Here is a 57671-nt window from a genome sequence, read left to right as displayed (position 1 = left end):
CAGAGGTTATCGACAAGGCACAAGGCATCTTGCAGATTAATTTCGCTGTGCAGGATTCGGGTGTTGGTATTCCAGACCAATTCAAAGAAAAGGTCTTCGACAGCTTCTTTCAACTAAAGGCGGAAGAGCACATCCTCAATCAAGGATCTGGTATTGGACTTTCGATCGTCAAATCTTTCGTCGAACTTTATGGTGGTACGATCGCGGTGTCAAGCCAAGTTGGAAAAGGCAGCGTGTTTCAGTTTGATCTCAAACTCAAAAGATCAGCCGCAGTGCAGTCTCAAGATCAGGATGATACACCTACTGTGCTAGCGGCTAAAGATGAAGCGCCGACGGATCTGTCAGGATTCCCGAAAGTCTTAATCGTAGAAGATGACGCTGATTTTCGTCTTTATTTGAAAGGACATTTGCAGGAGCAGTATCAAATCGTCGAAGCGGAAAACGGAATGGATGGATGGCAAAAGGCACTTTTTCACCATCCAGATATTATCATTAGCGATGTCCAAATGCCTATTATGAATGGAGTGGAGCTAGTGCACAAGCTTCATCTAGACAAAAGAACGAAACAAATCCCTGTCATCTTACTAACAGCAGCTAACTTACCTAATGGTGCAGTATATGGTCTGGAATCGGGCGCAGTAGATTACCTCAATAAGCCCTTTGATATGAATCATTTTAAAGCAAAAGTGCATCGACTGTTGTCACTTAGCCAAGCATTTAAAGACAAATACTCGAAGCATATCGATATCGTATCACCCGAAGTGGAAATAGTATCCGAAAATGAAAAATTTTTAAAGAAAGCACACGCTTATGTCGAAGACAATATCGCAAATCCTCAGTTATCAGTCGAATCGTTAAGCGCTCATCTATCGATCAGCAGAGCGTCGTTATATAACAAATTGTTGGATTATACCGGAATGACTCCTGTAGAATATATTCGATCTATAAAGTTAGAAAAAGCAACACACCTGTTGTGTAAGAGTGATAAATCCATCGCCGAAGTGGCCTACGAATTAGGCTTTTCTGATCCGAATTATTTTACAAAAGTCTTTAAGGTCAAATTTAAACATACACCATCGGCTTATATACAAGCACGTCAGTCGGCCAAGTTAGCTGGACGAAAACAGGATTAACTGCTGGATGGTCGGAAATGTAAATCTTGGATGATCTACTTCTTTTATTAAATCTTTTTCTTTGACACTAAAAGAAAGAAGATCGCCATTTAAGTAGCGTATTTTCTTTATTGGATTCATGTAAAAATTAGTTAATTATGAAGATTTTGGTATTAGGAGGAACTGGTCTGTTAGGGAGCAGAGTGTGTGAAAAGTTGAAACAAGCGGGTAGCGGAGTCATTATTGGTGCACCCTCGCGCGGTATAGATATTTTAACGGGTGAAGGATTAGACGTTGTAAACATAGTGGAATATACTATCTATTGGCATCGTGTTGTGCAACAGTAATCACAGTAGATAGCAATCAACAGGTATTTCATTAATGGTAAACAGAAAGTGATCAGTAAAGGGATCTACTGTGGTAGCACAAAGCCTAGCTACGCCCAATAGCAGGTGGTCTTCATAATCAGTTCAGAGTGCAGAAAAAGCTAGAATGACTAATCTTTTTGTAACGTATTTTTGTAAATTTTACCGTCTTTGATGATCAGTAGAAAGTTCTTTTTCGGATTTGAAAGTAGCTCCAGGTTTTTCAGCGGGTCGCCATCCACCAGCAACAAATCTGCTAATGCCTGCTCTTCAATAACTCCTAATTTGCCCGGATACGGACTGCGTAATCCTGATAATTGCAATAATTCGGCGTTATCTTGCGTGATCATTTTTAAGATTTCAGCATTTGTAAACCATTTTTGAAGCCTTAATATATAGCTGTTTTGATCGTCGTTCAATTCAGGTTCGAAAAGAAAATCTGTACCCCAAGCTAGTTTAACGCCTAATTTTTTGGCCATAGGCCATACTCTTTCTTGCCCTTCCAATACGGGCTTACGTTTCGCTTTGCGCTGTGCGTCCATATTATCGTTATTGTCCATTAGGTTTTGAAGGCTCAGCCACACGTTGTTATCAGCTAGCATCTTTAAGGTTTCTTCGTCCAACATTTGTCCATGTTCAATCGATTTAACACCTGCTTCTATCGCGCGTTGTACTGCTCTCGGGGTATAGGCATGTACCATTACGTAAGTTCCCCAATCTTCTGCTGCTTCCACCGCGGCCTTCATCTCATCAAATGTGTACTGTGTCACATCAATTGGATCGTAGGCCGAAGATGTGCCACCGCCTGCCATTAATTTGATTTGGCTAGCACCAAAACGTAGGTTTTCTCTAACCGCAGTTAGTACTTCTGCGCGGCCATCAGCAATAAAGGTGGCTCCATAACGTTCGGCTCTGGAAACGACACCGAAAAACCGACGGGATCGCTCATCTGGGGTTCTAAAATCACCATGTCCTGCAGTTTGACTAATCGTAGCACCAGATGGCCAAACACGCGGACCTACCAATTGTCCTTTATCAATGGCAGCCTTCAAAGGGAAAATAGGGCCGCCAGCATCCCGCACACTCGTAAAGCCACGTAACAACATATCTTCGGCAGATTTGCCGACTTTTTCTAGTAAAAACTCCTCCGACAGATCGCTGGTTACCATTTGCGGAAGCGTGAGCGCTCCAAAAACCAAATGCACATGCACATCGATAAGTCCAGGCATCAAGGTTTTCCCCTTACCATCGATCTTCAACACGTCGCTGTGCTGTACCGAAATAGGAGAGGAGCTAATCTTGACGATGGTATTGTCCGATATCAATACATGCATCGGCGAGGTAAGATTTGCTGCCTGATGATCAATTAATCGGACATTCTGCAATAGCACCTGTTTGGTTTGTGCTGTAGCTACATATAGATTGGCCAAAAGTAATGCCGACGCAATAAGATATTTCATAAAAAGGTGGTTAAGCTTACATGCATAATGGGAGTAATTAGATATTCCACTCACTCCCTTAGTTTTGAACTACAAGTTATATCTTTTTAGTCAAAAACGCTATTAAATAATTACCCGATGATTCTTGCGTAGTGCATCGTATTTCTTTTTGAACTCAGAGGGTTTCATCCCAAATACTTTGGAAAACTGGGTGCGGAAATATTTTATGTCGTTAAAACCTGCGGCAAAGGCTGCTTCGCTCACATTAGAATCGGTTTCGATGAGTATCTGAGCAACCTTGCGAAGTCGTACAAAGCGTATAAATTCGTTGGCTGATTTGCCTGAAATGGCTTTTATTCGTTTATAAAAATTAGAATGGCTCATGCCAATCTGGTCGGCAAGCTCTTTTACACTAAACGATTCTTGATCGAGATTTTGTTCTACAATAGCGATTGATTTCTCTAAGAATAGGCGATGTTCTTTGGAGATCTTATGATTATTTGGTTGTAGGGTGATCTCATCGTAGAAATGGCGCTGCATATGGCTGCGACTCTGAATTAAGTTGTTGACACGTGCAATCAGCAGTTCTCGGTCAAATGGTTTGGTGACATAATCGTCTGCCTTGCCTTCCAAGCCTTTCAGTTTAATATCTTGTGAGTTACTCGCCGTGAGCAGGATGATCGGAATATGGCTCAGCGCCGGAATATTTTTGATGTGCTGGCAGAGGTCAATACCCGATAACTCGCCCATCACCACATCACTAATAATGATATCTGGCGGAGTTTGCTCAATCATGGTGATTCCGGTTTCCGCGCAATCTGCTTCTTGAATCTCGAAGTCATGCTGAAAGATTTTGCGGAGGTATTTTCTGATTTCTATATTGTCGTCTACTACCACCATCGTCTTTTTATCGCTTACCAGGTTTTGGTAATCGGGTGTTTCTTTTGTAGCTAAGACGGGATCTGTAGTGGGCGTTGCGACTTCTAGTTGAGCGGCCGGCGCATCGACAGATTGTGAGATGGATGGTGCTTCCATAAATTCGTCTATACTGGCACTGTGCTCTACCACATCTTCGAAAATGGTGAATTCAGCAAGATGTGTCTTGCCGTTTTGTAATAAAATTTCAAATTCTGTTCCTGCCGGAACATGTGGCCGATGGACAATACTTCCTTTGTGTGCAGATATAAAACTTTTTACTAAATATAGGCCAATCCCAAATCCACCCTTATTGGTATTATTTCCAATATAGTCTCGTTCAAAAACGTTGAATACTTGATCTTTATTTTGTGCTGCAATACCACAGCCTGTATCGATAATCTGAATTGAAAAATCGGCAGACCGCCATTGCAGTACCACACGAATACTACCACCATTTGGCGTGTATTTGAAGGCATTACTGATAAGGTTGAACAGACTGATTTCTATCTTTTCGCGGTCTAGCAGCAGCAGATGATGCTCAATATTACTCTCAAATTCATACTGGATGTGTTGTAAAGTTGCTTGTTGCTGAAAACAGGTAAACACTTCCTGCGTAAGGCTCACAATATCAGCTTTTACTAGGCGTAGCTGATCCATTCCGCTCTCCGTTTTGCGAAACAAAAGTAGCTTATCTACCAAGTTCAGCAAACGTTTGGAATTGCGGTACACGCGGTGTATATCCTCGCGATCAATCTGATGCGCCAGCTCCGTACTCATTTCTTTGAGTGGATTTACGATGAGTGTTAGTGGATTTCTAAATTCATGGGCAATGTGCGTAAAAAATGCAATTTGCTTTTCGTGAAGCTCCTTTTTCTTCTCTGCATTCACTTTCGCAAGATCAATTTCATATTTTAATCGTGTTTGCTTTCGGTCATATCTGATGTAAGCAAATATTGCTGTCATGATCAGCGCGATGTAAGCAAAGTAAGCCCAAAAGCTACGCCACCAAGGTGGCAATATCTCGATTTCAACTACTTTTTCGACGCCTGCCCAAACACCATCTGCATTCGTGGATTTAATCCTTAGCGTATATTTTCCTTCTTTCAGATTAGTGTAGTTGGCGGTTCTTACATTATCGACGTAGTTCCAGTCCTTATCCCATCCATCCAAAAAATAAGCATACTTTATTTTAGTCGGGAAAGAGAATTCGAGCGCCGAGAAATGTACATTGAGCACGGCATCGTGAAATGGAATTATGAGCTTGTCAATGTGATTTGTAGAACTATAAAATTTACTCTCGCTAAATAAATCGGTCGGTTTATTGTTTATGCTCAGTGCAGTGAGCACCATCTTCGAATCTCGTTGCAAAGATTTGAGTTGACCTGGGTGAAACAAGTTAAAACCGTGTATGCCACCAAAAGCTACGCTTCCGTCTGTCAGTTTGATAGCAGCATTGTAATTAAATTGATTGCTTTGCAATCCATCCGAATCATAGTAATTGGTAAATGCTTCTTTAGTCGAGTCGAAGTTCGCCAATCCATTGTAGGTAGACAACCAGAATGTGCCTGCATGATCTTGCAAGATATTGAGAACCGTGTTGCTCGGTAGGCCATCTTTTTCTGAATAGCGTTTAATCTTACATGTAGCTTTTTCATAGCGGAGCAAACCACCACCTTCTGTTGCCAGCCAGATATATCCGTCATTGTTTGTGTAAATATCCCGTACCGGAAATTCCGTGTTGATTATTTTATGTTCGCCCGTTACGAAGTTGCGCATCGTTAAGGTAGACCAGCTACCAAACCACATCACATCTGGCGATTCCTCATACATGCTCAACACATCAATAATGTCTTTTGCTTTTTCGTCAAATTGATCCGTACTCCGATTATAACAAAATAGGCCGCCACCATTTAATGTACTCACCCAAATGCGCTTTTTACTATCTGCATATATTTTCCACGTGGAAGTAAATAAGCGATTATTATCTTTAGCACGACAGCTGTACTGTTTGAAAAGACCCGTTTTGGGATCTAAACGGTTGATGCCACCACCATAAGTTGTAGCCCATACAAATCCATCCTCATCCTGCAAAACTCCTGTAATAAAGTTGTTATTTAGCTTTCCAGCGCTCCTTTTATCATCAGCAGCATAATGTGTAAAGTCGTTGGAATTGCGATTCCAATGCATCATGCCGCCACCATCGGTGCCAATCCACAAGTCATTCTTTTGGCCATTGGCAAAAGAAAGGATGAAATTTTTTGGATTTTGCCGATCATTTGCAGATCCAGGTTGTATTAAGTGGAATCGCGCTAAGCGATTGTCTACTACATTGATACCGCTTCGCAGCGTACCAATCCAATTACGTTGCATGTGATCGATATACATACTGTATACCGTCATACTTTTCATCCAGCCCGTACTTGCTTGATATTGTTCGAATCGGTTGGTTCTCTTGTCGAAGGTTAGGATACCATTTCCTTCAGATCCAATATATACTTTTTCGTATTTGGCGTAGAGCGAGGTGATTTCAAACGGTGCAAGGGCAGGATTAATAGGGTAGGTGGTGTAGGAATTTTGATACAAATCAAATTCGTACAAGTTATGCAGGTTATCATTAGAAGCTACCCAAATAGATTGCCCGTTTTCATCAACTTTTAGGGCAATGCTGCTTTTGATATGGTCGTCGATTACTTCTAACACATTGCTTTGCAAATTAAGGCGACAAAGTCCGTAATTATGAATAAATACCCATATTTCATTTTTTGCCGTTGCTACTACGCCTTGCGCATTGTAATCTAAGATTCTACTTCCGTCACGATATTGTAGCGGTACTTTAGTAGCGACAGGCTGCTCACCATTGGAGTCAACTTGTAATAAACCGTAGAGCGATGTCGCTGCAAATATTCCCTGTGTGGTGGAGTACGCTAGTTGGTTAACACTGGCAGATATGTTGGCTTGATCTTGCCGGAAAGGCGCATAATCTTTCCATTGAACGCGTTGAAAATCTTCATAATTTGATCCCAACCTAGCAAACCCCGATTTGCTGGCTACCCAAATCCGACCTTTATCATCTTGAGAAATATCAGTAATGCGGTTATCGGGCAATGATCGACGCTCGCCTGGCTGATTTTTAAACACCATAAACTGATAGCCGTCAAATCGGTTCAAGCCATCGAATGTGCCAAACCACATAAAGCCATCTCGATCTTCGAATATCGAGGTGACATTATTGTTCGAAAGTCCTTTTTCTATGCCGATATAGCGAATGGGGGGATTGTTCTCAGATTTTGCGGTTGATATACCTGCCGCGAACAAAAGCAGTATTAGTAAGATCTTCATTAGGTGGCTAGTCTTTCGCATCAGTCATTTCACAACAATGCCGTTGAATAAATATAACTTTAATAAAAGCTTAAAGCAAATTTAACACAAATAAAACACTTTCGCACATAATACAGAATTACGATTATCGCGCACAATTAGTTATAAATGGTATTATACACCCGTGTTTTGGTGAATATGACCCACCTCCGAAGTTTGTGAGCGCATAAATTTGCTTCTTACAAAACCATAATATAAAATCTATGAAAAGAAGCTTCCTACTAACCTGCTTTATTTTCCATTGTGTGTCCATCAGTTTTGCTCAAGATCAAAATTACCAATTGGTCTGGTCGGACGAATTTGACGGATCAGGTTCGGTCAATTCGCAGCATTGGAATTTTGAAAAAGGATTTCAACGCAATAACGAAGATCAATGGTATCAAGAAGAAAACGCCAGTATAAAAGATGGTGTATTGGTGATAGAAGCTAGGAAGGAGGTCAAACCTAACCCTACGTACGAAGCGAATAGCGAGCACTGGGCAAAATCACGTCAAAATATTCAGTATACGTCTTCTTCGATCAATACATCAGGCAAACACGCATGGAAATATGGCCGTTTTGAAATGCGTGCTAAAATCCCTGTTGGGCAGGGCATCTGGCCGGCATTTTGGACTTTAGGAGTCGATCGAGAATGGCCTTCTAATGGCGAGATCGATATCATGGAATATTACCAAGGCAACTTGTTAGCGAACATCGCTGTCGGCACGAATCGCCGTTGGCAAGCAGAATGGCACAATGGTAAAAAATCTGTAGCTGAGTTAGGAGGCGAGCAATGGGCGCAGGAGTTTCATGTGTGGCGGATGGATTGGGATGAGCAGGAGATCGCACTATATGTCGATGATATACTGCTAAACAAAGTGCCGCAAAGCAAATTGGCCAACAAAGATGGTTCGGGATTTTATCCTTTCAAACAACCGCATTATATGCTGTTGAATCTCGCGTTGGGCGGTGATAATGGCGGTGAAATCGACGAATCGCTCTTGCCTGCACGATATGAAATTGATTATGTGCGTGTATATCAGAAGGCTAGTCAGCGGCCTAAGCAAGTCGATACGCGCACAGCGTTCCATCCTGGCGAATTGTGGTTAGATCAAAACGGTGAACACATCAATGCGCATGGCGGTGGAGTACTGTACCACGATGGAATCTATTATTGGTACGGTGAGAAGCGAGGAGGAAAGGAATCACAAGGAGTTACGGTTTATTCTTCGCAGGATTTATATAGTTGGAAAGCAGAAGGTTTAGCATTAAAGACCTCAACAGATACGAGTAGCCCGATCACACAAGGAAGTATTATAGAGCGGCCAAAAGTGATTTATAACCAAAAAACGAAGAAATTTGTAATGTACTTTCATTTAGAACTCAAAGGAAAAGGTTATGAGGCGGCCTACGTTGGCCTAGCAACCAGCGATCATGCTGTAGGACCGTTTGTATTCCATAAAGCAGGGCGCGTTAATCCAAAGAAATGGCCACTAAATATGACTAAAGAGCAGCGTCAATCGCGTGTCACGGTTGACGATCATCCCGAGTGGTGGACCCCAAGCTGGATGACAGCGATCCGTGATGGGCTTTTTGTACGTCGCGATTTTGCAGGTGGACAGATGGCTCGGGATATGACATTATTTGTTGATGACGATCAGACTGCATATCATGTTTATTCTTCTGAAGATAATTTGACTATCCATATTGCCGAACTGACCAAAGATTATCTAGGCTATACCGGCAAGTACGTACGTGTAGATCCTGGTGGCCACAATGAAGCACCTGCCTTATTAAAAAAGGATGGAAAATACTACATGGTTACCTCAGGTTGTACCGGTTGGGCGCCTAACGCCGCTCGATTACTAACCGCAGATAAAATGCTGGGAGATTGGACGCGCCACGGTAATCCCGCTATCGGCTCAGGTGCAGATCGCACCTTCGAGTCTCAAAGTACACATATCCTTGCAGTACCTGGGAAAAAAGATAAATTTATCTTTATGGCAGATCGCTGGAATCCCAATAACCTGAAAGATAGTCGATACATTTGGTTGCCAATTGAGTTCGATGATGCCGGCTCACTGTTCTTCAAATGGCAAGATCGGTGGCAGTATTAAAAAATATTTTTTGTCATAAAATATCGATTTAAATCATTTAAAAAGGCTTTTAAAACGAATTCACCCCTTCTCAAAGATGAAAATGCCCACGTTGTGGGCATTTTTTTTATGGAAATTTGTCCCTTAACTAATCGATCCAAGCCAGTATACACAGACCGTGTATACCACATGAACCTAACACCATCGGCAACTAATCGGTAGGGAAAATATGAATCTTAATTACCAGAAAAAATGAGAAAAAATCGTTACCTCATTAAAAGCATCTTATTGATGTTTTATGTGATCGCAGTGGCACTCAACACCGCTTACGCGCAAAGTCGGCAAGTGAAAGGAACAGTTACTGCAGAAGGCCAACCTTTAGCAGGTGCGTCTGTGCAAGTGCAGGGTACGCAACAGGGAACTGCTACCAACGAACAGGGTGCATTTAGCATCGCCGTAAAAGCGACAGATGCATTAATCATTACTGCTATGGGCTACCAGCGGCAGAACATCAATTTAACCGATCAAAATGTTGGAGCCAATGGAGAATATACCCTCAATGTCGAGATGTTGACCTCCGGTGGCGATGCTTTAGAAGAAGTCGTCGTGGTCGGATTCGGAACGCAGAAGAAAACGAACTTAACAGGTTCGGTCGCTATTGTGGATGCTAAGCAATTGGAGAACAGACCCGTTCAAAGCGCCGTGCAAGCATTACAAGGCTTGGCGCCAGGACTTAATATCTCTCAAAACAGTGGTTCATTGGAAGCAGGTGCTTCGATCAACGTGCGAGGTTTGGGTACAATAGGTAGTTCGTCGTCCGCGCCACTGGTATTGATTGATGGTTCCGAAGGGTCGCTCACCGCACTAAATCCGCAGGATATCGAAAGCATTTCCGTGTTAAAAGATGCTGGGGCATCGTCCATTTACGGATCGAGAGCAGCTTTTGGGGTAATATTGGTTACTACAAAATCTGGAAAAGCGGGTAAAACTGTCGTCAATTACAACAATAATTTTCGTACGAACCGGCCAACTACTATGCCTTCCATGATGGACTCATACACATTTGCACAATACTTCAACCGCGCGGCAGTTAATGGCAATAGCGGATTGGTTTTTAGTGAATCACATCTACAACGAATATTAGATTATCAAAACGGTACGATCACCGGTTCTACTATTGTTGATCCTAATAATTCATCTCGGTGGGGTGAAGGATATGCCTATGGCAATGACAACGTAGATTGGTTCGACGTGATGTACAAAGATCAGGCATTTGCTCAGGAACACAACCTTAGCTTGAATGGAGGTTCGGAAAAAACGACATTTTATCTTTCTGGAAATGCCATGAAGCAAGGTGGTATGATGGCTTTCAATACCGATCACTACGATCGCTATGCCGTATCAGCCAAGATCAATTCGCAGGTTTCTGATTATTTTACAGTGGGTTACAATGCGAGATTAGTGCGTGAGGATTATCAACGTCCTGCCAACTTAACGAATGCGTTTTATGATGATTTGGGTCGTCAAGGTTGGCCAACGTTGCCACTTTACGATCCCAATGGCTACTTATTTAGTTCACCTTCTCCCGCTTTAGGTATGCGCGATGGTGGGCATGATAAATCAACTAAAGATTTCGTCTTTCAACAATTGCAATTGACCTTGGAGCCTATTGCTGGTTGGAAAACTGTAGGACAGATCAACTATCGCACTTCTACACAATTTAGACACTGGAATTCCCAGCAATTGTATAATTACGATGTAAATGGTGAACCGTACTTATTCAAACAATCATCTAACGTACACGAGTACGGATGGAAAGAAAACTACTATAATGCCAATGCCTACTCGGAATACGATAAATATCTAGGCAATCACCATATCAAAGGAATGGTTGGTTTTCAGGCAGAGTGGACCGGATACCGTAGTTTGAGTGCTCAACGCAATGGTATCATAGCACCTAACCAACCGGTGTTGGATTTGACAACCGGTACTGATCCTAACGGAGAATTAATCGTGCCGGCTGTTTCTGGACAATATCAAAATTGGGCTACAGCAGGTTTTTTTGGTCGTTTGAATTACGATTACCAAGAAAAGTACCTTTTTGAAGGTAACTTGCGCTACGATGCATCTTCTCGCTTCCGTCAGGGAACGCGTTGGGGTTGGTTCCCATCAGTGTCTGCTGGTTGGAATATTTCCAAAGAATCTTTCTTCGATAATTGGTCATCTACAGTAAATATGCTGAAGTTACGTGCTTCGTACGGAGAGCTAGGCAACCAAAGCACCAATGATTGGTACCCAACCTACGTGGTAATGCCAATTGGAGTAACTAATGGCGGATGGCTTTTGAATGGTACAGCACCAAATACAGCTAGCGCACCAGGTTTGGTAAGTTCGTTCCTAACTTGGGAATCAATCAATACAGCCAATATCGGCGTCGACTTTGCTTTAATGAGTAACCGATTAACAGGATCATTCGAGGTGTTTTCACGTAAAACATTGAACATGGTGGCTGATGCACCTACGCTTCCTGCTACATTGGGTACTGGCGTGCCACAAAGCAATAACACGGATCTAAAAACAACCGGATTTGAAGCGACCATTGGGTACAATGACCGTACCGCTGGTGGTTTTGGCTATGGTGCTAAATTCCTGCTTTCTGATTATCAAACTACCGTTACTCGTTTCAATAATGAAGCCGGTCAATTAGACAGATATCGTGTTGGGCAAAAGCTAGGCGAAATCTGGGGTTATGAAACCATTGGTATTGCCAAAACACAAGAAGAAATGGATGCTCACTTGGCAACTCTTCCAAATGGAGGTCAAAGCCGCTTAGGTCAGCAATGGGGTGCTGGTGATATTATGTACAAAGATCTCAATGGTGATGGCGTGATTGATTGGGGTGATGATACCGAAGGTAATCCTGGTGATAAACGCGTGATTGGTAACAATACACCACGTTATAGTTTTGGTTTGAACTTGAATGCAGATTACAAAAACTTTGACTTGAGTTTATTCTTTCAAGGTGTTGGAAAAAGAGACATTTGGCAGGGCGGATATTATTTCTGGGGAGCAACGTCAAACCAGTGGTTTTCCACTGGTTTGACGGCACACGAAGATTTCTTCCGTCCGGAAGGCGATCCATTAGGATCTAATCTCGACGCTTATTATGCTAGACCAGCATTTAACACGAGTAGAAATCAGCAAGTTCAAACCCGTTACTTGCAAGATGCCTCATACATCCGCTTGAAAAATATCATGTTAGGTTATACATTACCAGCGGGTACGATGGATCGTCTGGGAATTTCCAGAATGCGCGTATACATATCAGGTGAAAATGTATGGACTTCATCTAAAGTATCATCCGTATTCGATCCAGAAACAATCGATGGAGGTTCAAGCGGAACGGTGTATCCATTGAACAAAGTATGGTCAGCTGGTCTTAGTCTTACTTTTTAATTAGGGATATCATGAAATTGAATAATAAGTTTTTTACAAAATATATGCTCCTAATCGGAGCGGTGGCAGGTCTGAGTTCCTGCGAAAAGTTTTTAGACATAGAACCACCTTCCCAGATTATTCCCGAGAATTATCTGGAGGATGAAAGTCAATTAGCCGCATATACCATTGCGCGATACACCGAACTATTACCTTCACATGGCAACTGGTCTTACGGTACTTTCGGTATTGATGGTGGTACGGATAATATGGTAACTCCATCGGTCAACAATCGTTATGTACCAGGCCAACAACGTGTGGCTGCAAATGGAGGAGATTGGAGTTTTGGCGCTATATTTCAAGCAAATTATTACCTCAATACGGTAGTGCCTAAATGGCAAGCAGGTTCTATCTTTGGTACCTCTGCTAATATTGAGCACTATGTTGGCGAAGGATATTTTCTGCGTGCGATGGCCTACTTTCAAAAGCTGCAGGCCTTAGGTGACTTTCCAATTTTGAAAACCACCATGAACGATAGCGATCCGAATCTTTTGGTAGAGGCAAGCCGTCGTTCCCCGCGCAACGAGGTGGCACGTTTTATCTTGTCTGATCTGGATTCCGCTATTATGCTACTTAAAGTACAAGCACCAGGCGGGCGCAAACAGCGTATTGCGAAGCACGCGGCTTTACTTTTAAAGTCAAGAGTAGCTTTATATGAAGGCACTTGGTTGAAGTATTTTAAAGGTACAGCCTTTGTACCGAATGGTCCAGAGTGGCCAGGTGCAACCAAAGACTTTACTAGCAACTATCAATATCCATCTGGAGGTATTGATCAAGAAATCGATTTCTTTCTGACCGAGGCGATGTCAAGTGCGCAAGTAGTGGCAGATGAAGTAGCTTTAGTAGAAAATACCGGTATTATTGAATCTCCGGCAAATGAAAACCCGTATTATAATATGTTCTCTGCTGTAAATATGTCAACGTATAGCGAGGTATTGCTTTGGAGAGAGTATAGTCAAAGCGTGGTGACGCACAATGTGCCAGTCAATTCGCTTACAGGAAATTATGCTGTAGGTACGACACGTAGTATGGTTGAAAGTTTTCTAATGGCCAACGGTTTGCCAATTTACGCTACAGGGAGTGGATATCAAGGAGATGATTATATCGCCGATGTACGTGCTAATCGCGACGGACGATTGAATCTTTTCTTGAAAGAGCCTAACCAGCGCAATGTATTACTGAATAGAGGTGCTGGTAACACGGAAGTAGCTGTGGAGCCGACACCACAAATTCTGGCGACCAACTGGGAGCAAAAATATACGACTGGATATGCACTGCGAAAAGGTCTTTCTTACGACGCTATGCAGATGAATAATGGTCAAGGATATACGGGTAGTATTACATTCCGTGCTTCAGAAGCATACCTTAACTATATTGAGGCGTGTTACGAAAAGAATGGAAGTATAGATGGCAAAGCACAAGGTTATTGGAGAGCTTTGCGTACCCGTGCCAAAGTGGATCCGGATTATACCAAGACAATTGCTGCGACCGAGATGAGTAAAGAAACCTTGGATTGGGGGGCCTACTCGGCAGGAAATCTGATTAACCCAACCTTGTACAATATTCGTCGTGAGCGTCGCAATGAATTAATGGCTGAAGGTTTGCGTTGGATGGATTTGAAGCGGTGGCGTGCCATGGATCAGATGATACAAACGCCGTATCACTTCGAAGGTTTTAAACTTTGGGGCCCTATGGAAAACTGGTACGAGACAAGCGCTCTAGTATTTGGCGCATCCAATAGCAATGCTATAGTTTCCGATCCAGCTCGTAGTTCGTATTTACGTCCGTTAGAAATACAAGGCAGTTCGTTGGGTTACAATGGTGCACGCTTTACTATGGCTCACTATCTCGAACCAATTGCGGCGCTACATTTCATCCTCACTTCGGCGGACAATTCGGCGGCAACTTCCGTAATTTACCAAAATCCAGGATGGACCACAGCTGGTGGTTCAGCGCCAAACGGATTTTAAAAGATCGTTTTTATAGTTGTTTATTAGTAGCAGGCCATCGTAGTATGGTCTGCTTTTTTGTTTCGGCGCATTTTGTTTATTCTTTTCTTAGAAATCCTGCTCGTGTCATACATTCGTTACCAGTACTACGATCACCAATCCCATTCGGTCAATATACACCCTGTTTTGGGTAAAAATGTCCCCCTCCACAGCATGCATTTGCTTTTATCTTAGTGGTATAAACACATACTAGCCGATTTTCAATATTCGACCGCGTAGCGATATGCAGTCATTTTCAATCGATATGAAGAATAAATTGTATAAGATATTCGTTTTTTTTGCCGTATCTACGTTCGCTAGCGCAACCGCACTGGCGCAATCCAGTGTTACTTTAGTGGGATCTGGTGAGTCAAAAGCTACCCTTACCGATGCACAACGCAAAGGTATTCCATGGCTGGATGAGACGATCGTCGAAGTTAATCGGTTGCCGATGCGCAGTGATTATTTCGTGTACGAAAATCAGTCTGCCGCTAATAATGGAGATTGGAAACAATCCACAAATTATAAAAGTCTCAACGGTTCGTGGAAATTCAAATGGGTAGAAGCACCTGCAGATTTACCCAAAGGTTTTGAAAAGATCGATCACGACGATAGCCAATGGCCCAACTTTACTGTTCCGGGCAATTGGGAAATGAATGGCTATGGCTTCCCGATGTACACGACCTCCGGTTTTGAATTTACTTATTTGATCGGTCGTCCGAATCCACCGCACGTTCCGATGGATTTTAATCCTACCGCCGTGTATCGTCGGGAAGTAGAAATCGCTGATGATTGGGCAGACAAACATATAACGTTGCACATTGGCGCTGCCAAATCCAACTTGTCGGTATGGGTCAATGGCGAATACGTCGGTTACGGCGAAGATAGCAAACTACCTTCCGAATTTGACCTAAGTCCTTTTCTGAAAAAAGGTAAAAACCTCATCGCGCTAAAAGTCATGCGTTGGGGCGTGGCCAATTATCTCGAAGATCAGGATATGTGGCGATTGAGTGGTATTACGCGCGACTGCTATTTGCTGGCACGTAATTCAGAATATATGTATGATGTCGATATGGTGCCATCGCTGAACGACAACTACGAAAACGGAGTGCTGCATGCACAAGTAAAGCTCAATAAAGCTACAGATAAAGGGCATCAGGTATCATTCGTGCTAACGCGAGGCAAAGAAATTATCGGCCAGCAAACCGTTCCGGCAGCAAACTCTACGACCGTGAAAGTAGAAATTCCAGTCGCTAATCCCGCATTGTGGACGGCTGAAACACCAAACCTATATACTATCACCTCTACCTTGCTCGATGCGCAGGGCAATGTCTTGGAAGTTATTCCGACTAGGATTGGTTTTAGAAAGATTGAAATAAAAAACGGTCAATTCTTGGTGAATGGCCAACCCATTTTGATAAAAGGGGTAAACCGCCACGAAACCGATCCGAAGACAGGACAGGTGATCTCTCGCGAATCCATGATCAAGGATATTGAGTTGATGAAACAGTTTAATATCAACTCGGTCAGAAATAGTCATTACCCGAATGCAGAACTCTGGTTAGATTTATGTGACGAGTACGGTTTGTACGTCATCGATGAGGCCAATATCGAGTCGCATGGCATGGGCTACGATTTATCATACACGATGGCCAACCGACCGACATGGGAAAATGCACATGTTTCTCGTGTGACACGCCTGCAAGAACGCGATAAAAACCACGCTAGTGTGGTGATCTGGAGTATGGGTAACGAAGCGGGCAATGGCTATAATTTTTACAGAAGTTATGTCGCGATGAAAGAGCGCGATACCACCCGTCCGGTACAATATGAACGGGCTGTTGTCAACTATGGCGAATTACGATTTGATTGGAATACCGATCTGAATGTGCCGATGTACGCCAGTCCAGATGCGATGAAAAACTATGTAAAGCGCTACCCGAATCCGACCAAACCATTTATCCAATGTGAATATGCGCACGCCATGGGCAATTCACTCGGCAATTTCAAAGATTATTGGGATATCATACGTGAGCATAAAGGACATTTTCAAGGCGGTTATATTTGGGATTTCGTCGATCAGACCTTTCAGAAGATCAACGAGAAAGGCGATACCGTGTATACTTATGGCGGCGATTATGAACCCAAAGAAGCGATTACCGATTGGAATTTTGCTTCCAAAGGAATTTTTTATGCTAATCGTACGCCGTATCCGCATGCTTGGGAAATGAAAAAAGTCTATCAAGATATTCACACGAGCTTGTCGGGCGATGCAGCCGTGAATATTTATAATGAGAAGTTCTTTACCGATTTGAGCAATGTGAAAGCCGAGTTCGAAATCATCCGCAACGGCAAAAAAGTAGCCTCTTGGACCGTCGAACATTTATCCGTCGATCCGCAAGATACGATCACTTTGCCTTTCCAATGGGATAAGAAATTGGATGGAGAAACCTTCTTAAACGTTACCTACCGCCTTAAAACAGCAGAACCGCTGATTCCAGCGAATCATATTGTTGCGACGGAGCAATTGGCCTTAGGCGGGACATTCCCGACAACATCATCGGTAGTGGCAAATGGCAAATTATCCGCTCATCAAGATCCTTCTGGCATCGTCATAAAATCCAAAGATGTAGACATGCTCTTTGATGCGACGACGGGTGCGCTCAGTAAATTCGTGTACAAAGGCACTTCCTTGCTAGAGTCATCGTACTCGTTCAAAGCAAACTTTTGGCGCGCGCCAAATGACAATGATATTGGTGCCAAAATCCCGACCAAATTAGCCGCGTGGAAAGCAGCAACGCAGAAAACGGAAATAAAAGATATGCGCTTCGAGCTGAAGGACGATCTGGCGCACGTGACCGTGCAACAAGCACTTCCGAGTGTGTTCGCAACGTTAGAAATGAATTACGTGATTAATGCGGCAGGTGTCGTTTCCGTTTCGCAAAAGTTGGCCGTAGATACAGCACAGGAAATGGGAGTGCTGCCACGGTTCGGGATGCAATGGATCTTGCCGGCCGGTTTTGAGAACGTCGAATTTTACGGTCGTGGCCCACACGAGAATTACCTCGATCGCAATTTCAGTGCGCATGTTGGTCATTATCAGCAGACTGTCGATGCACAATATTTCCCTTACGTAATGCCCAACGAGACGGGCAACAAAACTGATCTACGTTGGTACAAAGTAACCAACAAGAAAGGTCGAGGCGTATTGATCGCAGCAGATAGTACCTTTAGCGCTAGTGCGTTGCATTATTTTGACGCAGATCTGGACGACGGCGAGAAACGTATACAGCGCCACGCGGCCGATCTAGTAAAACGACCACAAACACAACTAAACATCGATTTAAAACAAATGGGAGTAGGTGGTATCAACAGCTGGGGAGCATGGCCGTTGAAGCAATACCTCATTCCATATCAAAATTATACCTTTAACTTTCTAATTAAACCACTATAAACCTGTTATGGCAATTACCGGAAAACATATTTTCTCTCGAAAAAATCTCTTAAAAATAGCGCTGCTAGCTACTGCATTGCAGGTGCAATCCAATGATGTGTTAGCACAGAATCAAAAGACCTTTGTGGTAGATGTGAATCAGCCGAAAGGCGAGATCAATCCCAATATGTGGGGCATCTTCTTCGAAGATATTAACATGGGAGCAGATGGCGGCATTTATGCCGAGCTGATCAAAAATCGTTCTTTTGAATTTTTTAGACCAATGATGGGCTGGGAAAAGCTGGGTAAAAATACCGAAGCGAGCATGACCATCTTAAATCGGCAGGAAGAAGAACATCAAGCTAACCCACGCTATCTGCGCGTAGATACGCGAAAAGCAGATACCACGCTTGGGTTAAAAAACGAAGGTTTCCGCGGTATGGGAATCAAAGAAGGATTGGCTTATGATTTTTCCGTACTGTACCGTCAAGCCAATGCCGGCATTCGCGTCAAGTTAGAGTTATTGGATTCTACGGGTCAAGTAATTGGCGAAACAGCTTTTCAACCAACCGCAGATGTGCAAAACTGGCAAAGTGCTGAGGCACGTTTAGTGGCTACTAAGACAGATCCGAAAGGTTCTTTCCGCATGTGGTTTGAAGGTAACGGCGTGATCGACTTAGATATGATTTCGCTATTTCCAGAAGATACTTGGAAAGGACGCAAAAAAGGTTTGCGTGCCGATATGGTGCAAGCTTTGGCCGATCTCAAACCAGGATTTATACGTTTTCCAGGCGGCTGTATTGTTGAAGGATTTGACCTTTCGCAACGTTTCCAATGGAAGAAAACGGTGGGACCAATTGAAGATCGTCAGTTGATCATCAACCGTTGGAACACGGAGTTTGCGCATCGCTTAACGCCAGATTATTTCCAAACATTCGGCCTGGGATTTTATGAGTATTTCTTGATGGCAGAAGATATCGGTGCTGAGCCGTTACCAATTCTCAACTGTGGTATGGCTTGCCAATTCAATACGGGCGAATTAGTACCATTGGATGAGTTGGATCCTTATATTCAAGATGCCATCGATTTGATAGAATTTGCCAACGGTTCGGTGAACACCACATGGGGGAAAGTGCGTGCAGATATGGGACATCCAGAACCTTTTAACTTAAAGCTGTTAGGCGTAGGAAATGAAAACTGGGGACCTCAATATGTCGAACGCTTAGCCATTTTTCAAAAAATACTAAAGGAAAAACATCCAGAAGTCGAAATCATAGCGAGTGCAGGACCGTATTCTAGCGGAGAATATTTTGAATACTTGGACAAAGAGCTACGTACGATGAATGTAGATATTATCGACGAGCACTTCTACCAAGAACCAAAATGGTTCTTGAATAATGCCAAACGGTACGATAACTATGATCGTAAAGGACCAAAGATTTTTGCAGGTGAATACGCAGCACATAGCCGTGCCGCGACGCACGCAGAGCAGCGGAATAACTGGGAAGCTGCTTTGTCTGAAGCAGCATTCCTAACGGGATTGGAGCGCAATGCAGATGTCGTACAATTGGCTTCTTATGCGCCATTATTTGCGCATGCCGAAGGCTGGCAATGGAATCCAAACCTCATTTGGGTGGACAATATGAAAGTGTATCCTACACCGAGTTATTACGTACAAAAAGCATATTCGACTAATAGAGGAACACATATTTTGTCTTTGTTGGATCAAGGAGTTGCCGTTGCTGGTCAAGATAGCATCTACGCATCGGCAGTGCTCGATGAAGAACATCGTAACATTACCTTGAAGCTTGTAAATGTAAGTGGAGAAGCGAAACAAATCACGGTAAATCTGAATGGTTCACAAAAGTTAGATAAAAATGCACAAGTAGAATTTATCACAGCCAATGATCTAGGCGCATTCAATGCGGTAGGTAAAGAACTGCGCGTTGTTCCGCAGCAAACTACCTTACCAGTGAATAAGAAAAAAGTGGATTTGCCGATGCAGCCACATGCTTTTTATACCATTAAGATCAAGTATTAGATCTGAGCAATCGACGAGCTATGTTTAGAAAACGGAATGTATATTGGATACTTGCTTTTGCTGCTTTGACGGTTTCGACCGTTGAGGCACAAGACGGAGCGGTAAAGTTGCTTCCCATCAAGCAGGTGCGGTTGTTAGAGAGTCCATTTCTAAAAGCGCAATCGCTTAATCGTGATTACTTACTGGCCTTAGATGCCAATCGCTTACTCGCTCCGTTTCTTCGAGAAGCAGGTTTGCCTGCAAAAGCAGCGAGTTATACCAATTGGGAAAACTCTGGCTTAGATGGCCATACTGCCGGACATTATTTATCAGGTTTAGCGTTGTTGTACGCATCCACTGCTGATAAAACAATACAGGAACGATTAGAATATGTACTTACCGAATTGCAGCGCTGTCAAGACGCGCTCGGCACCGGATATATTGGAGGCGTGCCGGGTAGTACTGCGCTCTGGCAGGAGATTAGCAATGGTGATATTCGTGCAGGTAATTTTGATTTGAATGGCAAATGGGTACCGTTGTACAATATTCATAAAACCTTCGCTGGTCTGCGCGATGCCTATCAGGTAGCCGGTTATTCGGCGGCCAAAGACATGTTGATCAAGATGACCGACTGGGCGGTGAATGTGACCGACGGATTGAGCGATGCGCAAATGCAAGATATGCTACGAAGTGAGCATGGCGGGCTCAATGAGATTTTTGCCGATGTCGCTTTGTGGACAAAAAATCCAGCGCACGCTCGATTAGCAAAACGCTTTACACAAGAATCATTTCTCCAACCATTATTAAGTCAGGAAGATCACTTGACAGGAATGCATGCCAATACGCAGATTCCAAAAGTAATCGGCATAGAGCGCGTTGCCGACTTGGAAGATCAAGATGCTTGGCACGATGCCGCACAGTTCTTTTGGGAAACGGTGGTGCAGCATCGCAGTGTGGCGATCGGAGGGAATAGTACGTACGAGCATTTTCACCCTTCGGATGATTTCTCGAGCATGATTAGTAGTGTAGAAGGGCCAGAAACCTGCAATACTTACAATATGCTTAAGTTGAGTGCGCAACTCTTTCAGCGCACCGGTGATGTGCGCTACGCGGATTACTACGAGCGCGCGCTGTACAACCATATATTATCTTCACAACATCCACAGCACGGCGGATTGGTTTATTTCACGCCGATGCGGCCAGCACATTATCGCGTATATTCGCAACCTCAAACAAGTTTTTGGTGCTGTGTAGGCTCTGGATTAGAAAGCCATTCGAAATACGGCGAATTTATCTACGCGGAGCAGGATCAAGCGCTGTGGGTCAATCTATTTATACCTTCTGTATTGACTTGGGAGAGCAAAGGTGTGCGCCTAGTACAGCAACACCAATTCCCGAATACAGATACCGTTAATTTTAAAATACACGCTGATAAAGCGCAAAAGTTTACCCTACATCTACGAAAGCCAAAATGGACAAAAGGGGAGCACATCTCCCTTTTTGTCAACGGCAAAAAACAAATCATTCAGGATACTACGAATGGTTACTTAGCCGTGGAGCGCAAGTGGAAAGATGGCGACGAGGTCAAATTAGTGTTGCCGATGCATGTAGAACTGGAAACATTGCCAGACAATTCACCGTATCTCGCATTTAATTATGGCCCAGTGGTATTGGCGGGTACGAGTGCTGCACAAGAAGATATTGTCGGATTGCGTGCAGACGATAGTCGTGGTGGTCATATCGCCAAAGGCAAGCAAGTATCTGCTACGGAGATTCCCTTATTGGTTGGCGATACAGAAAGCTTAGCGCATTCGGTCGATGTCATTTCGGCAAAGGAACTTCGTTTTGCACTGCAAGCGCAAAATGCAAATGGAGAGATGCAGACGCAAGTATTGCAGCCATTTGCCCAAATTCATGATGCACGCTATCAGATTTATTGGCCCTATGCCGAATCGCAGCAAGAAGCCACACGTTATTTTGCAAGCGTGAGCGATGCATATCAGGAACGATTAGAAAAACTGACCATTGACCAAGTGCGTGTAGGACAACAACAACCTGAGTCCGATCACGGTATTCGTTCTGAAGCTTCGTCTACAGGGGCAGACAACGGTACGCAATGGAGAATGGCAACAGGTTGGTTTGGTTATCAATTAAGTAATCCATCTGCTGATGCAAAGTACCTGTATGTACATTATTTCACCGAAGGAGTTTATGATTTTACCATCACGGCCAATGATCTTCCGATCGCTACGATTCGATCTAAAGCGGGAGAAACAGCGCAGCAACAAATAATTGCTTTACCAGCTACGCTGAAATCCGAGCAAGAAATCACACTCCGTATCACAGCTAATGATGCAGCAAGCACTGCCAAATTAACAGATGTACGCCTGCTGAAAGACAATCCATCAGGTGGCCGCGTAAGTAATTTTTAATACTATGAAAAACACGTTAAAACGAATGAGAAAATCATACATTGGTTTGATAACTGCTCTGGTATTTGGGTCGTTTTCGCCCATTTTCGCACAGGAAGCCGTCAAAACATTTACCGCTCAAGGCAATCCATTGATTACGGACAAATATACGGCAGATCCTGCTGCGCTGGTGCAAGGCGATACGTTGTGGCTTTATGTTGGCCACGATTTGGCTGGCGGACAAACCAAGTACGTGATGAAAGATTGGTTGGTGTATTCTACAACCGATATGAAAAACTGGACCGAGTATCAAGTGCCTTTAAAAATAACGGACTTTGCTTGGGCCACGAGTGGCGATGCTTTTGCTGGGCACGTGACCGAGAAAGACGGTAAATATTATTGGTACATCAGTACCAATTGGACCGGAATCGGCGTAGCGGTATCCGACTCACCGACAGGTCCTTTCAAAGATGCTTTGGGCAAACCGCTGTTGACCAATGACGATTGTTTCGCATCGAGCCATGCATGGGCATGTATCGATCCAGCAGTCCATATCGATGATGACGGCCAAGCATGGATCTTTTGGGGAAATCGCGAATGCTATTATGCCAAGCTAAAAGACAATATGATCGAAATCGATGGAGAAATCAAGCAGATTAAATTTGATCAGCTTGACTTTACCGAAGCACCGTGGGTGCACCAGTATAAAGGAAAATACTACTTGACATACGCTTCGGGTTTTCCAGAAAAAATCGCTTATGCGATGGGCGATCGCATGGATGGTCCATACGAATACAAAGGTATTCTGAATGAAATTGCGGGTAATAGCAATACCAACCACCAGTCCATTGTAGCGTTCAAAGGCGAGTGGTATTTTATTTACCACAACGGAGGGATCCAGACAGATGGTGGCAGTTATAGCCGCTCGGTTTGTATCGATCGCCTGTTTTACAACGAAGATGGAACTATCAAACGAATACAGATGACCACCGAAGGTATTCGATAGAGCCACCATTTTAACCATCACTAAATTATTGACATGAGAATAGTATTGATTTTGACGACCTACTTTTTGAGTACAGCAATGGTGCTGGCACAAGCGTATAAGTCAGGCCCCGAGGCCAAAGATTACATTGGTTATTTATTCGCCTATTTTAAAGGCAACGCCGTAGAAGATGAAGCTGTTTGCTTTGCGGTGAGTACTGATGGCTATAACTATAAGGCGCTGAATGGAAATGCGCCTGTGCTGAACTCGGCAGAGATCAGTGCTACGGGCGGCGTGCGCGATCCACATATTCTGCGTGGCGAAGATGGCAAATCTTTCTACATGGTACTCACGGATATGACATCGAGCAAAGGTTGGGATTCTAACCGCGGAATGATTTTATTGAAATCCAATAATTTGGTAGACTGGACACACAGTAAAATCCATATCCCCACACGCTTTGCAGGGCACGAAGATTTGAAACGCGTATGGGCACCTCAAACCATCTTTGACCCATCGGTAAATAAGTATATGGTGTATTGGTCTATGCAACATGGCGATGGGCCAGACATTATCTATTACGCTTACGCGAATACAGATTTTACCGATTTGGAAGCCGAACCAAAGGAACTGTTTATTCCAAAAAATCAAAAATCCTGTATCGATGGCGACATCATTCTGAAGAATGGCCTGTACTACCTTTTTTATAAAACCGAAGGACACGGCAATGGCATTCGCCTTGCGATCACCGATTCATTGACTGCTGGAAAATGGATCGAGCAACCTGGGTACAAGCAGCAGACCAGAGATGCGGTTGAAGGGTCCAGTGTATTTAAATTGAACCAATCAGACAAGTATATTTTGATGTACGATGTATATGGTAAAGGCAAATACCAATTCTGCGAAAGCGTAGATCTGGATAGATTTAATGTGATAGATGAAGATATAAGTATGGATTTTCACCCAAGACATGGTTCGATTATTCCACTATCGCGTGCAGAATTAAAAGCGCTTACCGATCGCTGGGGAACGCCAGCAGGTATCGAAGTACCTACGGCAAAAAACCCGGTTTTGGATGGCTATTACGCCGATCCAGACATTATCTACTCGCACAAAGACAAAAAATATTATCTATATCCAACCAGTGATGGATTCGACGGTTGGGGTGGCTATTATTTCAAAACATTCTCCTCTACCGATCTCAAAAACTGGAAAGATGAAGGTGTGATTTTAGATCTGAAAAAAGATGTATCGTGGGCTGATCGGAATGCCTGGGCACCGACGATTATCGAGAAAAATAACAAAGGGAAATATCAGTATTACTACTACTTCTCGGCAGCGCAAAAAATCGGTGTGGCCGTTGCCGACAATCCGCAAGGACCTTTCCGCGATTCGGGAAAACCATTAGTAAATAGTAAGCCAGAAGGTATTCAAAATGGACAGGAAATCGATCCAGCGGTGTTTTGCGATCCCAAATCCAAGAAAAATTACTTGTACTGGGGCAATGGCTATTTGGCTGTGGCAGAGCTGAATAAAGATATGATCTCGCTCAAGCCAAATACAACTAAAGTGCTAACGCCAACAGATGGTACGTTTCGCGAAGGCGTTTATGTTATTTACCGTGAAGGCAAATATTACTTTCTATGGTCGGAGGATGATACTCGGAGTCCCAATTATCGCGTGCGTTATGGCATAGCAGATTCCCCTACGTCACCAATTCAAATTCCCGAAAACAACCTCATCTTGAAAAAGGATGAACAGCAAGGCATCTACGGAACTGGCCACAATTCGGTGATACAAGTTCCGGGCAAGGACGAGTGGTATATCGTGTATCATCGTTTTTCGTATCCTGATGGAATCAACATGGGAGACGCCGCCGGTTTTCACCGAGAAGTCGCTATTGACGCCTTACGGTTTGATGAACAGGGTTTTATCTTGCCGGTAGTTCCGACTCATTAATATTTTACTGACAAATACCACTTTTAACAAACAACATGTACTCAAAATTCACCAGATTTCTTGTCGCCAATATCAGCGTTTGCGTATTATTATTATCTAGTAGTAATGAATTAATGGCACAAGCCGACTTTGGTAAAGCGACCAAAATCAATAAGGATTGGCATTTTAAACTTGGCGATCAGGCGGAAGCCGCAACAACAGAAAAATTAGACCGCTCTTGGCAAGCAGTGCAATTACCACACGATTGGAGCGTTAGGCAACCGCTCAGTCCAAGTCTAGCCAGTGCTACAGGCTATTTGCCGGGCGGCATTGGCTGGTACCACAAACAAATTTTTGTCGATGCCAACCAGCAAGGAAAGCAGTTGTATATCTATTTTGAAGGCGTTTATAATCGCAGCGAAGTCTTTGTGAACGGACGTTCGCTAGGTAAAAGACCGAATGGATATGTTTCTTTTATGTACGACCTCACGCCTCATCTCAAATATGGTGCGGAGAATACCATAGCTGTGCGTGTAGATCATACTCAAGATGCCGATTCGCGTTGGTACACTGGATCGGGAATCTATCGGGATGTCTGGTTAGTACAAGCGAATAAGGTGCATTTGGAACCATGGGGCTTGTATGTATATCCTGAAGTAAATAAAAACAAAGGGACATTGAAGATTGAAACACCGGTACAAAATCATTCGAACCATGTTGCTAACGTTCAAGTAACACATACTTTGGTGGATGCTGCTGGTAAAACGGTGACTAAGAAGACGACTAAGCTAAACGTTCCGAGTAATGGCAAGCAAGCGATAAATAGTACGCTAGAAGTACGTGATCCTGAATTGTGGGATCTTGATAATCCTACTTTGTATACTTTGCAGACCACCATTACGCAAGATGGTCAGATCGTAGATCAATCAAGCGTGCGTACTGGTTTTCGAACGTATACATTCGACCCGAACACGGGCTTCGCGCTGAATGGAGTTGGAATGAAAGTGAAAGGCGTATGTCTGCATCACGATGCGGGCGTATTAGGCGCGGCAGTATATCCTGAAGTATGGCGCAGAAGATTGCTCCAGCTAAAATCCATCGGCGTGAATGCTATTCGTACCAGTCACAATCCGCAAGCAAGCAGCTTGTATGCTTTATGTGATGAACTGGGCATGTTGGTAATGAATGAAGCATTTGATGAATGGGAATTCCCAAAACGCAAATGGTTATCAGGCTGGAATGTTGGCACACCAGGTTTTCAAGGAGCTTTTGATTATTTCGAAGAGTGGGGCGAGCGCGACCTAGCCGATATGGTACGTCGCGATCGCAATCATTTATCTATTTTTGCTTGGAGTATCGGAAATGAAGTAGATTATCCCAATGATCCTTACTCGCATCCCGTACTAGACGGTGGGCAGGGTAGCGGATTTACACAACCTATATTTGGCGGATACCGTAAAGATGCACCAGATGCTATGAGATTGGGAGATATTGCTAAGCGATTGGCTGCCGTTGTACGCCAACACGACCAATCGCGACCAATCACAGCAGGTTTAGCAGGCGTGGCGATGTCCAACGAAACGGCGTACCCTGGTGTATTGGACATCGCAGGATACAATTATACCGAATCGCGTTATGTTGAGGATCATGCCAAATATCCAGAACGCGTAATTTACGGTAGTGAAAATCGCCACGATTACGGTGCATGGAAAGCCGTTACAGAAAACGAGCATATATTTGGACAATTCCTATGGACCGGTATTGATTATTTAGGAGAATCTGGCCGTTGGCCTTCCCGAGGATTTTATTCAGGACTATTGGATTTTGCCGGATTTATGAAACCACGTGGATACTACCGTGCATCCCTATGGTCAGACGAACCGATGGCTTATCTAGGTACATATCCAGTACAAGGCGGCGGTGCCGCTACAGATACGTGGTCTTTGTTAGAAGCGGAGCAAGGTGGCAAAAAAGATCAGGCACCATCGATGGATGCTTGGCCTGTGTGGAATTATCAGGAAGGACAGCAAATACGCGTCGTATCCTACAGCAATGCGCCAAAGGTATATCTTGAACTCAACGGTCGTAAGATCGGAGAAGAAAAATCAGCGGATGATCGCCATGGCATCGTGTATTGGGATATTCCATACGCTGCGGGAAATCTAACGGTGATTGGTTTGGACGAATCCGGTCGCGAAATTGTGAGACACAGCTTGCAAACGAGCAAAAGATCGTACGCACTGAAAGTAATCGAAGACGCTAAGCAAACGGTAGCAGCAGACGGCGGACTAGCACAGATCAGTGTGCAAATTGTCGATGAAGATGGCGTAATCGTGCCCATGGCGGATGATGAGATTACGTGTCAAATTGTTGGACCAGGTACTTTGCTCGGTATGGAAGCAGGGAATAATAGCGATATGTCCGATTATACGGACAATCAACAGCGTGCCTTTAAAGGCAAAATGATGGTTTATGTACGTGCTAACGGCAAACCTTCGGAAAAAATCCAAGTACGACTATCAGCACCATGGTTGCAAAGTGCAGAAGTTGCTATAGCGCTTCAATAAAATAGATGAAATGAATATGAAAGGTGAACCTGCAAGTTCACCTTTCGTTGTGAAATAGATGTAATATGAATTGGAAAATAATTACAGGTTGGATGACTGTCTTCATGTTTTTTATGGCCTGTACCAGCAAAAAATATGCAATTGATCAGATTGATAAGCAAGATGTAATCGCATCGATCCGTCTGGTCAACACTTATTGGCAGCAGAACAATAAACCGCAGAATTGGGCATTTTGGGACGAAGCTGCCTATCATACTGGCAATATGGCCGCTTACGAAGTCACCAAAGATGCTACTTTTTTAGATTATAGCCTGCTCTGGGCAAAATCCAATGATTGGAAAGGTGCCAAATCCGATGATAGAGCCGATTGGAAGTATAGTTATGGAGAAAGCGATGACTACGTACTATTTGGCGACTGGCAAATCTGCTTTCAGACCTACATAGATCTTTATCAATTGCAACCAGATGAAAATCGTATCCGTCGGGCGCAAGAAGTGATGGAGTATCAAATGTCTACCCCAGAAAATGATTACTGGTGGTGGGCCGATGGCTTGTACATGGTGATGCCCGTAATGACAAAATTGTACCAAGTCACAAATAATCCTTTGTACTTGGAAAAACTGAATACGTATTTTCGGTATGCGGATAGTCTGATGTTTGATGAGGAAGCACATCTCTATTATCGGGATGGCAAATACCTTTACCCAAAGCACAAAAGTGCGAATGGAAAACGAGATTTCTGGGCAAGAGGCGATGGCTGGGTTTTGGCCGGATTAGCCAAAGTACTACACGATCTGCCAAAAGATTACCAGCACCGTCCGTTTTTTGAGCAACGCTTTCAGCAGTTGGCTGCCGCAGTCGCGGCAGCGCAGCAGCCTGAAGGTTATTGGACACGAAGTTTGCTTGATCCTGCGCATGCGCCAGGTCCTGAGACCAGTGGTACAGCCTTCTTTACTTACGGTCTGCTTTGGGGAATGAATAATGGTTATTTAAACGAATCAGAGTATCTTCCCGTAATTGATCGCTCATGGCGTTATTTGCAAGAAGTAGCGGTGCAAGCCGATGGTTCAGTCGGTTATGTACAGCCAATCGGAGAAAAAGCTATTCCGGGACAGGTAGTGGATCAGAATTCTACGACCAATTTTGGTGTTGGAGCATATTTGCTTGCCGCGTCAGAGCTTTACAAGTACTTAGATCGGTAAATTATTGAATTATGACGTATAGATTTCTGCTCCTGATAACATCTTTCTGGATTACCTCTTGCTCTTGTTTTGCTCAAAGCAAAAGTTTAAGCACGCGGGAGCACTTGCTACAATCTGATCGGCTATTCTGGTTAGCAGAAATGGATAAAATGGTGCGTCCTATAATTCGCAGTTTGGCACAAGACAGCCTACGAATTACGATGCCGCAGGTCACTTCTAACAACGTGGACAATCGCGAACACCGCATTCAGGTGCAATACTTAGAAGTGTGGGGTAGAGTTATCTCTGGAATAGCACCGTGGTTGCAATTGGAAGGAGGGAGTGTGGAGGAGCAAGCGCTACGAGCGCAGTATCGAACTTGGGTAATCCAAGGATTTGAAAATGCATTGGATTCTACTGCACATGATTTTATGCGTTTCGATATCGGTGGGCAACAATTAGTCGATGCATCTTTCTTGGCGCTAGGACTTATTCGTGCACCTTGGATTTGGGAAAACCTGTCCGAAGAAGCCAAAGTAAAATTACTAACCTCCATTCGTTCGACGCGCCGATTCCTGCCGGTCTATTCTAATTGGTTATTATTCTCGGCAATGAATGAAGCTTTTTTAGCAAAATATAGCGATTCTTGGGACAATATGCGTGTGGATTATGCACTACGCCAATTTGAGCAATGGTATGTAGGTGATGGCATATACAAAGATGGAGAACATTTCGCATTCGATTATTACAATAGTTACGTGATTCATCCGTACTTAAGCAACTTGGTAGATGTGATCGGTAAGAAAACCAACGGCTACCATAACATGTTTGCAGAAATCAAAAAACGAAACCAACGCTACGCCGAGATCTTGGAGCGTTTAATTCATGTCGATGGCTCGTATCCAGCTTCTGGTCGGTCGGTGATTTATCGTGGAGCAGCATTTCACCATTTAGCAGATATGGCTTTTAACGATCGACTGCCCAGCAGTTTACCCGCAGCTCAAGTACGTAGCGCCTTAACTGCCGTATTGCGCAAAACGACCGAAAGCCCATCAACATATAAGAACGGCTGGCTAACCATTGGCTTGTATGGCGCGCAAGAAAGTTTGGGTGACTTCTATAACAATCAAGGCAGTCCTTATTTGGCTGCTGTGCTCTTTCTTCCGTTAGGACTTGCCGAAAACCATCCGTTTTGGTCCGATCCTGCGCTGCCGTGGACATCACAACAAATTTGGTCTGGCCAGCAGGCAGGTAAAGATCATAGTATCCGCTAAGTTCTTTTCAATGCGAAAGTACGTAGAAATGTAGGTGCAAAAAAAATCGCCATCTTCTAATCGAATCGATACAAGGACGCTAGTTTATACGGATTGGCATCATTACCATCAGAAGGTTTTGTTCAGTGAAATGTAGCACAATGTTCAGAATAGATTTACTGCCCTACGAATTTCGAAATTTTATGATACTTGATCAGATGATATGATGTACCTAAAAAATGTTAAAACAGCATCTGAATTTTACTTGAAGGCAACAATTTGTGGTTCATTGCGTTATTAGGGATAACATACAACTTGAGCAAGACTCTCTACCGTGCTGCTACCAAACGTGAATAACATTGTACCTATACCATTATCTATTGGCAATACGCCCATAAGAAAATGCGATTTCTTGTCCGAATATTTCAAAACGAATATCTTTGTTAAAGATGAATTCCATAATCCTGGCATGTCATCCAAGGATCGTCCAGCATATTTCATGATTCAGGATGCTATACAGCGGAACCGAATACAGGCAGGCGGCACCTTTGTCGAAGCTAGCAGTGGAAATACTGGATTAGGCATTGCACTGATTGCAAGGCAACTCGGATACAAGGTCAAAATATTTGTATCAAAAAGCTGTTCGCAAGAGAAAATAGATAAGCTCGAAGAAGCTGGTGCATCCATCGAATTGTGCGACAATTCAAATGGTTTACAAGATTTTCAGTCGACGCAGTTTCGCGCACAATCTTTTGCCGCAAAGGAGCAGAACGCCTATTTCACAAATCAATACTATAATACACAAAATATTCGTGCGCATTATAGGACGACAGGTCCTGAAATATGGGAACAGACCGACGGGCAGATCACGCATTTTTTATGTGGTATTGGCACAGGAGGTACGATCTCTGGTGTTGGTCGATTCTTAAAAGAGCAAGCAAAGGCGATCCGTATTTGGGGAGTCGAGCCGCGAGGTTCTATCTTGCAACACTACTTAAAGCATCGCACCGCTCCCAATGCTGTTAGGCCATTCGATGCCATCGAAGGGATAGGAAGAAATTTTGTTCCGGGATCATTTGATCCGCAGCCGATTGATCAGATATTTCAGGTAGAAAAAGACGTGTCCATCGATATGGCACAGTGGTATTATCAACATACCGATATCCGATGTGGTTTTTCTAGTGCAGCTGTATTAGCAAGCTTGAAGTGCTATAGTGCGGCAATGCGGTTTCATTCGGATGACAACGTTTTGTTGTTTTTCCCTGATCATGGGAGCCGCTATCTCAGCAAGTTGTATGCTGAAAATAGTAAAGTATCAACTTCAAATGCACACAGCCTAAATGGATAAAGCCGGATTCAACGACGTACTTATTCCTCTTTCATGGCCGGATCAAACGGCTCGTGGCGACGAAAAATGGATGGCCTTTTTTGCGCGTATCGGCATCGTTAAAAATTTAAATTTCAGAGTCGGGCATGCTGCAATCTTGCTTGTAGAGCGAGCGAGCGGGCAGATTAAATATTTTGATTTTGGTCGTTATCTAGTACCGCGAGGTTATGGTCGTGCTCGCTCGGCGCGCTTCGATCCACGCCTGATTATACAGGTTAGCGCATCGTTCGATCAACATGGTGAGATTAGTAATCTACAAGAAATTTTTGACGAACTCTACGTCAAACAAGAAGCTACTCACGGCGGAGGAAGAACGCTGTTCTCTATCTGCAAAGGAATATCCTATCGAAGAGCGGAAGCTTATGCTGATCAAATCGTCGCTACAGGTCCTATTCTTTATGGTGCATTGGCCAAGAACCACAATAGTTGCTCGCGATTCGTGGCGCAGGTATTGACCGAAGCGATGCCGGCAAATGATCCACGTCGCCGAAAAATTTTATATCCTGAGTCGCTGAAAGCGAGCCCGACCAGCAATGTGGTAAATGCCGCAACGCAGATCGACGATATCTTTTGCTATTATGAGCGTCATATCAAAGCGATGCCTATGCGTAGAATAGCGTCGCTGCGCTTTCAGGTCGATTTACTGAAGGATAATTTTAGTCATAAAGGAGGTGCAAAATTAGGTTGCGACAAAGTTCCAGGAATGGTACAGTACGGCAGAAAGCCAGCATCTATACCAAGTAATGCACAGTGGATTGGTGGCATAGGCGAAGGAGCGTGGTTTGCTCTGACGTTTCTAGAAAAGTCGATATATCAGCTAAAACGGTATGATGCAGGTGGCGAATTACTTTACACACAGACGATGGTTGCCAATGAAGGTTTTTCTCCGCACGATGATTTTAGATTTACATACCATTTTTCATTTGAAAAGCACTGCATTTTGCAAAGAGGAACACAATATATACTGCAAGCAATGTGTGTCGATCGCGATCCTATTGCAGATCAAATTACTAAACAAGCACTAATATAATATCAATATGGAATTAACACTTTTAAAAGCAAAAATTCATACAGTAAAAGTCACCGAAGCCAATGTCGCTTATAATGGGTCAATAACTATTGATGCCGATTTATTAGACGCAGCAGGAATCAAAAAATACGAACAAGTTTATATCAACAATGCGGTAAATGGTAGTCGTATCATGACCTATGTATTGCCAGGAAAGCGCGGCAGTGGCGAAGTTTGTATGAATGGTGGAGCGGCATTACATGCTAAAGTCGGCGATACGGTACACATTCTTTCGTTCATCAATATGTCTCCAGAAGAAGCAGAAATATATCAGCCAACTTTGGTATTTACCGAAGGCGAAAACAAGATAAAATCTGTCGAGAAATACGATTACTAAATCATCTGCAGTAAGTGCTGATGCTCGTCATGAACGCACATGACGAGCTATCTTATTTTTTATAGTTTCACGAGCCCTTTCTATTAACGGCCATTAACTATAAACTTATTTCGCAAAATATAATTTTTGCCGAATCTACCCCCTCATTTTGGTATAGATTACCATCGTTTGCTACGATCTATTTGTGGATATTTGTGTATCGAGAAGGTCATTAAAAAAAAACTGACCTTTTTGTGTGAAGCATATCACTAACCTTCATACATAGCCATACAGGCTGTGTAAAATTATATACTGAAAATTATAAACAGATGAATAAGACGAATACGCGACCATTCCTGCTTCTGCTGCTGCTGGCATGCACCAGCAACTGGAGCTTTGCACAACAAAACAAAACCAGCGTCAAGCTGCAGGCGCCTAGTGGCACTACCATTAACAAACATATTTATGGACATTTTGCCGAACATCTGGGCAGATGTATTTATGGTGGTTTTTATGTAGGCGAAGATAATGAACGCATTCCGCATACAGCTGGCGTGCGAAATGATGTGGTAGCTGCGCTAAAAGAATTACATATTCCCAACTTGCGTTGGCCGGGAGGTTGCTTCGCAGATACCTACCATTGGAAAGACGGTATCGGCCCAAAGCCTGATCGCCCAACGATTGTAAATAGCTGGTGGGGTGGCGTTACGGAAGATAATAGTTTTGGTACACACGATTTTCTTAACATGTGCGAGTTGCTAGAAACAGAACCATACTTGTCTGGAAATGTCGGAAGCGGCGAAGTACAGGAGTTGGCCGACTGGGTGCAATACGCTAATCATGGTGGCGAAAGTCCGATGGCCGATTTACGACGTGAAAATGGTCGCGAAGAACCTTGGAAAGTAAAGTTCTGGGGTGTAGGAAATGAAGCTTGGGGCTGCGGTGGCAATATGACAGCATCTTATTACTCCGATGTGTATCGCAAGTACGCCACATTTATGTCCGATTGGACAAATACCGGCGGATTATTTCGTATTGCATCTGGAGCGAACGTAGACGATTACGAGTGGACAGAAACACTTATGAAAAACATCAAGCATAATCTGGTAGAAGGATTGGCTTTGCACCACTATGCGAATGTAGAATGGAATAGTAAAGGGCCTGCGACTGGATACTCGGATACACAATATTTCAAAACCATGCAGTCCGCTTGGAAAATGGATGAATTAGTACGCAAGCACTCGGCTATTATGGATAAGTATGATCCAAAAAAACGCATTGCTTTGGTAGTAGATGAGTGGGGTGGTTGGTACGAAGTCGAAGAAGGTACTAATCCTGGTTTCCTGTATCAGCAAAACACGATGCGTGATGCCATGATTGCCGGCGTAACACTGAATGTCTTCAATAACCATTCTGACCGTGTGCGCATGGCCAATTTAGCACAAACTATCAACGTACTGCAAGCAGTGATTCTTACCAAAGATGAGCAGATGATCCTCACACCAACGTACCACGTTATGGAAATGTACAAGGTGCATCAGGACGCGCAGTTGATTCCGCTATCAGTAGAAAGCGCGTTATATACTTTTGAAGGCGAAACTTTACCAGCAGTACATGCTTCCGCATCAGTAGGCAAAGATGGAAAGACGCACATCAGTATCGTAAACATCGATGCTACTAAAGCACAGCGTGTGGATATGAATGTTGGTAAAAAAGCAAAAAATATTTCGGGAAGAATCTTGAAATCGGCAAGCCTAAATGATCATAACACGTTTGAAAAACCAGATCTAATTCAGCCAGTAGCGTATAAAGATTTTACGCAAAAAGAAGAGCAGTTGTCGCTTGAATTACCGCCTTTTTCAGTTGTGGTTTTGACGTTGGATTAAGAGATTTATGCGCTATAGATATACCCTGTTCTTGATGTTGCTATTGACACATTTGTACGCTCAGCAACCAGTGCCCTCCGAAAGCGATATGGCAGCTTACTTGATGGTGTATTTCAAAGATGATACACACAGCGTTCATTTTGCGCTTAGCAAGGATGGTTATACTTTTTCAGATGTGAATCAGGGAAATCCAGTGATTGCAGGTGATAGTATTGCCGAGCAAAAAGGTATTCGTGATCCCTATATTACGCGCGGTCCGGATGGTTATTTCTATATGGCAATGACAGATCTACATATATTTGGGCAACAAAAAGGATATAGATCTACCGAATGGGAACGTGATGGAAGAGAATTTGGCTGGGGGAATAATAAGAATTTGGTGCTGATGAAATCTCCTGATTTGATTCATTGGACTCACACGCTAATAGCGGTTGATCAGGCATTTCCTGGTTGGGAAGGTATCGGCTGCGCCTGGGCACCTCAACTTATTTACGATGAGCAAAACGAACAGATGATGGTGTATTTTACATTGCGGTTCCGAAATGGTCTGAGTCAAATGTATTATTCCTTCCTTAATAAAGAATGTACAGCAATGGATTCTCCGCCGCGTTTACTATTTCAGCATCCACAATACAATATCGCTAATATAGATGGAGATATTACTCGGGTGAATGATCAGTTTCACTTGTTTTATGTCTCACACGACGGTATTCCGGGTATCAAACAGGCAGTTTCTAATTCTTTAGTAGGTGCATATGCATACGATCCAAGCTGGTACGATCCAGAACCACAGGCTTGCGAAGCACCGACGGTCTGGAAACGGATTGGAGAAGAAAAATGGGTGCTGATGTATGATATTTATGGAATTAATCCGCACAATTTTGGGTTTAGTGAAACCCAAGATTTTAAAACCTTTACGAATTTAGGTCGTTTCAATGAAGGCGCAATGAAGACCACGAACTTCGTGTCTCCCAAGCATGGAGCCGTCATCCATCTCACGGCCGCAGAGGCAACGCAATTGGAGAATTACTGGCAGCACGAAAGTTAAGTCGGTCAAATCTAATAGAATGTATAATAAAATAAGCTGTTTTTTGAGCGCCTATTCGCGATCAAAAAAACAGCTTATTTTGCTTTAATATGTATTTTTTAATAACTCATCGGGAACACCACTCCACTTTGCAGATAGTCGGGCAGCTTCGGCCTGATAGATGGAAATGACACTGCCGTGTCTAGGATGAAAATTTTTCTCAAAAAACTCAGCATTTTCACTGAAATTAACCAAATCACGGCTACGCTGAAAGGCGTATTTACCGGAAGTATATAAATCGTACATGAGATAATACTCGTCAGCATTATTTAATTTAAAGATGCTAGATCCTTCTACCGAAGTTTTCGTGTTGGCATACACATCCAGATATCGCGGCTCTTCTTTCCATGGCCCAAGTAGGGAGTAGCTGGTTGCCTTTTTGATGCCATTCTCAAATTCTTTTCCAAGGCTATCCTTGGTATTGCCTTTATAAAAGAAGTGATAGACACCATCTTCGAAAATGATGTCTCCATCTATTCCACCATAGGTGGGAGCAAATAATAACTTTGGCATTTCTTCCAAGCCGCTAAAATCAGCATTCGCATAAGCGTAATAAAAGTCTAATTTTTCATTTTCGTACTTTCGCACCGTAAAATAAACCATGTATTTTCCAACGGAAGGGTCGTAGATTGTTTGCGGAGCCCATACCCATTTTACCGAGCCAAATTCCTTTGGATATAGTTTTGCAAGGTCAATAATAGACGATTTCCACGAAATTAGATCATTAGAATGTAGCAACACAATGCCTGGGTTAGTTTCCCAGCCGTTTTTTACGGTATTCATATCCGTACAAGTCAGATAAAATCCATCCTCCTGGGCACCTCGCAAAATATGAGGATCTCGAATACCGCCGGTACTTGAAATATCAGATGAATTCAAAATCGGCTGATTGTTATGCAATGCATACCAATGTTGCGCATCATGACTTACTGCAAAGCGCAATTGTTCCTGAAGCGCGGGTGTTCCATCGCCTTCAAAATAAGCAAAAAGATAGCCATCATAAGTTGCAGATTGTGCTTGGGCAGGTTCTTTCAGTTGGATCTGCAAAAGAATGATGACCAGTAGCATTCGAATAGAAAATCTCATTATAAAAAAGAATAAAATAGGTGAATTTAATAGATATGAAGAATAGAAAACCGTATCAAGAGCGTACTGACTATTAGATTTTAAGTGGTCATTAATATTATTAGGCAAGTTACATTAAAAGCAAATACATTAAGAGGGGTATTTTCTGCATCGATAGGGGTGGATAATTATGTATTGCTCTTAAAAAGTCGAAAATTCTGTATGTAAAGGGTTTAATATTAGTGGTTTAGTAAAGATCCCTTTAAGGCGATTTTTATCGAATTGTTTGATGACAAGGAAAGCTCAGTATTCAAGCCTAAAAAACATTGTAATGACGGCATATTACACCATCTTTTTTGACCAATTCCACCCCTGCCAAAGCAATTTAGAAGTTGAATATTTGTCTAACTAATTACGAACAAACCTAAATTTCTACTTACATGAAAGACTTAAAGATTCTTCTATGTTGTCTTTTTTTATGTTGCGCAAATTCTTTGTTTGCACAGCAGCGCGTACTACGTGGTACCGTAGTGAAAGAAGATAATACCCCATTACAAGGCGTCAGCGTCAGCGCAGAAAAAACAACTGATGGCGCAACAACAGATAAAGACGGCCAATTCGAGCTTCGCACCGAGGGAACGACTTTGATCATCTCTTTTATTGGTTACAAAACACAAAAAATTGCAATTGGCAGCCGTTCTTCCTTTAATATCACCTTGGAAGATGACGATCAAACCATTGATGATGTCGTCGTCGTGGGTTACGGTACTCAATCTCGTCGAAACCTGACCGGTGCCGTGAGTGATATCAATGCGAAAGAAATTGTTCGCACATCTTCGACCACGACAGCTGGCGCATTGGCTGGTAAAATACAGGGTATTTCCGTGCGTGCGCAAGATGGGCGACCTGGTCGTGGTGCGGCATTGGAAATCCGTAATATGGGAAATCCGCTATTCGTGATCGACGGTGTTCCTTATGGCGGACAAACAGGAAACGATTGGGTAGGATCTTCCAATGTATCTGGACAAGATGCTTTTAATGCGCTTAACATCGAGGATATTGAAAACATCACTATCCTGAAAGATGCTTCGGCAGCGATCTACGGTTTGCGTGCGGCCAACGGTGTGGTACTCGTGACTACCAAAAAAGGCAGCAAAGGCGAGTCCGTTCGCGTGAATATTAATGGCTATATGGGCTGGCAAAATCTAACACGTTTCCCAACATTGGCCAATGCGGCTCAATATACCCGCGCACTGGTAGAAACGGCGCAAAATGAAGGTGGCAATCCTTCTGCTGTGATGACGCCGGAGGAACTGGCAAAATGGCAAGCGGGCACCGAAGCAGGATATCAAGGTTATGATTACTATGATATGATTGTGCGCAAAAATATCCCACAGAATTATATCAATGCAAATATCAATGGAAGTAGTGCCAACTCCAACTATTTCCTTTCTGTAGGTAACCTGAATCAGGATGCCATGATGGAAGATTTCTCTTACAAGCGCACGAACCTACAGGCCAACTTGGAAACCACTATCCTAAAAGGATTGACCGTGGGTACGCAAATATCCGGTCGCCAAGAGTACAGTCAGGATGTAGGTCTGCCAGGTGGCGATGGCTATTTCTCATCTTTTCTTGCGCTATTTAGAAACAGACCAACGGTAGGGCCATACGCGAATGACAATCCGCTATACCCCAATCATGTGAATGATTTCGCGTATAACCCAGCGATCTTCAGTCGGGACATCGCAGGTTATAAGGATAATCTATATAGAAATGCGAATGTGAATTTATTTGCACAATATAAAACGGATTTTGGACTGTCGGCCAAAGGAACGGTGTCGTATAATTATACGAATAACAAATTCGATGGTTTCCAATATTCGTATGATGTATTTACCTACGATCGTGCCAACGATGCGTACAACCGTACTCACGGTACCGACTCGCGTTGGCGTTACCAGACCGAGCGCGAAGTCGTAGCACGATATGCGCAATTCCAACTCGACTATGCAAAAGATTTTGGCGATCATCACCTCGCAGCTACCTTGGGATACGAGCGCTCGGACTGGGAGCGTAATTATGAATCTGTGGGATCTAATCCTACCAATAATTATATCCCGCTGCAGCAATTGGATCAGTTGAATAATTATGGCGACGGCTGGGATTATGAAGCACGTGCCGGTTATATCGGACGGATTAATTATAACTACAAAGGTAAATACCTTTTAGAAGTGCTCGGTAGATACGACGGTTCATACCTGTATTATCAAGACAATCGTTGGGGAATTTTTCCGGGTATGTCCGCAGGATGGCGTATATCGGATGAAGCATTTTTCGAAAGCTTGAAAGGAACAGTTAATGATTTGAAATTTCGTTTCTCTGTTGGCCAAACCGGTTTGGAGCAAGGCGTATCTATGCACGGCTATTTAGCAGGATACAACTGGAATCAAGGTAATGCGATTTTGGACGGAGCCTACGTCCCTGGTTTGCAACCTCGTGGATTACCAATCCGCAATCTCTCTTGGGTGAAGAATACCAATTACAATATCGCTATGGATTTGGCGATGTTCGACAATAAGTTGACCTTTACGGCCGATGCGTTCAAGATTATCCGTTCTGGAACACCTGCACAACGCTATGATGTATTACTTCCATCCGAAATCGGCTATGGATTGCCACCAGAAAATTTAGGTAAAAATGGATACTACGGTATTGAGGGGATGCTAACCTATAGTAGTAACGTAGGTGAGTTAGGATACGTGGTGAGTGCAAATGCGACCTATTCAAGATATCGCAGTATCGAAACCTACAAGCCGAGGTTTGGTAGCGCTTGGAACGAATACCGGAGTTCTATTGAAGATCGCTGGGGTGGTGTTTGGTGGGGCTATCAGGTCGAGGGCCGATTTGAGTCAGAAGAACAAATCCGTAATCACCCGATCAATAACGATGGGCAAAATAATCGGACACAACTACCGGGCGACTTTATCTATAAGGACGTGAATGGTGATGGCGTGATCAACAGTTTGGATGAGCGTCCAATCGGCTATCCTACAGGCTGGGCACCGATGTTGAGTTTTGGCGGACGTATCGGATTGAATTATAAAGGATTTGATTTGAATCTAGATTTTGCTGGAGGCGCACTACAATCTTGGAATCAGGATTACGAATTGCGTAATGCATTACATGGTGGCGGTAATTCGCCTGCTTATCTATTGGAAGATCGTTGGCATCGTGCTGATCCTTATGATTTGAATAGTGAGTGGATTCCGGGTTATTATCCTGCAATACGTAATGGTAATTCGGGGCCAAATCATAGAAATAGCGACTTCTGGTTGACTAATGTAAGATACCTACGTGTACGAAATATGGAACTGGGCTATACTTTCGGACAAGAGCTAGCATCCAAAATTGGTTCGAGCAAAATCAGAGTATATGTCAATGGCTCTAACTTATTTTCATTTGATAACGTAAAACGTTTTCAAATAGATCCGGAGATTTCGGCTCCTGCGGCCGTGGTATATCCACAGCAGAAGGTTATTATGGCAGGTTTCAACATCACATTTTAATTAAAGACATGAAGACTAAATTTATTATATTTCTTATAGCGGCAGCGCTATCGGCGAGTTCGTGTAAACATGATGAATGGTTTGATCGACCGTCAAAAAACCTGATTACTGATGAGCAACTCTGGAATGATCCCGTGCTAATTACGTCGCTTTTGGCGAATTATTATAATCGTCTGCCAAGCATGCATGGCGTATTTAATACCGGAGGGATGTCTGAAGGGGATGACGCCATGTGGTCAGGCCATCGCGATCAAAACTGGCGGAATGATTTCCAGTACGGTGACGATTACGGCCGGTACTGGGATTATGGACTGATCCGTGATATCAGCATTGCGCTTGATGGCATTGAGCAATTCGGTGGAAGTTTGACTGCGGAGCAGAAACAACTCTTTAATGCGGAATTACGTTTCATTCGCGCCACAGTTTACTTCGAGATGGTAAAGCGCATGGGTGGCGTACCTTTGGTGACCACACAGCTGATCTACGATTTCAGCGGCAACCCAGAACCGCTACAAATGCCTCGGGCCAAGGAGCATGAAGTATATGACTTCATCTACAGTGAAACCGAAGCGATTAAAGATCATTTGGCTCCTAATGCAAACAGTAGAACACGTGCCAATACGGTTACCGCTTTAGCTTTGCAAAGTCGATCCATGCTATATGCAGCATCAATCGCCAAATACAATAACCTGATGGGAGCGCCCATTAGCACACCAGGTGGCGAAGTAGGCATCCCAGCTAGTATGGCTAGCGATTATTACCAAAAATCGCTCACGGCTTCACGCGCTATTATGGCCAATTCATCGTACGGCTTGTTCAATGCCAACCCGAATAAAGGAGAGAATTTTTACACGATGTTGAATGCTAAGAATGATTCCGAAGTAATCTTTGCAAAAGATTTTCAGACCGGCGTGAAGACACATGGTTTCACATATGATAATATTATAAAAGGCTCTACAGAAGATAACGAATCATCTTCTACGCTAAGCCCTTCGTTGAGCTTCGTAGAAAGCTTCGATTATCTAGATGGTTCTCCAGGTACGATTCGCGATCGTGATCAGAATGGAAATTACATCGTCTATGATAATCCAGCCGATATCTTTGCCAATAAAGACGGACGGCTCTATGGCACAGTGATCTATGCAGGTACAACGTTTAAAGGACGAAATACCAGTATACAAGCCGGTGTAGCGGTATGGGAAGATGGAGCATACGACCTACGCACGACGGCTCGCTTGGGAGATAATTATACGCCAGATGGTGGATTGTGGACTGGTTTTGATGGTCCTGCAGACAATCAACAAGATGTGAGTAATACAGGATTCTATTTGCGTAAGATGGTGAGCGATGCTTCTGGAGCCAGTGCACGTGGTATCGCAGCTAGTAACTGGTGGCCGTGGTACCGCATGGGCGAAATCTATTTGAATGCAGCGGAAGCTGCCTTTGAATTGGGCGAAACTGGTCCTGCAACTGCTTATATCAACACACTGCGTGAGCGTGCGGGATTCCCACCAAATAGCATTTCCAACCTGACGATGGATATTATCCGTAAGGAACGCCGTGTCGAATTGGCTTTTGAAGATCATCGTTTCTTTGATTTGAAACGTTGGCGCATTGCTCACTTGGTATGGAACGGTGAGGAAACCGATCAGAATGCTGTTGTATACGGGCTTTATCCGTATCGTGTAGTGCGCCCAGGGCATCCGACTAACGGGCAATACATTTATCAGCGCATTCGTCCTACACGTTTCCGTAGAGCGCGCCTTTTCCGGATGGCCAACTATTACGCTTCCATCGACCAAGGAGTGATAAACAACAATCCAAAGATTGTTAGAAATCCATTTAACTAGTTTTTATCACGATCAGAAAAGATTTTTATTATGAAATATTCAAGCATCTATCTATCTGTTTTAGCATTCACCTCGCTGTTTTTGGTGAGCTGCGAATATGATAATTTTGTAGCGCCCAAGTCTACTTTATCAGGCAATATCATCTACGAGGGAAGTCCTGTTAGTGTAAGAACGGGTGGAACCCGATTACAACTTTGGGAAGATGGACATGAGCTACGAACGCCGATGGATGTCTTTATTGACCATGAAGGCCATTTTTCTGCTAGCTTATTCGATGGCACATACAAATTGGTAACTAATGGCGATGCGCCTTGGTTACCTAGGAATCTGGATACAGTTGAAGTGACCGTGCGAGGCAATACGGTTGTGGATATTCCAGTAACTCCGTACTTTGTGTTAGAGAATGAATCATTCTCAGCAGCTGGTGCAACACTCAATACTCAGTTTTCCATCAGGCGCGTGGTGCCAAACGCTAATGTGAACAGAGTAGCGCTTTATGTAGGCCACTCTATGCTAACAGATCAAGGCAGATTTGAACATCGCGTGGAAATGGATGCGGCTGATGTTCAAGTGGGACAACCCTTGAGCATGAGCACTGCGCTGCCGGCTTCTTTGGCTAATCTAGATTATGTATTTGTCCGAGTAGGTGTACTTTCCAACTTATCTGGGGAGTATTACTATACGGATGTACAACGAGTAAATTTACGTTAACTACTATATTTATGTTCATGAAACCTGTTTTTTGCAGTTTACTTTTATTACTAACTATTTCATTTCCGGTATTAGCTCAAGAGTGGATGGTGCGCAGTCCAGATTCGCGTTTGGCGGTCTATCTTCATTTAGATCAAGGAAAGCTCAGTTATTCTGTACGCTTAGATGGAGAAATGATGCTGGACAAGTCGCCCCTAGGATTGACCGCTAGCACACACAATCTATCTGAGAAGTTTAATTTCGTGTTAAAGCAAGAGCGGACGATCGATGAGCAGTACAGCGAATCTAGATTCAAAAGAAGCGACGTTCGCTATCAAGCGAATGAATTGGTTTGTCGATGGGAAAACAGCGAAAAACAGGCTTTTGAGACGACTTTCCAAGTCAGTAATCACAATATTGCTTTTCGATACTTCATACCACAACAGGGCGAACAAGCTAATATCGTGATACAAAAGGAGCATAGTGGTTTTCAATTTCCCGCTTTTACGACAACATTCCTGACGCCGCAGTCGCCGCCGATGGTCGGTTGGAAGAAAACAAAACCGAGTTACGAAGAAGATTATACGGTAGATGCCCCGATAGGTGCGCCTTCGCACTATGGAGTCGGTTTTACATTTCCTGCTTTATTTAAAATTCAGGATAAAGGTTGGGTTTTAGTTTCAGAAACAGGCGTGGATGGTAACTATTGTGGCAGCAAACTCAGCGAACCGACCGCCAATGGTTTATATTCGATCGCTTTTCCGGAGCCCGGTGAGAATAACGGACTTGGTAGCGTGGAGCCAGCATTTGCATTGCCAGGATTTACACCATGGCGCACTTTAACTGTTGGCAAGAGTTTGAAACCTATATTAGAAACCACGATCACGCAGGATGTAGTTGGCGCTAAATACAAAGCATCGAGAGATTATAAATTTGGTAGATCTACATGGAGTTGGTTGGAATGGCAAGATGAAAGTATTAATCTAGAGGATCAGAAGAAGTTTGTAGACCTATCGGCAGCGATGGGTTATGAATTTTCTCTTGTAGACAATTGGTGGGATACCAACATCGGACGTGATAAAATTGCTGAATTAGCAGCTTATGCGAAGCAGAAAGACGTGGGTTTGCAATTGTGGTACAATTCCAATGGTTATTGGAATGATGCGCCACAAGGACCAAAAAATAAGATGAACGAAGCTATCGAGCGAAAAAAGGAGATGGCTTGGATGAAAGAAATTGGTATTAAAGGAATCAAAGTTGATTTTTTTGGCGGCGATAAACAGGAAACCATGCAGTTGTATGAGGCGATACTGTCGGATGCTAATGAATACGGTTTGTCGGTCATATTTCATGGCTGCACAGTGCCGAGAGGCTGGGAGCGTATGTATCCAAATTTTATATCAAGCGAAGCAGTATTGGCTTCAGAAAATCTAATTTTTACGCAGCGAGCTAATGATATGGAAGCATTTAATGCAACTCTGCATCCTTTCATACGAAATAGCGTGGCAGCGATGGACTTTGGCCCTGTATTACTTAATAAGCGACACAACCGCACGAATTCTGGTGGACAAACACGAGTTACCAGCGAAACCTTTCAGATTGCTACGGCTATTGTTTTCCAGAGTGCCGTTCAAAACTTTGGCATTACACCTAATAACTTGACAGATGCGAGCCCAGCTGCGATTGATTTTATGAAATCGGTACCGACAACTTGGGATGAAACTTTGTTTCTAGATGGTTACCCCGGCAAATATGTGGTGATGGCACGCCGCAAAGGGAAACAGTGGTACATTGCTGGAATTAATGCAGAGTCAACTGCCAAGACGATAGATGTGACTTTACCCCAGCTTAGCGATAGTATAGTGCAAACTTTTACTGATGACGCAGCTGCAAAAACAGTTGCCTCCAAAGCAGCGAAATTTAAAAATAAAACCTTCAACATTACTATCCCGACAAACGGTGGCTTTGTTGTAGTGGCTAATTAAAAGAGATTATTATCAATCTCGTTATTGCTACATGTGCACTTAAAGATTAGTGCCCTTCCATAGATAACATGGAAGGGCACTAATCTTTAAATAATAGCGTAATAAGCCACGCTAACGATCAAATATAATTGCTAGATCAAGCACTATTATGCATATTTATATGCTTTTTCTTGTATTCCGACGGCTTCATGCCGAATAACTTTAAAAATTTCGCCCTGAAATACTTAATGTCATTAAAACCTGCCGCAAAAGCTGCCTCACTGACGTTGTATTCAGTCTCGGTCAATAGTTTGGCAACCTTTCTAAGACGTATATGTCGGATAAATTCATTGGCAGACTTGCCCGAAATGGCTTTTATCCTTCTGTAGAAATTAGAATGGCTCATCGAGATGGCTTCTGCAAGCATCTGAACATTGAACCTCGGGTCGTCAAGATGTTCTTCTACGATACGAGTAACTTTCGCTAAAAATTCGTGCTTTTGGCTAATGTTTGTAGATTCTGATGGCGGCTGCTGAGAAAGTCGATCTACGGATGGCGCATGCTGCTGTAATAAATTTTGAACGTGAGCAAGCAGTAATTCTTTGTCGAAAGGCTGCGTACCTGCCTTATCAGCATCAACGTGTAGCCCACTCAGATCGGTTTCCGGCGAAGAGCTTGCAATAAGCAGAATGACAGGAGTATGCTGCCACATCTTGTTGGTGGTGGGATGAGTGGCTAATTCGACTTCGGCGATTTCTCTCGTAAGTTCATCGCGGCGTGCGCCGAGCGGTTGGATGCTGTTAATCAATTTTTCGGCATCGGAACTACCGGAAAGCGCAAAGACCTGAAAATCCTTCTCAAAAATTCTCGCAACATAGTTACGGATATCCACATTATCGTCTACCATACACAATTCTTTTACAGGTTTTCTTTGTCAGTAGTTGCACTATTTGTAGTACATATTTGCTGATATGTACTGAATAGGTTTATTATTAATTGTCGTACTGACAATAAATGTATGTTAATTTTGTTGTTTAAGCAAGAAATTTATTGCTAATTTTTGGATGACAATCTCCGAAAAAGCGCTTTAATGTGTGTTTAAAGATAGATAAAACGTTTTATCACCCCTAAGTTTTCATTTTTTAATATGTGATAATTTTGATGGTTATAACAGATAAATTGCCACAATGTGCTTCTTAATTGTAACATTCTAGCGTACTGAACCTACTACTTTTTGAACTTTTTGCAGTATAAAATTATCCCCTTATCGTGGATATTGTGCGGTATAATTGTTCACATTCGTGCTGTAGAATGTCGAATTTTTAACCATTTTTAGCGTGGAATGTTGATCTCCAAAAAAGAATTTAAAACATTGTGATGGCAGTTTGAAAATCCATCTAAACTGCGAACGATTATGCGTAGCTTTGTTAAGCTTGATAGCTTGACGGAAATGTTTCTATGCTTAAAAATCCAATTCATGAACAAGAGCGTCTTGCCGCGCTTAATTCTTGCCACATCTTAGATACCGCTGTCGAAGATGATTACGAAGAACTAACCGAGTTGGCTGCCGCGATTTGTGAAACGCCAATTGCCTTGATTAGTTTTGTTGATGCGGAGAGACAGTGGTTTAAATCGCATAGGGGGCTTACTGTAAGAGAGACTGACCGATCGCAGTCATTTTGCGCACATGCCATACTAAAACCAGATGAACTAATGGAGGTAGAGGACGCAAACTTGGACCCGCGTTTTCGAGACAATCCATTAGTTACTGGTAATCCATACATATCATTTTATGCGGGTATGCCGCTTGTGGATGAAGATGGGTTTCCGTTGGGTACACTTTGTGTAATAGACCGAACACCTCGTAAGCTCAATGAAACGCAAAAAAAGGCACTGAAAACGCTAACTAAGCAAGTTATTAATAAATTAATACTGCGGAAGCGGTTGTTGGATCTGGAGATTGCTCATCGCGAGAATATCCTAGTTAGCCAAAATAACAAGGAAAGTGCAGACAGTCTGCGGTTAATCATTGAGCAGTCGCCCGCAGCCATCGTGGTATTTCGCGGTCGCGATATGTTGATCGATGCTATTAATCCTGCGATGCTACAGTTGCTCAACCAAGATAGTCATGTAGTAGGAAAACCGCTGTTAGAGGCAATTCCCGAATTGAATGGTCAGCCAGTCTATGAATTGGCGCAAGAAGTGTATACAACAGGCCAATCTGTGACGCGCCATGATACGCCAGTAAGCTTGAATCGTAATGGAAAACTGGAAACAGGATACTTTAACTTCACCTATGCACCATTAATTGAAAATGGGGAAGTGACGGGTATTATTGATATGGCTGTGGAAGTTACAGATCAAGTTCAGGCACGAATGCTGATTGAGGAAAGTGCGCTGCAAATGCGTGAAATGGTCATGAACGCCGCAGCGGGTATGTGCATCATCAGAGGCGAAGATCTAGTCATTGAAATTGCGAATGATCCGATGCTTAAAATCTGGACTCGATCTGCCAAGCAAGTCATTGGACGCAAACTAACGGATGTATTTCCGGAAGTGGTGCAGCAAACTTTTCCAGAATTGCTACGACAAGTTCTGCGTACAGGAGAATCTGTAGCCATATCAGAACAAACAGCTGATATCGCGGAGGTCGATGGCAAAATAAACACAATTTATATCGACTTGGCATACAAACCTTTGCGCAACTCAGAGGGCGATCCAGAAGCGATCATCGCAACCATAACTGACATCACAGAGAAAGTTAAATCACGTCAGTTACTAGAGCAAAGCCGTACTCAGTTGCAAAAAGCCAATGTGGAGCTCAGTACAGTAAATGAGGAATATATAGCACTCAATGAAGAACTTGTCGCTACGAATGAAAACTTACGTTGTGCAGAAGAAAATTTAACCCGACTGAATAAAAGGCTGGTAGAAAAAGAAGAGAGCCTACGATTGAGTATTGAGGCTGCCCGGATGGGTACATTTAATATAAATATCAGTACAGGTATCATCGAAGTGAATAATTATTGCAGAGAATTATTTGGATTTACAGATGATTTGATTGTAACGGTTCAAGAAGGTTTTGACACGCTTCAAGAAGACCGAGAGCGCATATGGGATGCGATGCATAATGCGATCGAAAACCATATACTATTTGAGGAAGAGTACCGTATATTTAGAAAATCTGATAATGAGATGCGATGGGTACGCACCGTGGGTAAAGTATCTGATCCAAGCATGGGTACTGATATTCATTTTTATGGCATCATGATCGATATCACCGAACGAAGAGCTAGTGATCAGCTTAAGGAAGATTTTATCGGTATCGTAAGTCACGAAATGCGATCTCCTCTTACAGCCTTGAAGGGCTACGTTCAAATTTTAGATTGGAAATCGAAAAAGAATAATGACCAATTTACGGCAGATTTAACGACAAAAGCTATTCGACAAGTAAATCGTATGACGACACTGATTACGGGCTTTCTGGACGTAGCTCGGGCAGGAGAAGGCAAGATATACCTTAATAAAACCTATTTTGATATGGCTCAAATTATTAAGGTTGTCGAAGAAGAATCATTAGCGACCATATCTAGTCACAAAATATTATTTCAGCCTGCAGAGCCTATTATGATCTTTGCAGATCAAGATAAACTTGAGCAGGTACTGCTTAATTTTATCAATAATGCCGTAAAGTATGCACCCAATAATAGCCAAATACACGTATCCTGCAGCGATAATAATGGCTGGGTTCGTGTAAGTGTTAAAGATCAAGGTATTGGAATTACAGCTAAAGATCAATCACATATATTTGAACGTTTTTATCGCGTAATCGGTGCAAAAACTGAAAATATCTCAGGATTTGGTATTGGCTTATATTTGTGTAAAGAGATCATAGACAGGCACGCTGGGCGCATCGGCGTAGAGAGTGCGACTGGCGAAGGCAGTACATTTTGGTTCGAATTGCCAATTGCACATTCTCACATCGTTAAAGGCGGCATGACATAGGATCTCAAATAATTGATCCACGAAAAATGATATCACACAATTTATCCTAATCTTATGTTTTTATTGTCAACAAACATTACATATATATGCAAAAGATAGAAAATAAAGTCGCCTATATAACAGGTGGTACAAAAGGAATTGGTTATGGCATTGCACAAGTATTGGTTAAGAATGGTGTAAAAGTAGCCATTTCGGGTCGCAACTTGCAAGATGTAGAAAAAGCAAAGAAATCGTTGGGCAGTGAAAATGTGTTAGCCTTACAATCAAATGTCACCAAGTTCGAAGACGAAGTCAAAGCAGTGGAAGAAATTGTAGCTACTTTTGGCAAATTAGATGTAGTGATCGCAAATGCCGGCGTAGGTAAGTTTGCACCGATTGATCAGCTATCGCTCGATGATTGGAACGCCATGATTGATACTAATCTGACGGGTGTATTTCATACCTTAAAAGCTACCGTCGATCAATTGAAACAGCAAAAGGGATATTATATATCTATTGCTTCATTGGCGGGTACTAATTTTTTTGCTAACGGAGCTGGCTACAATGCTTCGAAGTTTGGCGTAGTTGGCTTTACGCAAGCTGCGATGTTAGATCTGCGCAGTCACGACATAAAATGTACTACCATTATGCCGGGCTCAGTAACTTCGCACTTCGCTGATCATACACCAAGCGAAGAAGATGCATGGAAGATTCAACCATCTGATCTGGGCGAGATGATTGTTGATCTCTTGCAGATGAATCCTAACGTATTACCAAGTAAAATAGAAGTGAGGCCCACCAAGACGAAATCTTGATCCAGTAGGGCAGTGCAACAAATGCATCTATAAGTATGCCTTTAAGCACAAAAAGGGTGAATATCGTACGATATTCACCCTTTTTGTGCTTGAAGCGGCTGTGAAAATTATTACAACATCTTAATTTAGAATAATTATAAATAATACATATATTTGCTGCCACATCTATGAAAGATACGTGGTTAAACATCATAAAAGGCGATCGTACAAGCTTCTTACATTTGTATGATAGCATATATACGCCTTTGTTTCACTATGGAATGACAATACGGCGGGATCGGGAGCTTGTAAAAGAATCTCTTCATATTTTATTTTGCGAATTGTGGGAGCGCCGTGAGCGACTACCACACACCAAAGTTGACCCTAAATATTATCTTTTTACGTGGCTCAAGCGTATAATCCTTCGTCAGATTGAAGTGGCTTACACTCCCATTGAAGATTTGCTGCAAGAACCGGCAGAAGAATCTGTCGAAGCACAGCGCATCGCCATTGAGCACGTATTGGATATGCACGAACGACTACAGCGGGCACTCGCTAAGCTAACGAAAAAACAGCGCCGATACATCCAATTGCGCTTCTTTGAAGAACGGTCGTACGAAGAAATTGCCGCACTAGATAACGCTTCTGTACGTACAGTTTACAATGTTATCTATGAAGCGCTAAAGCGCATGCGCATGGATATCGTGACGCTAAAGATGATTATTTTGATTTTTTCTAAATAAAAATAGGTAAAAGTTGCCTCCTTCTGCCACTACTCTATATAGTAACACAATCACATGGTAGATCCTACAATAGAAAAATTAATTTCCGATCACTCATTCGTGAATTTTTGTTTAGATAAAAATGCGGACGATTCGGCGTATTGGAAAGATTGGCTTTCGCGAAATCCGGCATATTCAGATATCGCAAACGAGGCTCGCCAGATCGTGTTGTTACTGGCAGACCAGCCTACAGAGCAGGAGCTTGAGACCGAAAGAACACGCCTGATTGACCATATTACGGCACAGAAAGTGCCAGTACGATCCCGGTTTTATAGATGGTTTCGTCCGTCTGTTGCGGCAGCAGCCGTATTGCTTTTTGGCGTACTTCTTCTTCAGCATTGGCGACAAATCGAGCACAACCCGATAGTGGATTCTAAATATGTGGAGTGGGTAACTCAACTTGTACCTGAAAAAAAAATCATGCATATCGCTTTAGCGGATGGTACAGCCGTGAAGTTGTTTCCAGGGTCTCATTTCTCCTATCCCGAAATTTTCGAGGACACTATTCGGGAAGTGAGATTAAATGGAGGTGGTTCTTTCGATGTAAAACATGATGCAAAAAAACCGTTTATCATTCATACCGAAGAATTGTCTGTACGCGTGTTGGGTACATCTTTCAACATGCATGCCTACGATCATGATAATCAGACAAAAGTAGCATTATTCAACGGTAAGGTAGTGATTGCTCATCGAGGTACAGAACAAGCCCTCGTACCAGGACAAGCTTTCGTATTGGATAAAAACACGCAGTCGGTAGAGGTACAATCTTTTGATACGCAACAAGAACGACAGGTTGCCAATGGAATGATTGTTTTTGATCATGCAGACTACAAGGAAGTTGTTAACCAATTGACTAGAAAATACGGTGTAAGATGGAATTCAAGTGCTGAGGTTGATATCCAGTTCTCGGGTATAATATTTCAAGAGCCGCTTTCAGATGTTTTGGATCACCTTTCCTATACCACCGATTACAGCTTCACCTTAGAGAACAATATTGTACATGTACAGAAGCATTAAAATGAGGTATTTCTACAGATTATTGTGCATTCTATGCCTATGTACTAGTCAGGCCAATGCACAACAAAACATCGTGATAAAAGCCGAAAATTTAAGCCTTCGGCAAGTCGTGAAACAAGTGGAAGCGCAGGTCGATTATACCTTCTTGTACGATGAACAACGGATCTCGCTGAATAAACGAATTTCTCTAGATGTCCATGGAAACTTACACTCGGTATTGAAAGCGATAGAGCGGGTTGCGCTAGTAGAATTGCAATTGTCGGGTAAGCACATTCTCATGAAACCAACGCGTGTGGGTGTCTTATCTGGTCGCGTGATCGACGAGCAAGGAGTGGCATTGCAATCTGTTTCGGTCTATTTGCCGTCGATGGATCAACGGTTCATTACCGGAGAAGATGGAGAATTTCGATTTCAATATCTTGCTGCAAAAAAACGCCAAGAAATCTTGATCGTTTCATTACTGGGAAGACAGGAGCAGCGTTTGAACGTTGAGCTATCACCTGGCGAGCGCCAATTGGATGATGTGACTTTGCCCATCTTAAGTATGGGATTGGAAGAAATAGCTGTAGCACCGACAACAGATCAGCGATTGGAGAGCAATAGTTCTATTTATATCAATCGTGAAGTGATATTGCAGTCTGGTGCTTTAAGTTTGAACGATTTACTAAACCTTGTACCAGGCAAAAAAATAGAAGCTCCCTCACTACAGCGGGTACAACAAGCTAACCTTCGTACAGCTAATTATGCGACGAGCTCGGCAGCATCCAGAGATGCTTTTGCGTTGAATAATTCGTTCGGTGTTGCACTCATCATGGACGGTGTCGCAATATCGAATAATGCAAATATGCAAACTCGTAACGCTGGTATGACAGGTATGGAAAATGCGAATGTGTTTGGAGGTGTATCCGGTTTAAAGGGAGGTGGAAACTCGCCGGGCAACTATTCAGGCGATTACGCTTTTGGTGGTTTGGATCTGCGACAGATTACGACAGATAATATTGAAAGTGTAGAGATTGTAGCTGGTGTTGCTTCTGCACGATATGGCGACTTGACCGATGGCGCTATCATCATCAACCGGATGGCTGGAAGTTCACCATTGCATTTTCAAATGCAATTGCGTGATAATGCTACGGTTTATGGCTTGAACAAAGGATTTCAGACTAAGAAGTTTGGCGGTATTTCCTTTGGTGCAAATTTTACACGTTCGTTTGAGGATAATCGCGATAAGCTCAAAGCTTATAATCGATGGGGCGGCAATGCGATGTGGACGATTGCTGGCGGGCGCGAACGCGCGTTTACCAATACACTTGCTGTTGATTATAATCGTAATCTCGATAATGTTTTGCAAGATCCTGATGACCCAACCGGCACTTTTGTACGATTCAGAACCTATAATTTTAGTGTATCAAATCGGTCTAATTATCGTATAGATCACGGTTTTATAAGTAACATCGGTCTCAATATGCGGTATGGCCAATCGTATCAAAATACCTACAAAGAGCAATTAATGAATGGTACTTTTGTGATATATTCTGACGCTACTGAAGTAGGTGTTGCCAAAGGTGTTTATGGGCCGGGAACTTATACGTCGGTATCCCATATTGAAGGCAAACCAATCGATTTTACTGCTCGTGTAGATCTTACAGGCCACTATTATACCGGCGATGTATCACATCAACTACAGTTTGGTGCGAATTACAATTATTCGAAAAACAATGGGGCAGGGCAGATCGTCGATCCTTCTCGTCCCAATAGTTTATCATCTGCCGCTACGGCGGGCAATCGCTCAGCTCGATATTATGATTATACGCAGATACGTGCACAACAGCAATTGGGTTTATACGTCGAAGATGTTTTCCAAATAGCTGTAGCCGACCGACCACTGCATGTGCGGACAGGTGCAAGGATGGATTTTTTTGAACGTTTTGTAACCATTTCGCCACGTGCTAATATCCGGTACGAGTTACATCCAAATTGGCGATTGGGATTGGCTTATGGCTTTTCGAGTAAGGCACCAGCGCTTGCTCAGTTGTACCCAGGGCCGGTATATTACGAAATCCCTCTTTTCCAATATACTGCCGTGACCGAAACAGGCGCTGTAGATGCGGCTAATAGCCTTTATTTGCTTCATGTGGATAAATATGTACCCACCAATAATGCATTAAAACCAACCAAATCACAGCAACTGGAATTTTCTGCGATTTATGCATCTGAAGGGTTTCGATTGGCGATGAATATATACGACAAACGTAGTTATAATGGCATCAGTACGTTTCGTAGGTTCGAGGTTACGACCTTAGATCAGTACAAAACTAATCCAGATCCTACTGCAGAGGTACCTTACGTGATAGAAGGTACAGAAAATCATCGACTCACACGCAATGAGTTTGTAAATGGCAATAAATCTTGGAATCAAGGAATCGAGGTGTTGCTCAGTACGCCAAAGTGGTCACCTATTCAAACAGTATTCAATATACGCGGTGGGTTAACGTATACCAAAGCACAGCCATTACAAGTGATGCAAGATTTCACCAACCCAGGTACTGATGCTGGATACGCTGTTACAGGAGTTTATGATGCGCGAGTACGAAATACGGTGGTAAGCAACGCCGCACTAACGACAAGCACACACATTCCAAAAGCTAGGTTACTCGTAAACTTCACGGCAGAGTTCAACATCTTAAACAAAACAAATACGCGCGCAAGTGATGGTATTCCGACCGGGTATTATACGGAGCGAGGTGAGTTTGTAACTATTCCTGCATTTGATCCACAAAATAGCCAATATCGTCATCTATTACAGACACAGGAATCATTAAACAATCAAAACCAGCCTGGTGTATACAGTAATTTTCACTTAAATCTATCGAAGGATATTAGCGAGCGTCTTACCGTAGCGTTCAATGTGTACAATGTATTCAATTACCGTCCGCAATACTTAAGGTCTGATAATACATTGATCATTCCTAACAGCAAACCCACGTACGGTGCACAGGTGCGATTGCGGCTTTGACGACTGACTTACAATTCTCTATATCATTATACAAACATTATTATTCCAATAAGAAATGAAACAATCTATCCAACTTATTATGATCTGCTTTACGCTATTAAGTACCATAGCATGTAAAAAAGACGTCTCGCCAGAAAATCAATCCGTTAGTATCGATATAATGGCATCTTACGTTAATAGCACCTATTCTGAAAAATTAGAACTCAGCGAAATTACCATTCAAGTTTTTGATTTAGCCGGTAAGGAAGTTTTTAAGGGCGAGACGGATGTTCAAGGTCGCGTGAAGGTGCCTAATCTTGCTCCCGGTCGTTATACTATTCAAGGCACTAAAACATATGCAGTCGATAATTTCAATGCCGTTTCGGGGTTGAGCGAAGAGTTTGATGTGATATTTAGTAGCGCTCTCGAATCATATGATGTAAACCTCAATTCCGAAAAATCATTCGCCGTCGAACTGAGTAATGGCACTTATGGTGCTTTAGTGATAAAGCAGATTTATTATGCCGGATCCGATGCAAATAAAGGAGCCAATTTCCGTGATCACTTTATAGAAATCTTTAACAACTCTGAGACGGTTCAGTACGCTGACCAATTGTATTTTGCAGAAGCGCACGGAGCCAACTCAGCTAATACTACCTATGCTTATCAAGCACGTAGCGGTCAGTATGACTGGTCACGTTCTTTTGGGATGCCAACGAATATCCATGCTAATTCAGATTATGTATACGCTCGAACAATATTGCAGCTGCCAGGCAATGGTGAGCAGTATCCAGTAAGTCCGGGCGAAAGCATTGTGATAGCTGCTACTGCGGTAAACCACAAACAACCATATCAAGGAACTGATGGTGTTGGTATATCAATCCAAAATCCTGAACTCACGGTAGATCTGAGCCAAGCAGATTTCGAAGCTTACTATGCTCCATATGTAGACCGTGGCCGCCCAATTGCATCAGACGTCGATAATCCAAATGTGCCAAATGTAATAGTACATCGCAGAGCTGGTAATGCTACAGATCTTATCTTAAGTTCTAATGGGCAGCATAGTTACATCATATTTAGAGATCAGAATATGGGTCCGATAGCATCTTGGAAAAGCTACGACTTACCATTTGCTGATGGTCGCGAACGAACTGATGGTATGTATGTACAAATACCTGTCACGAATATTATCGATGCGGTTGAAATTCAATCATCATCAACCACGACCACATATCCTAAAAAATTTACGGCGCAAAGTGATGCCGGCTGGATAGCAGTAGAAGGTGGAGCACGCTCATCCAATTCGGTTATTCGAAAAACTAAAGAAATCGTAAATGGCCGTCGCGTATTGATGGATACAAATAATTCGACCGCAGATTTTGTCACTATTAAAGCAAATCCGCGCGGATTCGCTGACTAATACTATGCGCTATACAAAAAACTATTTTTTAAGTGTATATATCGTTTTCCTGTGCAACAGCCTCGTAGCACAGGAAAATAATACTTTAGATACGATTAAAAGACATATACGCTATTTTGCAATAGACAACCCTATGTGGTTGCACGAATCTGTAGAAGCGCGATATACGCAACTGCATACGCAATACGGTTTTGCGCAGGGCGATTATCGACAGGCACAAGATGCTGAAAAATGGCGGAGCACTAATGTTAATTCCGAAGGAAGTATAACGTTAAAAGACGTAAGGTTATGGGGGCGATTTGCGTACAATCGTACTTTGGAAGATAGTACACGATTTGGCCATCAGACGCGGCAAAATCCTTCCGCGCCGTTCTACTTTGCATCATACGGCAACAATCATTACGTACGTACCAATTATAGTATACAAGCACGAGGTCAACGTTATTTCGGTCGTTGGTCGGTGTTTGGCGGTCTGGACTATCGAATAGGTGATCATTTTAGTAACAACGATCCACGCGGTAGTATCGATGTGATACAAGTAAATGGGCAGATTGGCATTAGTCGTAAGCTATACGACAACGTAGAAATCGGCTTGGAAGCGCGCTACGGTTATGGGCAAGAAAGTTTTGAAGTAGGGTTTAAGAACGAAAATTATGTGCAAAGTCCTGCTGTGACGCCTTTTCTGAACTATGCTGTAATCGGCTACGGTTGGCAAACAAATGATTGGCTACTAGCACGTGGATTACACTATCAGAATGATATGAAACGATATGGCTCACAAGTTTATCTTTCGTGGAGTACAGATGTTGGTAGATTCTATAGTACAGCGTTTTATAAGAAGGAAAATCATCTCTACCAGCAGGTGCTGCGTAATGAATCGCGCAAAAATGTACTCAATGAATATGCGATAGATCATGTTGGAGCTGAGCTCCTGTGGAATTTACATCGCGAGCGAAATACCTATTTAGTAGAACTTAGATCCGCCATGAGCAGTGGAAAAGATAGGGTAGTATTTATGGCAAACGGCATCAATAATTTAGTGTACAAGTACGATACGCACAGTGCGAAGTTGGCCTTTACTCGGGATGACCGAAAATGGCAATTTCATTACGAGGGATATGCAGGTTTGATCTCAGAAACAAGACAAGATGGTGGTAGTGGTACACTATTAGATTATACTCGCTTAAGTGCCTCACTATCTTCTATGGCAACTTATATCACCTCACAAAATCAACATATAC

Annotated in this window: 34 protein-coding genes (2 of these 34 running past the window's edge); 29 read left to right on the top strand and 5 right to left on the bottom strand. The window is 42.9% G+C overall.

The annotated features are described in order from the left end of the window. Positions 1-1133, top strand: the 3' end of a protein-coding gene (locus A0125_RS04050; RefSeq protein WP_197464767.1) for a hybrid sensor histidine kinase/response regulator transcription factor. 2938 nt of this gene lie to the left of the window's left edge; only the last 1133 of its 4071 coding nucleotides appear in the window; its start codon lies off the left edge, out of view; its stop codon occupies positions 1131-1133. Here A0125_RS04050 and A0125_RS15785 read toward each other — a convergent pair. Then, complete coding sequence (locus A0125_RS15785) at positions 1110-1253, bottom strand: hypothetical protein (RefSeq protein WP_197464766.1); 144 nt, start codon at positions 1251-1253, stop codon at positions 1110-1112. The two genes, A0125_RS04050 and A0125_RS15785, sit on opposite strands and share 24 nt — an antisense overlap. Positions 1254-1270: 17 nt before the next feature. On the opposite strand from A0125_RS15785, the gene A0125_RS16570 reads away from it, so the two are divergent. Continuing rightward, positions 1271-1459 (top strand): NAD-dependent epimerase/dehydratase family protein, encoded by a 189-nt coding sequence (locus A0125_RS16570; protein ID WP_066752406.1) that lies wholly within the window; start codon positions 1271-1273, stop codon positions 1457-1459. 149 nt (positions 1460-1608) lie between these two features. Here the strand turns inward: A0125_RS16570 and A0125_RS04040 are convergent, their stop codons facing one another. Both A0125_RS04040 and A0125_RS04035 read right to left on the bottom strand, forming a co-directional pair. Then, a complete protein-coding gene (locus A0125_RS04040; RefSeq protein ID WP_066752403.1) occupies positions 1609-2937 on the bottom strand; it encodes a metal-dependent hydrolase family protein in 1329 nt (442 codons plus the stop codon). Between the two features lie 102 nt (positions 2938-3039). Beyond that, positions 3040-7173 (bottom strand): hybrid sensor histidine kinase/response regulator, encoded by a 4134-nt coding sequence (locus A0125_RS04035; protein WP_066752401.1) that lies wholly within the window; start codon positions 7171-7173, stop codon positions 3040-3042. Positions 7174-7415: 242 nt separating this feature from the next. On the opposite strand from A0125_RS04035, the gene A0125_RS04030 reads away from it, so the two are divergent. From A0125_RS04030 to A0125_RS03955, 16 genes are all read left to right on the top strand, one after another. Further along, complete coding sequence (locus tag A0125_RS04030; RefSeq protein ID WP_066752398.1) at positions 7416-9308, top strand: family 16 glycosylhydrolase; 1893 nt, start codon at positions 7416-7418, stop codon at positions 9306-9308. A gap of 231 nt (positions 9309-9539) precedes the next feature. Further along, positions 9540-12743, top strand: coding sequence for a SusC/RagA family TonB-linked outer membrane protein (locus A0125_RS04025; protein WP_082784877.1), 3204 nt, complete (start codon positions 9540-9542; stop codon positions 12741-12743). 11 nt (positions 12744-12754) lie between these two features. Continuing rightward, positions 12755-14752: a RagB/SusD family nutrient uptake outer membrane protein gene (locus tag A0125_RS04020; protein WP_066752395.1), complete on the top strand. Its 1998-nt coding sequence runs from the start codon at positions 12755-12757 to the stop codon at positions 14750-14752. A 283-nt stretch (positions 14753-15035) separates the two neighbouring features. Further along, positions 15036-18224: a glycoside hydrolase family 2 TIM barrel-domain containing protein gene (locus A0125_RS04015; RefSeq protein WP_082784901.1), complete on the top strand. Its 3189-nt coding sequence runs from the start codon at positions 15036-15038 to the stop codon at positions 18222-18224. Positions 18225-18231: 7 nt separating this feature from the next. Continuing rightward, positions 18232-20244 carry an alpha-L-arabinofuranosidase C-terminal domain-containing protein gene (locus A0125_RS04010; protein ID WP_066752392.1) on the top strand — a complete coding sequence of 671 codons (2013 nt, stop codon included), beginning with the start codon at positions 18232-18234 and terminating at the stop codon, positions 20242-20244. 20 nt (positions 20245-20264) lie between these two features. Beyond that, positions 20265-22655 carry a glycoside hydrolase family 127 protein gene (locus tag A0125_RS04005; RefSeq protein ID WP_082784876.1) on the top strand — a complete coding sequence of 797 codons (2391 nt, stop codon included), beginning with the start codon at positions 20265-20267 and terminating at the stop codon, positions 22653-22655. Positions 22656-22659: 4 nt separating this feature from the next. Then, entirely contained in the window at positions 22660-23640 is a 981-nt protein-coding gene (locus A0125_RS04000; RefSeq protein WP_066752389.1) for a glycoside hydrolase family 43 protein, read from the top strand. Between the two features lie 33 nt (positions 23641-23673). Further along, positions 23674-25578, top strand: a complete 1905-nt coding sequence (locus A0125_RS03995) for a family 43 glycosylhydrolase (RefSeq protein ID WP_066752381.1) — start codon at positions 23674-23676, stop codon at positions 25576-25578. A 35-nt stretch (positions 25579-25613) separates the two neighbouring features. Then, on the top strand, positions 25614-28124 hold the full coding sequence (locus A0125_RS03990; RefSeq protein WP_066752378.1) for a sugar-binding domain-containing protein: 2511 nt from the start codon (positions 25614-25616) through the stop codon (positions 28122-28124). A gap of 65 nt (positions 28125-28189) precedes the next feature. After that, on the top strand, positions 28190-29326 hold the full coding sequence (locus A0125_RS03985) for a glycoside hydrolase family 88/105 protein (RefSeq protein ID WP_231863106.1): 1137 nt from the start codon (positions 28190-28192) through the stop codon (positions 29324-29326). Between the two features lie 11 nt (positions 29327-29337). Next, the gene (locus A0125_RS03980) at positions 29338-30579 is read left to right on the top strand and encodes a DUF2264 domain-containing protein (RefSeq protein WP_082784875.1); all 1242 of its coding nucleotides are present in this window, start codon (positions 29338-29340) and stop codon (positions 30577-30579) included. Between the two features lie 328 nt (positions 30580-30907). Continuing rightward, on the top strand, positions 30908-31906 hold the full coding sequence (locus A0125_RS03975) for a PLP-dependent cysteine synthase family protein (RefSeq protein ID WP_197464765.1): 999 nt from the start codon (positions 30908-30910) through the stop codon (positions 31904-31906). Next, positions 31899-32975: a DUF6695 family protein gene (locus tag A0125_RS03970; RefSeq protein WP_066752369.1), complete on the top strand. Its 1077-nt coding sequence runs from the start codon at positions 31899-31901 to the stop codon at positions 32973-32975. The genes A0125_RS03975 and A0125_RS03970 overlap by 8 nt, the downstream gene beginning before the upstream one ends. Positions 32976-32982: 7 nt before the next feature. Further along, on the top strand, positions 32983-33351 hold the full coding sequence (panD, locus tag A0125_RS03965; protein ID WP_066752366.1) for an aspartate 1-decarboxylase: 369 nt from the start codon (positions 32983-32985) through the stop codon (positions 33349-33351). A gap of 308 nt (positions 33352-33659) precedes the next feature. Continuing rightward, positions 33660-35216: an alpha-N-arabinofuranosidase gene (locus A0125_RS03960; RefSeq protein ID WP_066752363.1), complete on the top strand. Its 1557-nt coding sequence runs from the start codon at positions 33660-33662 to the stop codon at positions 35214-35216. Between the two features lie 7 nt (positions 35217-35223). Next, entirely contained in the window at positions 35224-36264 is a 1041-nt protein-coding gene (locus A0125_RS03955; protein ID WP_156472396.1) for a glycoside hydrolase family 43 protein, read from the top strand. An 84-nt stretch (positions 36265-36348) separates the two neighbouring features. Here A0125_RS03955 and A0125_RS03950 read toward each other — a convergent pair whose 3' ends face one another. Continuing rightward, a complete protein-coding gene (locus A0125_RS03950; protein WP_082784874.1) occupies positions 36349-37389 on the bottom strand; it encodes a glycoside hydrolase family 43 protein in 1041 nt (346 codons plus the stop codon). A gap of 419 nt (positions 37390-37808) precedes the next feature. Between A0125_RS03950 and A0125_RS03945 the strand changes: the two genes are divergently transcribed. The 4 genes from A0125_RS03945 to A0125_RS03930 are packed head-to-tail and all read left to right on the top strand — an operon-like array spanning position 37809 to position 45462. Further along, positions 37809-40937: a SusC/RagA family TonB-linked outer membrane protein gene (locus A0125_RS03945; protein WP_066752358.1), complete on the top strand. Its 3129-nt coding sequence runs from the start codon at positions 37809-37811 to the stop codon at positions 40935-40937. Positions 40938-40945: 8 nt separating this feature from the next. Next, the gene (locus A0125_RS03940) at positions 40946-42787 is read left to right on the top strand and encodes a RagB/SusD family nutrient uptake outer membrane protein (RefSeq protein WP_066752355.1); all 1842 of its coding nucleotides are present in this window, start codon (positions 40946-40948) and stop codon (positions 42785-42787) included. Positions 42788-42817: 30 nt separating this feature from the next. After that, positions 42818-43498 (top strand): DUF3823 domain-containing protein, encoded by a 681-nt coding sequence (locus tag A0125_RS03935; RefSeq protein WP_066752352.1) that lies wholly within the window; start codon positions 42818-42820, stop codon positions 43496-43498. A 17-nt stretch (positions 43499-43515) separates the two neighbouring features. Further along, positions 43516-45462 (top strand): glycoside hydrolase family 97 protein, encoded by a 1947-nt coding sequence (locus A0125_RS03930; RefSeq protein WP_066752349.1) that lies wholly within the window; start codon positions 43516-43518, stop codon positions 45460-45462. Positions 45463-45598: 136 nt separating this feature from the next. On the opposite strand, the gene A0125_RS03925 is transcribed toward A0125_RS03930, so the two are convergent. Next, positions 45599-46348, bottom strand: a complete 750-nt coding sequence (locus A0125_RS03925; protein WP_066752346.1) for a response regulator transcription factor — start codon at positions 46346-46348, stop codon at positions 45599-45601. Positions 46349-46899: 551 nt separating this feature from the next. Between A0125_RS03925 and A0125_RS03920 the strand changes: the two genes are divergently transcribed. The 7 genes from A0125_RS03920 to A0125_RS03890 form a co-directional block, all read left to right on the top strand. Continuing rightward, a complete protein-coding gene (locus A0125_RS03920; protein ID WP_066752343.1) occupies positions 46900-49446 on the top strand; it encodes an ATP-binding protein in 2547 nt (848 codons plus the stop codon). 86 nt (positions 49447-49532) lie between these two features. Continuing rightward, complete coding sequence (locus tag A0125_RS03915; protein ID WP_066752341.1) at positions 49533-50240, top strand: SDR family oxidoreductase; 708 nt, start codon at positions 49533-49535, stop codon at positions 50238-50240. A gap of 167 nt (positions 50241-50407) precedes the next feature. Continuing rightward, positions 50408-50962 carry an RNA polymerase sigma factor gene (locus A0125_RS03910; protein ID WP_066752338.1) on the top strand — a complete coding sequence of 185 codons (555 nt, stop codon included), beginning with the start codon at positions 50408-50410 and terminating at the stop codon, positions 50960-50962. Between the two features lie 54 nt (positions 50963-51016). Beyond that, on the top strand, positions 51017-52018 hold the full coding sequence (locus A0125_RS03905; protein ID WP_066752335.1) for a FecR family protein: 1002 nt from the start codon (positions 51017-51019) through the stop codon (positions 52016-52018). A gap of 73 nt (positions 52019-52091) precedes the next feature. After that, on the top strand, positions 52092-55031 hold the full coding sequence (locus tag A0125_RS03900; protein ID WP_197464764.1) for a TonB-dependent receptor domain-containing protein: 2940 nt from the start codon (positions 52092-52094) through the stop codon (positions 55029-55031). 55 nt (positions 55032-55086) lie between these two features. Continuing rightward, the gene (locus A0125_RS03895; protein WP_066752329.1) at positions 55087-56430 is read left to right on the top strand and encodes a DUF4876 domain-containing protein; all 1344 of its coding nucleotides are present in this window, start codon (positions 55087-55089) and stop codon (positions 56428-56430) included. Positions 56431-56434: 4 nt separating this feature from the next. Further along, positions 56435-57671 carry the 5' portion of a DUF6850 family outer membrane beta-barrel protein gene (locus A0125_RS03890; RefSeq protein WP_066752326.1) on the top strand. 305 nt of this gene lie beyond the right edge of the window, so only the first 1237 of its 1542 coding nucleotides appear in the window; its start codon is at positions 56435-56437; its stop codon lies off the right edge, out of view.

The organism is Sphingobacterium populi, assembly GCF_001586775.1.
Classification (GTDB): Bacteria; Bacteroidota; Bacteroidia; order Sphingobacteriales; family Sphingobacteriaceae; genus Sphingobacterium; species Sphingobacterium populi.
This window is presented reverse-complemented; position numbering and strand designations above follow the sequence as displayed.

Coding starts and splice junctions, on each gene's coding strand:
- A0125_RS03945 (WP_066752358.1), top strand. CDS start 37,809: ATGAAAGACTTAAAGATTCTTCTATGTTGTCTTTTTTTATGTTGCGCA.
- A0125_RS04035 (WP_066752401.1), bottom strand. CDS start 7,173: ATGAAGATCTTACTAATACTGCTTTTGTTCGCGGCAGGTATATCAACC.
- A0125_RS03960 (WP_066752363.1), top strand. CDS start 33,660: ATGAATAAGACGAATACGCGACCATTCCTGCTTCTGCTGCTGCTGGCA.
- A0125_RS04040 (WP_066752403.1), bottom strand. CDS start 2,937: ATGAAATATCTTATTGCGTCGGCATTACTTTTGGCCAATCTATATGTA.
- A0125_RS04025 (WP_082784877.1), top strand. CDS start 9,540: ATGAGAAAAAATCGTTACCTCATTAAAAGCATCTTATTGATGTTTTAT.
- A0125_RS04000 (WP_066752389.1), top strand. CDS start 22,660: ATGAAAAACACGTTAAAACGAATGAGAAAATCATACATTGGTTTGATA.
- A0125_RS03995 (WP_066752381.1), top strand. CDS start 23,674: ATGAGAATAGTATTGATTTTGACGACCTACTTTTTGAGTACAGCAATG.
- A0125_RS03915 (WP_066752341.1), top strand. CDS start 49,533: ATGCAAAAGATAGAAAATAAAGTCGCCTATATAACAGGTGGTACAAAA.
- A0125_RS03925 (WP_066752346.1), bottom strand. CDS start 46,348: ATGGTAGACGATAATGTGGATATCCGTAACTATGTTGCGAGAATTTTT.
- A0125_RS04005 (WP_082784876.1), top strand. CDS start 20,265: ATGTTTAGAAAACGGAATGTATATTGGATACTTGCTTTTGCTGCTTTG.
- A0125_RS04030 (WP_066752398.1), top strand. CDS start 7,416: ATGAAAAGAAGCTTCCTACTAACCTGCTTTATTTTCCATTGTGTGTCC.
- A0125_RS03905 (WP_066752335.1), top strand. CDS start 51,017: ATGGTAGATCCTACAATAGAAAAATTAATTTCCGATCACTCATTCGTG.
- A0125_RS03930 (WP_066752349.1), top strand. CDS start 43,516: ATGAAACCTGTTTTTTGCAGTTTACTTTTATTACTAACTATTTCATTT.
- A0125_RS03940 (WP_066752355.1), top strand. CDS start 40,946: ATGAAGACTAAATTTATTATATTTCTTATAGCGGCAGCGCTATCGGCG.
- A0125_RS03920 (WP_066752343.1), top strand. CDS start 46,900: ATGCTTAAAAATCCAATTCATGAACAAGAGCGTCTTGCCGCGCTTAAT.
- A0125_RS16570 (WP_066752406.1), top strand. CDS start 1,271: ATGAAGATTTTGGTATTAGGAGGAACTGGTCTGTTAGGGAGCAGAGTG.
- A0125_RS03980 (WP_082784875.1), top strand. CDS start 29,338: ATGACGTATAGATTTCTGCTCCTGATAACATCTTTCTGGATTACCTCT.
- A0125_RS03910 (WP_066752338.1), top strand. CDS start 50,408: ATGAAAGATACGTGGTTAAACATCATAAAAGGCGATCGTACAAGCTTC.
- A0125_RS03950 (WP_082784874.1), bottom strand. CDS start 37,389: ATGAGATTTTCTATTCGAATGCTACTGGTCATCATTCTTTTGCAGATC.
- A0125_RS04015 (WP_082784901.1), top strand. CDS start 15,036: ATGAAGAATAAATTGTATAAGATATTCGTTTTTTTTGCCGTATCTACG.
- panD (WP_066752366.1), top strand. CDS start 32,983: ATGGAATTAACACTTTTAAAAGCAAAAATTCATACAGTAAAAGTCACC.
- A0125_RS03955 (WP_156472396.1), top strand. CDS start 35,224: ATGCGCTATAGATATACCCTGTTCTTGATGTTGCTATTGACACATTTG.
- A0125_RS03990 (WP_066752378.1), top strand. CDS start 25,614: ATGTACTCAAAATTCACCAGATTTCTTGTCGCCAATATCAGCGTTTGC.
- A0125_RS04010 (WP_066752392.1), top strand. CDS start 18,232: ATGGCAATTACCGGAAAACATATTTTCTCTCGAAAAAATCTCTTAAAA.
- A0125_RS15785 (WP_197464766.1), bottom strand. CDS start 1,253: ATGAATCCAATAAAGAAAATACGCTACTTAAATGGCGATCTTCTTTCT.
- A0125_RS03895 (WP_066752329.1), top strand. CDS start 55,087: ATGAAACAATCTATCCAACTTATTATGATCTGCTTTACGCTATTAAGT.
- A0125_RS03935 (WP_066752352.1), top strand. CDS start 42,818: ATGAAATATTCAAGCATCTATCTATCTGTTTTAGCATTCACCTCGCTG.
- A0125_RS04020 (WP_066752395.1), top strand. CDS start 12,755: ATGAAATTGAATAATAAGTTTTTTACAAAATATATGCTCCTAATCGGA.
- A0125_RS03985 (WP_231863106.1), top strand. CDS start 28,190: ATGAATTGGAAAATAATTACAGGTTGGATGACTGTCTTCATGTTTTTT.
- A0125_RS03970 (WP_066752369.1), top strand. CDS start 31,899: ATGGATAAAGCCGGATTCAACGACGTACTTATTCCTCTTTCATGGCCG.